Below are 41,414 nucleotides of genomic sequence, written 5' to 3' on the forward strand. Positions count from 1 at the left end.
GAAAGCGGTCAGCAATTGGTCGAGCGACAATATGCCTTCGAGGTAATTGTTGCTGCTCAAGCGGTAATTTTCCTCCTTGAGTTTTGCAATCGATTCGGCGTTGACCAAGGCTTCCGTCGCTCTCCGAATTTCCAAATCCAATTGCTGATTTTGCAACGTTTCCTGCAAGGCAGCCTGCTCGGAATTGATCTCTTTGAGGCGCAGATTGATGCGGAAGTCCTCGGCTTGCGACCATAATTTTGTTTCCGTCGGCAGGGGAACGGAGAGCTTGAATCCAACAAATCGCGAATCGATCCAATCGGCGCTGTTGAACATTTTTTCGTTGCTGTTTTGCTGCCAATTGAAGCCCGCCACGATGGAAAAGGTGGGCAGGAAAGCCAAACGGTTGGCGAGCAATTCGGAGCGTTGCACGGCCGTGGCATAAGCGGCTTGCTTGCGCAACAATTGGCTGTTTGCGGGGGTCGGATAGGCATTGGCTTCTACCGGTGCAAGGCGTTCGTACGTCAGGACCTCCTGCGGTGGCATCCCTAGCAATCCCTTGAGGCTCAAGATTTGCTGTGCCTTGCGTACTTCCAATTGCTGCACAAAATCGGACAAATTCGCACGGTTGACCTTGGCATTGTTGAGGTCCTGCAGCCGTCCAATGCCGGCATCGAAGCGGTTTTGCACCAGGGAAACGATGCTGTCGGCCGCCCGCAAATTGGCTTCGGCTGCCTCCTGTTGAGCCGTCACCGAGCCGAGGTTGCAATATGTGGTCGCAATATTCTCGTGCTGATTGCGGCGATTGAGCGCATTGGTGGTGGCGGTCAATTCGGCACTCGAACGTGCGCTTCCGACACGGGCCCAAGTGCTGGGATTCACGACATCCAATTGCGGCGCGATGGAAGCGACATTTACAAATTGCTGTCCAAAAGTCACTTGCCGGAAGGTCCCGGCAGGCCCACCAAAGATCTCCGCCGGCAGGAAGTTCACCGGCAACGCGAAGTTGTTGGTCGCGGTAACCGACGCAGTTCCGCGCAAATTCACCGTATTGGCGATGGCCGCAGCATTTTGGAGGCGAGCGAGTTCGGTTTGGGCATCGGCGCTTTTGGTGACCGCGCTATGGGCGTCGGCGTAAGTGAGCAGGTCATCCAAGGAATTGAATTCCAAGCCCTGCGCCGACGCGGGTTTGGGTGCGAGCAAGAGCGCAAGAAGCACAGGCAAAAGGCCGAGCATCCGGATGCACTTTCTTTGGGGGGATGGATTTTTCATCAGCATCGTAATCATCGATTTCGATGCAAGCTTACGCGTCTCCCGTGCGGGTGCCTATTGTTATGTATGTGAAGCGGACAAAATCGCAAGTGAAGCGGACAAGGTTGGAGCCCGCGACACAATGAGCCCGCGGCGTCCCGCCGCCAGGGCTATCCTGCAGCCAGCCTCCGGCTGAAAAATTCCGGAAATGTTGTACTCAGAAGCAAGTTGGGCCAAATTCACTGTATCACGATCATCGGTTTCGCCAGCCCGAGGCAGAAAATCAGAGGTCAATGAAAAGCTACCCAATGATACAACTTTCGCCAGCCGGAGGCTCCCGCTCGCGGGGCTGAATGCAGCGTCGGCGGTGAGGCCGGAGGCCTCCGCCTCTTTTTACAAAAATAATATCCATTTACTATTTATGTTCTCATTCAATCTAATTATATTTGCAATTCATCTAAAACCTTGAACCCAATGGCAAAAGTCCCCTATACGATTTCGGATATTCCCTACTTTGTTACCTTGACGGTCGTCGGCCACACGGATTTCTTCACGCGAATGGACTACCGTGAAGAAATCATTAAAAACCTTGAATTCTGCCAACGCAACAAAGGTCTGGAAATCTATGCGTACGTCCTCATGACCAACCACCTGCACATGATTGCAAAAGGAAAGGAAACCTCCCTCGGCGAGGCTTTACGCGATTTCAAAAGCTTTACCGCCAAGAAAATGATTGCCATGATGAACGAAAATCCCAAGGAAAGCCGCAGAGAATGGCTCCAAAGCAGATTTTCGTTCTTGTCGCGGATCCATGCCCGCGATGCCCGCATTCAATTCTGGGCGCGAGACAATTATCCCGAGGAAATCGAAACTGATTGGTTCTTCCGTCAGAAAGAAGCTTACATCCATGAGAATCCAGTTCGAGCTGGATTCGTGGCGCGACCGGAAGATTGGTATTTTTCAAGTGCAAGCCCAGACAGTCCGCTCACGGTTTGCAGGGTTTGAGGGAGCGCAGAGCCCGTGGCCACCGCCTCATCGAGCCCGCGGCGTCCCGCCGCCAGGGCTATCCTGCAGCCAGCCTCCGGCTGAAAAATTCAGCAAATGTTGTACTTAGATGCAAGTCCCGGCCGCATTCACTGTATCACAATCATCGGTTTCGCCAGCCGGAGGCAGAAAATAGAGGTCAATGAAAAGCTACCCAACAACACAACTTTCGCCAGCCGGAGGCTGGGTGCAGCGTCGGCGGTGAGGCCGGAGGCCTCCGCCTCATCGAGCCCGCGGCGTCCCGCCGCCAGGGCTATCCTGCAGCCAGCCTCCGGCTGAAAAATTCCGGAAATGTTGTCCTCAGAAGCAAGTTGAGGCTAATTTCACTGTATCACAATCATCGGTTTCGCCAGCCGGAGGCAGAAAAATAGAGGTCAATGAGAAGCTACCCAATAACACAACTTTCGCCAGCCGGAGGATGGGTGCAGCGTCGGCGGTGAGGCCGGAGGCCTCCGCCTCATTGAGCCCGCGGCCTCCGCCTCAAGCTAACCGGCCTCCGCCTCAAGCTAACCACTCCAAAAAACCGCCCACCTTCTCCTTGGAGATGGTGACCTCCTCCTCAAAAGGCACGGTCAACGTCAGCAGCAGCTTTCTCGCAAAATACTGGGTTGCTTCGCGGATCGCTTTGCGGCTCACCAAGTGCTGTCGGCTTGCGCGGTAAAAATCCGGGCCGGCGATTTCCTCGATGTCGCTCAATTTTTCATTCAACGCAAAACGTTGCCCGTCGAAGCGCAACAGCATTGTATTTTCATGGTGCAGGTAAAACAGCGCAATCTCCTCCAAGGGCACCGGAATGATCTTGTCTTTGTGGTGCACCAAGATGCGGTGTGGGCTCTGAACGGCGGGTTTGGGCGAAACAAGTTGTGCCAAAAGCGCCGAAAAATCAGGCGCAGCAGGACGCAGCTTTTCGAATTTCTCGATGGCTAGCCGCAGGCTGTCACGGCTATAGGGTTTGAGCAGATAGCCAATGCCATTCGCCTGAAAGGCCTGCAAAGCATATTGGTCATACGCCGTACAAAAGATCACCGGAGCAGTAGGTGCTACCTTCGAAAACACATCAAAACAAGTGCCGTCGCCCAGTTGGATATCGCTGAAAATCAGATCAAATCCGCCATTCGCAGCGAGCCATTCCGTTGCCTGCTTCACCGAACCCAAGGTCTGGATCACCTGCCAATCCGGACGCAGCGAATGAATGTCACTCGCAAGGTCCATGGCCATCATCGGCTCGTCTTCCAGGATCACAATTTTCATACCGGCAAGAGGTTGAAGGAAACGGAATATTCGGTGGCGGATTCTTGAATGTCAATTTCGCCATGGCCTAATATACGGCAACGGTGTTGCAGGTTGGAGAGGCCGCTGCCATTGCCTGCGGCATGCATTGACTTGGATTGGCGGTTGTTCCACACCGTAATCCTGTCTCCCACACGGGTAATGCGAATGCGCAAGGGCGCCTCCACGGTCATCGAATTGTGCTTTACGGCATTCTCGACCAACGTCAGCAGCGAAAAATACGGCAATTTGAACTCCGCCGCCGAAACCTCGGCCGCGCATTCGAAGTCAAGCGCCGAATGAAAACGCATTTTTTGCAGCTCAATATAGTCTCGAACCAAGCGCAATTCGTCGGAAAGTGTCACGTGATCGCGCGCCTCCTGCAAGGTCACCCGCAAAAAGTCACTCAGACGGATGATGTACGCCTCGGTCAGGGCTGGATCGCGCCGTGCAAGCGATTTAATGGTTCCCAATGCATTGAACAAAAAATGCGGATTCACCTGATCCTTGAGAATCTGATATTGCGTTTCAAGGCCGGTCATTCGCAGTTGCGCGTTTTCCTCGACCAAACGTGCCTTCGTTTCCGACAACATCCGCAGGTCAATCAAAACATAAATGATGGTATTGACCGCAAATGCATTCACATACCTGATCATCGCCAACCGCTCAGCCTGCGGCGGCAATTGCCCGTGCAAGACCTTCAAAATCACCATGGAAACGCTGATCATCAATCCGCCGATCAGGAAAATTTGCAGCCATTTCCACTTTCCCAGGCGCTGCATCCACGGCAAAAAGGCCAAATTCAGCGCCCAAGCCAACAAGGCAATCCCCGTTGTCGCCGGCAAAATCACCCCGGCATATTCCCATCCGATGCCCGATGCAATCAAAATCGGACTCGCCAAAGCCACGGCCAACAACGGCGCGGTGAGCAAGGCCATCTTCCAAAGGCTGCGATAAGGGATATGAATCGACTTGGACATCGGCGGCAAGGTAAGGAATTTTGCCGAAGCCCGTAAGTACTGAAGACTTGCTTTTTCCCCCTAAGTTCGATATCATTGGAATATGAATTCGCAAGAGACAATACAGGAGCAGAAAAAGGCACTTTTCCAGCGATTGGATTCAGTAGAAAGTCAGCATGTACTGACCTTGGTAAAGGCTTATCTGGATGAACTCGTTGCGCAAGAAGGTCTGACCGAAACCTGGACTGCCAAGGACCAAGCTGCGATCACCCGGGGATTGGCGGATCTCGATGCTGGAAAGGGCATTTCCTGGGAGGAATTTCGGAAAAAGTTTGCACAATATGGCGTTTGAAATTACGCTTGCTCCCGGAGTTGAAACGGAGGTGCAGGAAATTTTGGAATACCTCGAATCCGTTGCAGGACAAGCCTCAGCCAAAAGATTCATGCTTTCATTTGCAAACAAAATTGATCAAATTTCTCAATTCCCTCGTCAGTTTCCCGAATCGCAAAGGTTTGATGCTGCGCGCAAATGCATCGTTTATGGAACATTCATTCTCTATTATCGCATCAAGGGCAACGATAAAGTAGAAGTCGTTACCATAAGGCATGCAAAATCATCGCGGGTGTAATTGACATGGCGAAACTGTAAATCAGCATCCAGCGCTAGGAGAATAGGTTTGTCGCCAGTGGCGAGTGCTGAAAAGGGGGGGGAGGGGGAAGGCCCCACCACGAAGCCACCCGCGCACGCCCAGGATCCACAACAAGGGGGGAACTGATGCTGCCCCTCCCCTCAATTCAAATTCCGATACTCCGAAGGACTCATCCCCGTTTGGGATTTGAACAATTTGCTGAAGTGTTGCGGGTATTCGAAGCCCAATTTGTAGGCCACTTCCGCCACCGAAATATTGGACCGCAACAGGGTCACTTTCGCGCTTGAGATGATATGCCGGTGAATATGTTCCTTGGCACTGCTGCCTGTAGAGAGCCGCAGGAGGTCACTCAAATACGGACCCGACATATTGAGCGCCTCGCCACATTGTTTGAGGGTCGGAATCCCCTTTTCCATCAATTCGTCGGAGGCGAAATACGTTTCCAGGAATTTCTCGAAGCGCTGCACAAGATCGACATTCAAATTCGTGCGCGTGTAAAATTGCCTTTCGTAATAGCGGTTGCTGTACTTCAGAATTGTCTCCAAATTCTGCACAATCAAATCCTGCGAATGGCGGTCGAAGTTCTGATGAATTTCCGTCTCGATCTTCTCCACCAAATCATTCAAGGAAATTTGCTCCTTTTCAGAGAGGTGCAAGGCTTCCGTCACGTCGTAATCCAGAAAACCATAACTCGTGATCGTGCTCCCCAATGCCGAATTGCGTATCAAGTCGGGATGAAAAAGAATGGTCCAGCCGGAACTGCCTTCGTGCTCCATCGGATCCTCAAAGGAGACCACTTGATGCGGGGCAATAAACACCAACGCACCTTCTTCGAAATCATACGAATTACGGCCATAACGGAAGGTGCCATTGATTTTGCCCTTCATCGAAAAAAGGTACAAGTCACTCGTCAACTTGAGGTTAAGAATGTCCAGATCCAGCTTGGGCCATTCCCGGATGATGGTAATCAAGGGATGGGCAGGCTTCCCCAATCCTAAAAATTGATGGACTTCCGAAATGCTTTTGGTGTGAAAAAACTCAGCCATTTTTATTCCATTTTTCTGAATCTGCGATTTTTGTCCTGCGTGTTGCGCGCACAATTTTTACATCAAAATACCGTTCACGGCCGTGATCGGCTTGGGCAAATCCGATTCGCCAAGGGCATACAAAATTTCGATTTCAATGTTGCGGGTGATGGCCGTAATGGGAACGTCGCCAATCAAACCTTCGTAAGGATGTTCGCTGTATTCGCCGACCAATTCCATTTGAAAAAATACCCAGGAAATCAGGACGGAAAAGGGAATCGTCAGCCATACATTCAATTCCATGGTTTCCTTCAGCATGCCAAAAGGAAGCAAAAAGGCGAATATATTCACAAACAAACGCGCATAACTTGCAAATTGCCGTGGCATCGGAAACCCTTTGATACGTTCGTTTTTCCCCTGATGCTCAAACAGTTTTGTGATGTGGTTTTGCAGTTCAAACAGTCGAAAGTCTTCGATTTGGTTTTGCTCCAGCAACTGTTTCAAGGCCCGTGATTGGTTATTGAGCAAGGTCGATGCCATATTGGGCGAGGCCTCCACTTCCTTGATTTCGGCCTCCGAAAGGTATTTGGAGACATCCTTCGCGAATTCCAAATTGATCCCGAACTGTTGCCGGAAAACTTCCCGATACTGATTGTTCAGCTTCAAATTATGCTCCCAATCCATTCTTTTATGCCGCAGAAACCATTTGTGCGCATATAGCCATGCAATATGCCGTTTCAGGATTTGGCTTTTGGCGGCCTTTGCCTCATCATTTTCGGCAGGCAAATAGGAACTGAGCATGGCAACCAACGCACGGCTATCGTTCGTGATTGCCCCCCAATTCTTGCGCGCTTCATTTTGGCGCTCATTGGACGCATTGTTTTTGAAGCCGACATAAAACGAAACCGCAATACCCAATACAGATACCGGCAAAAATGGAATCGCCAACCATTCGAAATGCAAAAACTTAAATGCGCAGACCACCACCGTCGACCATACGATGAACAGGATCACCGGCACAATCGAAAACTGCACTATGGCCTTTACAGGAAGATTTTTCGTGAGCATGCTGTGATATTATGCAATCGTTTTGGGGTTTCCAAATTGTGATGAGCGGAATGATTGCCAGTTGGAATCTAGTACATCGTTCAAGAAATCGCTGGACTTCACTGGTGGTCGTGATGTGTGACCCCTCTGGGGTCGATTCACTGCGCGCTCCGTGTTGCTATAAAGGTTTGACCCCGCCGCGGCGGGTCCAGTTGCCGGCACTGAGTTGTTCTAGGACCCCAGAGGGGTCTCACCTTTATAGAATAAGATTCCCCAAGATTTTTTCCGTCCGCGGGCTCGGCCTGGGGCCGAGCCCGCGGACGATTGACATGCGTTTATACGCATAATTACCATACTTTACCCCCTACGGCGCATTGTAGACGGATTAACTGAACTGACCAACCTCTGGGCAGATACGAAAGCTCAATACCTAACCCCCGTCAACTGCTCCGACACATCCCAAAGCCTTTTCGCGATGGCCGAATCATTCGATTTTGGATTGGATTTGACGACAATGGGAAAACCACGCGCCTCAAAAAACTTCGCCGGACCAAAATAATTTCCTGGTTTGGCCTCCGGATCAACCGCTGCGCGCAATGTGGGAAGCGTACCCATTTCGACATGTTGCGCCAAAATATTCCCTAAAAACGCTGCCACGCCCGAATGCCGGTCCAATTCGGTTTTGGTCCAACCCGGGTGCGCGGCCGTCACAAGCGGATGATTTTTGTCGGATTGGAGCCTTTTGGCGAGTTCGTAGGCGAAATACAGGTTCGCAATTTTGCTGTCGGCATAGGCCTGACCGGTTTTGTACTTGCGCTTTTCCCAATTCAAATCCTCAAATTGAATGTCTCCCGTGCGGTGCGCAATGCTCGCCGTGGCCACAATCCGGGATTGCGGTGTCCTTTTGAGCAGCGGCATCAGGCGTCCGGTCAAGGCAAAATGGCCCAAATGATTGGTTCCCATTTGCAATTCAAACCCGTCCTTGGTCTTCGCATACGGACTCATCATGACCCCCGCATTGTTGATCAGGATGTCCAATTGCGCATAATCTGTGAGCAATTGATCCGCAAACGATTTCACCGAATCCAAGCTGCCCAGGTCAAGCTCGCGAATGTCGATGTTCGCCTTGGGATACCCCTCCCGAATGGCCTTGGCGACGCTTTCTGCCTTTTTTGTATTCCTGACCGCCATCACCACGCGCGCCCCCTTCTCGGCAAACACACGGCTCGCTTCCTTGCCCAACCCGCTGCTCGCACCGGTGATCACCACCACCTTGTTTTCCTGGCTCGGGATTTCCGCTGCCGTCCAATTTGAATTTTCCATATCTCCTGCTGATGAATAAATTGATGCTGCAAAGTTGGAGCCTCGCTAGGTAGGAAATCTAATGCTTTCGCAGAATGTCGAATACTTTTCGCTGAGGTTGCATTTCGTCATGTCGACCATTTTGTCATGTCGACCGGAGTGGAGGCGCTGCGAAGCAGTGCCGAAACGTAGAGGAGACATCTGCGAGCTCCGTAGCACCTTCTGCATCAGCGAAATGGATGACTAGTGCCCAGGAACCCCCCGGGGGGGGGGGCCCGGCGGGGGGGGGGGGGGGGGGGGGGGGGGGGGGGGGCGCGGTCCCAAAGAATCAAAACCAGGCCGCGCACGACCCAGGGGGTCCAACGTTTATAGAAAATTTCAGCCTCGACCCAGCGGGCCCTTTCAGTTTTCCCTGATAAGACCAATGGTACAGTGAGTTCGGACTTACAGTACTTGTGCGTCATCTGCTGCTTGCTACGAAACCGTAGATGTCTCGGCTTCATCCTCGGCGTCGCTACGCTCCTTGAGGATTCCGCTCGACATGACATGGCCCCCCTAAATCTGCCCGTTCAAATTCGCGATATAGGCCTTCATGATCTTCGAATAGAGAATATGCGTCATCTTGGCCGGATAGCGCGTGTTGGTCGCCCGGTCGAGGATGTAAAAGCGGCGCACATGCAATTCGCGGGGTTTGCCATCCGAACCGGTCGTCTTGTGGGTCTCCGCATCGAAATTAAAACAATACGGATAGGCTTGCAGATCAGCATACTCCGGCGTTTTCAGTTCCGCCGAATCCACGAGCGCATACTTGCCTTCGAAGGCCGTAAAGTTGGTACGCAGATAGGTATTGTAGCCGCCCTTGCCCTTCACCACGAGCAAAGTCCCGGGATGCTGACCAAATTCCGCCGGAATCGCCCCACTCTGCACGGTCGTCCGCCGCTCGGCCATCAGCCGGATGCACGACGAAAAACTGCCCGCCATCCACAGGAGCAACAGCAACAAAATCGGAAAGTACTTTCGATGAATACGGTTCATACCCTGCGATTTCGTGGTTTTTTCGGGGGAATTGCAAATGCGGGATTCGGGAAGCAGCACCCGGGGCACCGTCTTCAAATGCACCGCCACGCCGACCGCCGTAAACCAACACGCCACAAATCGGGATGAAAGGGGATTCGGCAACGGATCGGATGGAGGCTGAAACCATTCGAAGTGTGCCGCAAGGAAATGTCTCGCTCCCCAGCTATGAATTCACATCCCTACTGCAATGCCTTGAGGAATTCGAGCCACTGGATGTCATCCATCTTTAGGGCGTGGTTCAATGCCGCATAATCCGGAATTTTGTCCCATTCCGCAGATTGGATTACCTTCTCAAGCCAGATGCCTGCATACTTGATGAGGAAGGAATATCGGTTTGCCGCCGTGAGGACATGCGGATAGCTGCGGGTGGCAAGATATTCCGGCACTGTTTGGCCCCTGAATGTGCCAGAGATGTTCTCCAATGGAATCACACAAAAGTCGCGGGTGGGAAGCGTATTCGTGGGATCCTTCCAGATGACCCAAATGTTTTCCGGATGAAAACTGACGCGCTTCCCTTTTCGCTCGCAGGTTCCAACAACATAGAACAAATCAAGATAACACCGGAATGCCTCGGGAATTGCGCTCGTTGGGGCTAGCGTATCCAGGTAGGCATAAGGGTCGGCGGGGATTTCGTCGGCCGCTCCATCATCCTCGTAATAGTCGTCAAAATCGTCCATCCAGGCATACGTTAATTCCCCAATGATCGCTTTGTGGGACGCGAGGAAATCTGTCCCGGGTACCAAAGGCAAATAACGCCGGGAAAACCTTGCGGGATCATAAGCCTTCCTTTTTCCCTTCAAAACCTCTAGCAGCAGTGGCCAGACAATTTCTGTCCCGAATTCGCGATTGACACTTAATTCGGCCGTGTCCTGAAAGGAATAGCCTTGCTGGAAAAAGATATCCGCCAAGGGATCGCCTGCCGAGGTCAAACACGCGAGCTTCATACCAGGAATGGTACGCATGTTCCATTTCAGCTTGGGCAGGGCCGCATCCCATTGCGCTTCCAGATGCGCCATGAGCTCAGTCGCAAACGGATCCTCATACTTCAAGACGGGCCAGACTTCTTCCCCCGCTGTCCGGTAGGAAACAATACTGCGGCCGTACAACCCCTTGTCAAATACTTGTTGGTTGGAGGCATGTTGTAGGAAAGTGAAATTATTGGAGATGCCGAATTGTTGCGCAGGCAATTTCGCTGGATCAATCCGCAGAAATACCTCGCCGATCGTATCATCTTCCAGAGCGTTGAGGAACTGAATGCACATCGTTTTTTCGGGAGCGATTGCGAGTTTGTTGCCATTGATCTGCCAATCTTCTTGCAAAAAGACGGATTGAGAATGCGTTTGCCAGAGCAGCGTGGTTGGCAGATCAGGCGTTCCTTGCAAGGCCGATTGGATGGAATGGGATGTGGCAATTCGCTGTTTCCAATAAGCGGGCGCGGGGATCACCTGCTTCGCATCCGCGCCGTGGAGGGAGGCATCGTCATGCGCTGTCGCATTCCAATGGTATTCCTCGGAAAATAGTTGCGAAAAAAACAATTCATAAAATGTGTCCATCGGCAGGGGCGACGTCAATTGCTCATCCGTGTAAAGCTTTAACTGCTTGTGCTCCACTTGCTCCGCTAGCCAAACATTGAAGGAATGCGGCCGCAAATCCACCTTGAACAAATGTCGGGGCTCATCGTCAAAATACACATTGGTGAGTCTGGTTTTGACTTCATACCGCTGTGCATTCAGCATGATGGGCAGGGCTACTACCACCCATGTAAAGGAAAACATCAAATGGAGCAACTTTGATTTTGTCATCAGCGGAAATTTTTGAGTGACCTTTCATTGGATAACGGAGTTGCCGAAAAAAAGATACAAGTCTGAGCGGGTAGAGCGTTTGGCGTTCAGCCGAACAAGCTGCCATTGCTGGTGGTTTGGCCGATTTGGACGCTGGGAAAGGGGATTGCTGATGAGGATTTTAGGAAAAGGTTTACGCGGCTAGAGATAAAAGGTCACGCAGCTAGGCAAGCACGCCGCGCAAGTCATTTCGATGCGAAACGGCAAATCGTCAAGCGCTTGAAAACTGCCAAGTGCAAAAATTCTTGCCCCCCCAATTGCACTGCCCTTCGCTCAAATTCACCCTCCAATTCCGTAAATTTAGGGGGATGAAACATTTCGGATGGCTGATGCTGATCTTGTGTGCGGTACAATTGCCCGCGCAAAAGGCGCCATTGCCGCGCAAGACCGGGATTCTGATCGGAACATTCCGCTGTTTCGACCCGAACGGCTACCCTTCCCCGGGGTCGGGCACCGGTACCAATTCCACGACCACCTCCAAAATACCGACCCTTGCCGTCGAACGCACCTTGTTGCGCCACGCATCCATGCAATTCGGCATCGGCCTGGACTTTTTGACCCGTCCCAAGAACCCCATCCACCGAAAATGGGATACCCAATTCTTCACCGAATTCCGCTACTACATCCTGCTGCGGCGCGGCGGCCCGCTTTCGGGATTCTACTGCGGACTCTACCTCGACGTCACCCGTGAACGATGGATCTACCGCGCTGAAAACCAACTCGCCATCCGCCGCACCTTTGAAAACATCGGCCCCTCCATCGGCTACCAACACGCCATCGGCAAGCACCTGCGTTTCAACGAAGGTGTCACCGCCGTACACCACAGCGTCACAAGAGAAGACCACTTCACCCCCACCGGCGACTTCAGCAACAACTACCGCCTCGCCTACAAATGGGTTTCAGCCTATTGGTACGTGAAGATCGGGGTGGTTTTTTGATGGGGGGATGATCGACGGAGACAAAATCCCGTGAAAACAGTTCATTCACAACGGCCGCGGTCCCGGCTTGCGATAAACCTTCTCCAAATAGGCTTACAGGGACATTGGCGCAAACAATTCGAGCCGTACTGCGTCCCCGTCCATTACAGAAAATGCAATTCCATCTTCGGGATGGGCATAATGGGTGGCTTATTGAGCGGAATTGTGAACGGAAATTTTTGGGGGGAGCGGCATGAGGCAAAGGCGTCCCGCCGAATGCCGATCGAACATTTGCCTCCGGCCTGAAACCGAACCGGACGGGAGAGCAAATTGGTCAGAAGGCAATCAGAGGAGTTCAGTCTTTCCATTCAGCCAACTTAGACAAGTTAATTTCAGAAAAATCAAACTCGTCCAACGCCGAAATCCCAAAATCTTGATCTTCCAAAATGGATATTCTCCAAGCTTTTCCGATCTTTCAAAAATGAATCAGGGAATCTACGAAGAACTCGTCACGCAGCTTGTCACATCCAAACTTCAAGAGCTGGACAAAGACCAATTCGCCTTCAAGTTATCCAAACTTGACAAGGAAGAGGCCGCCATGGTTCTATCCAAGCATCTTTCACTTGCATTTCAAAATGCTATCAGCTGGATCAGTGGAGAGAATCGCCTAGAAAAACAAATCGAAATCGCCAACAAAATGATTCGCGTTCTCAAAGAGGAACTGCAAATCAAAGACTTTGAGGAGAACCTTGTTGAAATCGGTGGAAATCTACTGAAGGCCGTTTTTCAAAACTTCTACCTCCTTTGTGGATCTTGATGATTACCTTAAGGAGATTACTCCCTACACACGTCTGACGCACAGTGAGTTATTCACAGGTGGAAATTCTGGATTGTCACTCCAAAGTGAGCTAAAAAAGGAGATTCTATCCTCCAACCGAATTGACCTGCTCGTTTCATTTATCAAATTTAAAGGGGTCATAATTCTCGAAGAGGCGTTCAAGGAATTCGTCAAATTGGGAGGTGAACTTAGGGTTATCACAACAACTTACATGGGGAGCGTCGGATGCAAAAGAAATTCAATCCTGGCATCACTTGACAATACAAAAGTCAAGGTCTCCTACAACACTGAAATGAAAGGCTACATGCCAAGGCATATTTGTTTTTCAGAAATACCGGCTTCCACCGGCTACATCGGATCGTCAAATTTTTCAAGGACGGCCTTGACGGATGGTCTCGAATGGAATCGAAAGTTACAACAAAGAGGTTGGCCATATCATTGACAAATTTCAAAACCTTTGAATCCTATTGGCAAAACACAGAATTCGAGGATTTTAATGAGGCAAGAGATAGTGGAAAGCTATCGAAAGCACTAACTCAAGCACGTTCAAAGCCCGGCATTTCCGTTGATAGCACTTCATTTTTCGATCTGAAGCCCTATCCATTCCAGAATGAAATCCTTGAAATTTTGACAGTTGAGCGCGAGGTACATCAGCGCTTTAGAAATTTGGTCGTGGCCGCAACCGGCACGGGGAAAACGGTGATTTCAGCTTTCGATTTCAAGAACTTTTGCGTCAAAAACCCAAATGCAAAATTACTCTTCATTGCCCATCGCAAAGAAATACTTACGCAGGCGATGGGTACGTTTCGTGGAATTTTAAAAAACAACAATTTCGGAGAGCTCTGGGTTGATGGAAATGAAATTTCCAATCGCGAACATGTTTTTGCTTCCGTTCAAACATTAACAAATCGATTGTTGGATCTTTCAATCAGCGAAGATTTCTACGATTATATCGTAATAGACGAGGTTCATCATATTTCAGCAGCAAGCTATCGCCCAATTCTTAGTCACTTCAAAGCGAAAATACTTCTTGGCCTTACGGCAACACCGGAAAGAATGGATGGCGAAAACATCCTCGCAGACTTTTCCGGTCGAATTGCAGCTGAAATCCGGCTGCCCGAGGCGCTCAATCGGAAATTGCTTTGTCCATTTCAGTATTTCGGCGTTTCCGATAGTATCGACTTGAGAAATGCGAAATGGGAAAAGGGAAAATATGTGGCGAGCGAAATAAGTAAGCTCTACACCTCCAATGATCGGCGAGTTGGCGAGATCATTCAAAATTTGGATCGATACACAAAGGACTTGTATGATGTAAGGGCGCTTGGCTTTTGCATCACCATTGAGCACGCAAAATACATGTCCGAAAAATTCGTTTTGGCTGGAATTAAGGCAGCGTATCTCTCAAGTGCCAACAGCGATGAACGAGAGACGCTGCGGCAAAAGCTTCGAAATAAAGAAATCAACTACCTTTTTGTTGTAGACATTTTTAATGAAGGCGTAGACATACCAGAAATTGATACTGTACTCTTTCTACGCCCAACGGAAAGCCTTACGATATTTCTCCAACAACTAGGCAGGGGACTGCGTTTGGCAGACGGGAAGGACTCTTTGACCGTTTTGGACTTTGTGGCGAACTCTAGGCCAGAATACGACTTCGAAGGCAAATTCCGCGCTTTAATTGGGAAAACGGGCAATTCCGTTCGAAAAGAAATTGAGGATGATTTTCCTCATTTACCTCTCGGCTGCGCAATTATTCTGGAAAAACAAGCGAAGGAATTCATTCTGGAGAATATTCGCAAGGCTACATCACTTTCCCAAAATCAAATTCTCCAACGGATTCAAAACTTTGAACATCAATGCAATCTCCCGCTGACGTTCGGGAATTTTGTCAACTTCCATCACATTCCGCTGGAATTATTCTACCGAAGGGGAACATGGACTGAACTCATGCACAAAGCCTTGCGCATTGAACCTGCGTCCAGTTTGTATTTCAGCGAATTACATGCCGCCATCGCTAACAAATGGCTCTCAACGAACGCATACTCCTATTTCGAATTTATTCGCAAACTATGCCAGAAGAGCTTCATTGTAGAGCTTGACGATCTTGGGCCCGAGGAACAAAAGATGCTACTGATGCTTCATTTTGACTTTTGGCAAAAGGATTCGAATTTCCCGACCTTGGAGGAAAGCATTTGGGAAATTGGAAAAAATCCACTCATTGTTCACGAAATCGAAGCATTGATGGAAATCTTGTTGGATCGAATTGATTTTAAGGAAACATTATGTCCCTTGCCATTTGTGCAACCACTTCGACTACATGCAAGGTACACTCGTGATCAAATTTTGGCTGCATTTGGAATTAGCAAATTTGGGAAGAAGTCTTCAAATCGCGAAGGTGTGGCATACAGTGAGGACCTGAACACAGAATTGCTTTTTGTGGATTTGATCAAATCTGCTGAGGACTTTTCACCAACGACCATGTACGATGACTATGCCATCAACGAGATTTTGTTTCATTGGCAATCACAAAACCAAACGAGACCGGATTCCGGTAAAGGACTTACCTACCTGAGGCATGCCGCGATTAACAAAACGATTCTCCTATTCATTCGTGAAAAGGCAAAAAACGAATTCGACAATACGAATGGGTATGTCTTTATTGGAAAAGTGAACTATCAAAGTCACTACGGCTCAAAACCGATGAGTATCACATGGAAACTTGAAGAGCCGTTGCCCAACTATCTTTGGAAGGCGGGCGCAAAGTTGGCAGTTGGCTGAGGCAATGGCCCCCCTCACCCCAAAAACCGCCCCTCCAGATGACCTTTTAAAAACCCTTCGTCCGGCAAAAACCGCTTGGGAAGCCGCAAAGCGGCACCTTCATAAGGCAAAAAAGTGCACGGCAACCGCCGGATCTTTGCTCTTTTTCAAGGCGGAACACAGCAAAACCTGGTATTCCGAACCGATTGCGATCAAACCCGCCTCAAAGGCGCGATCGTGCAAAGCATTCAAGGCAAGCCCGTTGCGGGGATTCATCCGGTTTTCGGGATCGTCTGCCCAGCGCCGAATGTGGCTTGCAACCAGCAACTCAGGTTTTTGAAGTCCGGTGATGCAGCAGGTGTTGTTGTAGCTGGCCAACACCATTTTCCGAACAGGTTTTGATTCACGCCGTCAACCATCCGCTCTCGCTCCATCCCTTCGCGCGGAAGTTCGTCCTCAGGAATCGCATTCAATTTCTCCACCGTCGTATGCGCGAATTGAGCGAGCAAGCGTTCACTTTCAAAAATGCGCGCTTCCCAGTTTTCGTAGAATTCGTCCCAAATTTCGCGGTCAAGTTTGGCGGAATTGGTTGCCCCCTTGATGCCACGGGCTTGGTGGCTTGGATCAAGACTTGCAAAATTGTTGAGTTTCCAGCCCAATCCGCCGGGTGTCCGATCCAACAGTTTGGCCAAGGCAATGATTTCAGGATTCCTCTCATGCAATTGCCCGTAGGGCAACTTGCAATACAAGTTGATCGCCAAAATCAATTCCTCACGTGTCCAGAGCCGCTGTCCTTGTTTCATGCAAGATCCGATGCAGGTGTGATTTTCCCACAACGAATGAGCCAAGGTAGGAATTTTGAAGGATTCGAGAATCAGCTCCGTTCAGCAATTCGTCGACTAGGCCTTGAAATATTCCCTCAACGCCTTTCCAATAGCCTCAGCCAACAAAGGCGGAACAGCATTTCCGATCTGCTTGAAAGCCGCTGTCCTGCCGCCTTCGAAAAAATAATCGTCTGGAAAAGATTGAATGCGTGCGGCCTCCCGGACAGATATGGAACGATTCTGCTCAGGATCGGGATGAATGAAATGGTGACCATCCTTGGAAATGTGGGCCACCAAGGTATGCGATTTTCCATTGGGGTTGACGACTTTGAAACGGTCCGAAAAGTCTTCTTGGTTTTGGTGTGACCGAAGATCTTCAGGCAATTCAGAATATTTGAGCCGATTACCTTCGTTTTGCAACTGTAAAGCGGCGATCCGGTAAATCTCCAAATCCCGTGGATGGTGCGGTCGCGTAATGTGTTGGCTCACAAACGAGATTCCGTTCCGGATTCCTGATTGCTTCAGATATTTGGTGGGTCGGCCAGCATAGGGAAGTATAGAGATTGCATCGCCTGCTTTCAGAAACGGCAAGTCTGAAAAAAGATCGCTACCCACCTGAAACGAATTTTCGGTCGGATTCGGCCATGCAAATTCAAACGTTGTAGCCATTCGCTTGCCAACAAGGATCACCCGTTTGCGTTCTTGCAATACGCCAAAATCAGCTGCATTTAATACTTTGAAGTCCAAGGAATAGCCGCAATATTTGAACAAAGCCTGCATTTCCTCGAAATAAGACCGGTTCCCAGCCGACAAAAGTCCCGAGACATTTTCAAAGACAAAAAATTCTGGCTGATAGCGGCGCAGAACTTCACCGTAGTACTGATACAAATAGTTTCGACGGTCATTTTGCATTCCCTGTGGGTCTCGCGCCCTACCGACCACCGAATAAGCCTGACAAGGCGGACCGCCAACAATCACATGTACCTTTCGCCAAGCGACCAATTCATCGATTCTTTTGAAAATGTCCCCCATTGTGTCCCACGAAATTTGAGCATGGATCACCTGAGAAAGTGCATCCTGATTCACCTCGGAATAAAGTTGCGCTTGGCTGATTTCGTTCCGAAGGTAGCGTTCGTACAGCTGCATTCCCTTTTTGGTCGACCGCAATTCGTGAAAGGCAACGCGCGTACGCAAGGTCGCGCATGCGTTCGCGTCCATGTCCACATGTGCGAGTGGTCGGAAACCCGCACGTACGAACCCTTCCGAAAATCCGCCAGCTCCGGCAAACAAGTCAATGAAATTCAGTTGCATCATTCTGCACAGGCATAAAGATTCCAGCGTATGCCCGTTCGGGCATCCGTCAAACAAGAAAATTGGACCAAATCAATTGCCATTGTGACCCCAAAACCTCTGACGGAAGCCATCCGGATAGGGTCAATGACAACGATCCAAACCTACGCCATGCATCAACAAATTGCTATATCCAGAAATGATAGAAAAACATATCCAATTCTGATATATGTGCCCTTTCTACGCGTTCAAGATGGTTTTTGCCCCCCCCCTACCAATTCTCCAAAATCCTCCGTAAATTCACTCAACACAAGTTAAAACGCGTTCTTTATGGCAAGAGTACATCCACTGCATCCGATTTCGGGAACCATTGGCGACATCACCTACGTGCGCCGAGGCAAAAAAACCTACGCCCGTGGGAAAATTTGGGCACACAACAAGGCGGCAGAGCCCAGGCAAAGGGAAAATCGACAGTCATTCGGAGGGGCAAGCAAAGTCGCTTGCGAAGTGTACACCCCCCTCACGGCCGGCTGCAAGAAGCTTTTTCGGTCCTACAGTCACAACCTTATCGCGACCAAGCTCCGCGCCCATGCCGAACGCACCGAACGGGCGGTGACCCATTATTCCTTCCGCGCAGCCCACGCTGCTTTGGCCAACCTCGACCTGAGTCCTGCCGAAAGTCCGTCGGCTTGCCTGAACATCACCCGCATCGGCTGCCACCACAACCCCGAAGCCATCCGGCTGACCGGCCTCCCCGAAGCGGCAAGGTTTGTCGCGAATTCCGACGAAGGTCTATTGGGCAATGCCCACCTCCAAATGCGTTTGTGGATCAGGCAGGTGCCCTTCCACGAATTTACCTTCGACAAATCCGACAAGGTTTGGCGCAGAACCTTTCCCGAAGCCCAAGGTCACGGGCAGGTCACCAGAAGCGGTTGGATTCCCACCGACATTCTGCCCGAGGAAGGTCTGACATTGACCCTGAATAAGCATCCGGAAACCCTCGCAGGCCAACATGTTCCGCCCATGCTCACATTTGTCGTGATCGAATGGCGGGAAGTGCGTGCGGTCGGCGACAAAGTTTTTAAAAAACCGGCACTCGCCATCGTCAAACTTGCAGCCATGCACTACAGCACCGAAATGGCCGCAGAAATTGCCCAATTCGAAGCGCGTATCTCCCAAAAGCCAAAGCAGCCGCGTGCCTATGACCTCCTGCAGGCAGCGCAATCAGATCCCAAGGCCTTCCTGACCCAATCCCTCGCGGGACTGATGGCACCTCCACCCGCCTGATTTCCCCTCCGAATCCAATAAAAACAGCACGTTTGATCCCATTCGGCAACCGTCGACGGCCATTCCCATGCCCCAATCAGCCTAGGGTCCCTTCCAAGTCCCGATTACCACGTCGATTCGCCTGCAAACAAACCCGATTCCTCCCGAAAGCAAGCAAGATTCATCCCCCAACAGCGGCATGTTAATACCCAGTACATTCCCACATCGGAACACTCCAACAACGCTCCAACTGCGCTCTTCCAACGCTCTAATGCGCTCCTTGCGTGTTCGATATCTGATGAAACCGACAATGCTGACCGAAGGATGTACCAGTGGCGGCTTTGCCAACTCATCACACCGCGCGCCGGGGAGTTGGCAAAACCTATTTCTGAATTGTACCCTCACTCCCGGTACGTACGCTTCTTCCGGCTCCAATAGCTGCGCATGTCACGGGGATAGCCTTTTTCCTTGCGGTGGTAGCGGTAAACGAGGATGGATTTGGTCATTTGATAATGGTATTCGTTGAGGGAATCGGCCATTGCTTGCTCGAGATCTTGCTTTAATTGAGGATTGCGGGGTGCATATTCGTATTGCACAAAAGCGGCTCTGGTCACGTATTGGTTGCTGTCCTTCAAGGCGACACGCATCAGAGGAAACAAGTCTATCCCGCTTCCGCCGTCCACTTTCCTCCCTTGAAAAGGCCAAAAATACCCTAGTAAACGCACGGCCTCCTCTCGAACAATCCATTTTGGGTCATTCAGGATGGCTGTCCGAACGACGGCAAACAGGCTAGGATCTCCCAATCGTACCAAGTAGCCCGCAAGCAATACAGAATCATGACGGTAAACATTTTCAGCAGCAAATGAGTCACGCAAAGCATGCAGGGTAAATCGCCCGGGATCGATTTTCGTCAAGCAAAAATCTTTGTCGAGGTCGTTCCCGCGTGAGGTCGCCTTCCATTGCAAGATGCTTTCAATGGCCTTTTTGTTCTTGCGTTCGGCGAGCAAATGCATGGCACTTTTTCGAGCGGCAGGCGCCACACGTTGCTCTCCTTTCGCAATGATTAGGCGCAGCACCCGATTTCGAAGAGGTACGTCAAATTGTCGAAGCATTTCTTTGAGCTCAAATCGCTCCATAGCCGCATAACGCAAGGATTTGTAAGGTGCGACAACACCCCCTTCCATCGGGAAACGATGGTTTCTAGGTTGGATGGGGGGCAGTTGGTAGTGGCAGCTGGTCAAAAGAAGCAACGACAAAAGGAATGCAAGGGAAGCAAGCGAACGGGATCGGAAGATTGAAGGTTCAGCTTTTCGTCGGGATACTTTTTGCATGACGTGGACGAAACGGACTGGAAGTGCGGCACCCACGATCGCTATTTTCTCTGACAAGTCCATCACTCCATGTAGGTCCGTTTCCGACGGCTCCAATAGCTGCCCATTTCCCTGGGGAAGTCCTTTTCTTTGCGGTGGTAGCGGTAGACGAGGACTTTGAGGCATGCGTATCGGCGAAATTCATCCTTGGTTTCTGCGAGGTAATCTTCCAAATGCTGCTTCAGGAGGGGGTGTTTCGGTGCGTATTCGCACTGGATCAAGGCGCGCTGAAAGACGTGAACGCTGGAATCGTGCAACGCAGTTTCCAGAATTGGAAATAGGTCAATCGTGTCGCCACTTGGCAGTACATTCCCTTGAAATGGCCAGAAATACCAAAGTTTGTCGATGGCTTCGATGGTTGAGATGAAGTCCGCTTTTTGTAGTTTGTTCTGCACATATGCAAATTGAGAGGGGTTCCCAAGACGCGCCATCTTCCAAGCAATCGTCAACGAATCCGATCCTGAAAAATATCCGGTACGCAAACCATCCAAGAGTGCTTCGGGTGGAAATTTTCGGGGATTGATTCGACAAAGGGCATCGGAATGGAGAAGATTCATCCCACGGCGTTCGTCCCGCCAATGGACAATCACGGGAATCGCCTTTTGAACCTGTCTTGCTGCGAGTACCTCCATCGCCGCAACCCGCACGCTGTTGGGGAACCTGAGCTTGCCTTCGGCCACGACACGGATCAGTACCTTGTTTCTTTTTGGCACTTCCCACAGGTCCAGCATTTCCTTTTGGTAAAATAGCTCTGCCTTGGCGTAGTTGAGCCGACGGTGGGGCAAAACCAGATTTTGCGCCTTCGAAAAAGAATGCCCGACAGGCTGAACCGGAGGAAGTTGGTAGTGGCAGCCGGATAGGAGCAATGTAGCCGCAGCAATCAGAAATGAACAACATAGCTGAACGCCCATTCCTTTCCCGCTACTTATATTCACCAGCATTCCCCTTTTTTAAGATTGCTTGGACAAGTTGCACATAACCTTCGTAACCCGCAGCATAGGCGCGATCTTCGGCAGGCTTTTGCTCCATCAAGAACACCAACTCGTCCTTCAATGCCTCTGCAGCCCCATATACTTCAAACTCAGCATCACCCTCGCTTTCAACTTTCATCCGAGAGAACTTCTCAATCACTTTGGGAATCGCAAGTCTCCCAAACTCTATGATTTCGTTGGCATGAAATTCCTCGTGCTTTTCCACCTGCGGTTTTGACCAATAAGCCCCACCTGACCTCCAACCGTCTGGCTTGGGCATAAGAACTTTGGCGATTGTTTGGTAATTTTCCTGCGTGATGTAGGGACTATTTTCATCCTCGATATTCAGGTACTTCCCGAAAGCATACGGCCCAGGCCAAATCTCGATTTTGGGCCAACAAACATAATCTGCATTCACCCTGAATCTGTCACCCTCTTGTTTGATTGCCATGGAAGGCACTTCAATGTTGGGGGTAGTGAGACCAAAACCCTTTTGGGGAGTCCCTTCCACAGAAACGATCTCACTCGAATAATTTACATGCAATTCAAAATTCCCACCCTCATTGGACGAATCGGCCGATTCACCGTCAGCAAAGCCAAACGCAGGCGGCATCAGCCCCTTCATCTTCTCGTTGGATTCCAAGCTGTTGGGCTTTTTCGACTGCTGATGTGTGTTTTCGTGCATGGTACTTGGTTAAAAGTCAATTGGTAGGGCCAAGTTAAGGATTTTGCGGCAGGATACAAGGATTTCCGAATGGGTTTTTGATTCACTGCGTTGGTCAGTGCTGGCTTTGTCAACTCATCACACCTCGCGCCGGGGAGTTGGCAAAACCTACTTTTGCGGTTGGCATTGGTCAGTGGCGGCTTTGCCAACTCAACACACCGCGCTCTGGGGAGTTGGCAAAACCTACTTTTGCGGTTGGCTTTGACCTTGGCGGCTTTGCCAACTCGACACACCGCGCGCCGGGGAGTTGGCAAAACCTATTCGCATGGTGCCATTGACCGCTTTACAAAACCTTCGCTCTATCCCTGCAGGCGATTGACTTGTTGATGTTTCAACAGGCTACGCATTTGGGTGATGGCTTGGGCATTGAGGAATTCCAGGCGCTGCGTGGAGGGGAGCCCCTGCTGAATGAACAATGCGTTGAGACTCTCAAGGTTGGCGAGTACCACAAGCTGCTCAAGGGTCGCGTGGTCGCGCATATTTCCATCCAAGCCAGCATTGGATTTCCGCCATTGGCTTGCCGTTTGACCGAAGAGCGCCACATTGAGAAGATCTGCCTCCGAGGCATAGATTCCTTGGATTTGGCCTGCAGTAACGGCCTTGGGAACCAGGTTTTCAAGAATTGAATCCGTGTGAATGCGGTAGTTCACCTTCGCCAACATACGGCTCACATTCCATTCCTTCTTTTGGCGCTTGGCTTCGTCCTGCTGCAAACGTTGGAATTCCATGATCAGATAAAACTTGAATTCGGCGCTGATCCAGGATGCAAATTCGAATGCAATGTCTTTGTGCGCATACGTGCCGCTCCCGTACCTACCCGCCTTGGAAAAGATTCCGATTGCATCCGTTGCATCCACCCATTTCTTGGGCGTCATTACGAAACTATTGGAACCCGCCTCGTTTTTAAACCCCTCGAAATCGAGGGGTTTAAAAGCAGGATTGTTGAAAGATTCCCAAAGCCCCATGACACCAATCTACACTGGATGAACCCATTACATGCTATTTTGAAACTTTTAATTCCATCGAATTCGATGGAATTAAAAATCAGTCTTGGCAGCGTGTGCGGAACGGATTCGAGGGTTGTCAGAATTATAAACCATTCCAATATGGCGATGTGCGTAGAGATGGGAAGCAAAGATACGTAATACGGATTGCCACGTCGAACGCGCTGAATCGGATGGGTTTTCGTGGATATTCGGGATCAGATTTACAAAATGCGGCAGCGCGCCCCACAGGATTTGTGGTGGTTGTCAGAATGGTAACCCAGTCCGATATCGCGATGTGCGTAGAGACGGGGCATGCGACGTGCGTAGAGACGGGGCATGCCCCGTCTCTACGGAACGCGCTGAATCGGATGGGTTGTGCGAATTCTGGATGAAATTCCCCAGTCGTTGAAGCCGAGATACAGCAATTGGGATTGTCAACAAGCGGCTTTGCCAACTCAACACACCGCGCGCTGGGGAGTTGGCAAAACCTATTTTTGCGATTGGCTTTGACCTTGGCGGCTTTGCCAACTCAACACACCGCGCGCTGGGGAGTTGGCAAAACCTATTTTTGCGGTTGGCTTTGACCTTGGCGGCTTTGCCAACTCGACACACCGCGCGTCGGGGAGTTGGCAAAACCTACTTTTGCGGTTGGCTTTGACCTTGGCGGCTTTGCCAACTCGACACACCGCGCGCTGGGGAGTTGGCAAAACCTACCCATTTTCAATTAGCTTCGCTGAACCCTTCGGGTTTACTGACGTGATATGCTTCGCAATTCTCCATTTTCAATTCTCCATTCTCCATTCCCAACACTATCTTTGCACTCTGATGTCCAAGCGCATCCCGCCCCATAAAATCGACGAAATCTACGCTGCGGCTGACGCGGTGGAGGTGATCGGCGACTATTTGCAGCTCAAAAAGCGCGGCACGAACTACTTTGCCCTGTCGCCATTCGTCAGCGAAAAGACACCTTCCTTTGCCATTTCGCCCTCCAAAAACATCTGGAAGGACTTTTCGACGGGCAAGGGCGGCAATGCGGTTTCCTTTTTGATGGAGGCCGAAGGGATGACCTACGTCGAGGCGCTCAAATACCTCGCCGAGAAGTACCACATTCCCCTCGAACTCGAAGAAACGCCCGAAGACCTCGTTCGCGAAGACCATCGGGAGTCCTTGTATGTCGTCAACGAATTTGCCGCGCGGTACTTTCACAAGACGATGCGCGAGACCCAAAAGGGACGCGACATTGCGCTGAGCTACTTCAAGGAACGCGGGCTGTTGGACCATACCATCGATGCGTTTCAGCTCGGATATTGCGGCGACGAATGGGATGCTTTCAGCAAGGAGGCGATTCGGCAGCAATACAAGGAGGAATTCCTGATCGAAACCGGCCTTGTGTTCAAGAGCGACAAGGACGGCAAACTCCTCGACCGCTTCCGGTCCCGCATCATGTTTCCGATCCACAATCACCTCGGCAAGGTCGTAGGTTTTGGCGGGCGGATCATGACGCAGGAGAAGATGGCCAAGTACATCAACTCCCCGGAATCGGACATTTACCACAAGAGCAATGTGCTCTACGGCCTCCATCAGGCCAAAAAAGCCATTCGCGACGAGGACCGTTGTATCCTGGTCGAAGGCTATATGGACGTGATTTCCCTCGCGCAGGCGGGGATCGAAAACGTCGTGGCGAGTTCGGGGACGGCGTTGACGGTGGATCAGATCAGGTTGATCAAGCGCTTCACGCCCAATGTATTGCTCATTTATGATGCGGACAGGGCGGGAATTGCGGCGGCTTTGCGGGGAATCGACCTGCTTTTGGAGGCGGAGATGAATGTGCGCGTACTGCTGCTACCGCCGGGCGAGGACCCTGACAGCTACGTCAAGGCCAACGGCAAAAGCGGATTCGAAGTGTACATCAACGACCGCGCGCAGGACTTCCTCGACTTTAAGCTCGATCAATTGCGGTTGGCGCATAATTTCGAGGATCCGCAGGAGAAGACGCAGGCGATTCACGAAGTCGCGCAGACGCTCGGCAGGTTGGTCGATCCCGTGAAATTGGCCGTTTACCTCGAATTGGCAGCCGGGAAACTCGGCATGTCGGCGGATGTCATTCAGCGGTCGATCAGCAAGGCGGCGGCGGACCGTGCCAAGCTCGAAAGCCGGCAAGAAGGCTTCCGACAGCGGCAGGCGCAACCCACGCTTTTGCAGCCCCCCGCGCAAGACGGCGAATATTACGAGATCCCGATCGAGGCGATGATGGACAATCAGGGACCAGGCGTTGCAACGTCGTTGGAACCTGATATTGTGGCACAAGAGCGGGAATTGTTGCGCTTGTTCATGAATTATCCGGAGCGGGAATTGGACGCGGGCGAAGGCGAAAAGGTGACGCTCGGCGAATACCTGCAAATGCAATTGGCCTCCGTCGAATTCAGCCACAAGGTATTGCAGCAATTCAAGAGTCTGTTGTTGAAGGACTTCGAAACGACGGGCGCACTCAATCTGGACAAGTTGCTCAACCACGAGGAAAAGCCCATCAGCCGGATGGCGAGCAGTTTGTTGACCATCCCCTTCGAAGTCAGCGAAAACTGGGCAAAGTTTGACATCAAAGCTCCGAACATCGACGATGACCTCGAAGCGGCGGTGCACAGTGCCTTGCAGCATTTTCAGCTGCACAACCTCAAAAAACTCATCGGCGAACTCCGCGAAAAACTTCGCACCTCGACCGACCCCGTAGAACAAGATATGTTGGCCAAAAAATTTATGAAAGTCATGGAAATGCGCAAAAACATCATCGAAGAGCTCGGAATCGTTATTCTTGAATGAGAAATTAGAAATTAGCAGTTAGCAGTTAGCAGTTTTGAATTCGCAAATAGCTAAGTGCCATCGCCCAAGATTCAGCTCAATTTTCCATTTCTCATTTCTCATTTCTCATTTCCATTTTCAATTCTCCATTCTCCATTTTCCATTCTAAATTCCCATGGAAACTCAATTCGAAGAAATCGTCGCTGCGCTCAAGGACAAGGCTGTCTTGAAGCAACATATTTTCCGCAGCACGATTGCGGTGTTTCAGATGCTGAGAGCCATGACTGACGAGATCGGCAAGCGGCTTGCGACCAAGTTTGCGGAGATCGACAAAACCGTCGTGATTGAATGCACCGATGAAAGTGAATTCGAATTCCAGATCAAATTTGGCGGCGATGTATTGATGTTTTCGATGCAGACGAATGTACAGACGTTTGGCCCCGAGCATATTTTGACCAAAAGTCCCTACATTTTGGAGGACGCCCACCGCGGATATTACGGCACGCTCACCGTCTACAATTTCATGGCGGATTCGGTCAAGTACAACCGCCTCAACGACGCGGGTTACCTCCTCGCGCGCATGATGGTGAACTGCGACGGACACTTCTACATCGAAGGTCTGCGCCAAATGAATTTCCTCTACCCCAACATCGCCGAAAACGTGATCAACGAGGCCGTTTTGCGCAGCTTCATCGAATCCTCCATCCTCACCGCCATCGACCAGGACTTGTACGCCCCGGCGTTTCAGGATGTCATGATCATTCCGCTGGCGCTCAAGCTCCAAGACCAAATGGCCGGCGCCGCCAAAGTCGGCTTTCAAGTTAAAAGTGATAAGTGAAAAGTGAAAAGTTGCCCCCACGTTTGTCAGCCCCATCCAGTACTTTGGCTTGGGCTGACAAACGGCATACGGATTTTCCTTGGATCTATCTTGACTTTGCGGCCCTTTACGGTTGAATTTGTTGCCACTTGACTCTGCGACCTCTGCGAACCATTGCGTCCTTTGCGTTTCAATTCGCTGCATTGACTTTGGGAACGATCGCGTTTCAATCACCTGCAAAATGGCTGAATGCACAGCATCAAAGATCAACCTGAACTTCACTACCTTTGCACCATGAATTCCCCCCACCCCAAGGCCGCGCAGGCGCTCCGGCAACTCAACATCGAATTGCTCAATCCGATGCAAGAAGCGGCCATCGCGGCCATCGACAGCCACCAAGACCTGATCCTGCTGTCGCCCACCGGCTCTGGAAAAACCCTCGCGTACCTGCTCCCGCTGCTCCCGCGCCTGCAGGCAGGCCTTACGCATGTGCAGGCACTTGTGCTCGTGCCCTCCCGCGAACTCGCGCTGCAAATCGAGGACGTCTTCAAAAAAATGCAGACCGGATTCAAGGTCAATTGCTGCTACGGCGGCCACAATATCCAAACGGAAATCAACAACCTCTCCGAACCACCGGCACTGCTCATCGGCACGCCCGGCCGTGTCATCGACCATATTGACCGTGGCAGCCTCGACCTCGATCAGGTGCATACGATTGTCCTCGATGAATTCGACAAATCCCTCGAATTTGGCTTCCAACCGCAAATGGAATATGCCATTGCGAAGATGCCTGCGCTGAAGCAACGCATCCTCACATCCGCCACCGATTTGGCTGAAATTCCAGGTTTTGTCGGCCTCCAAGATCCGCAGCGCCTCGATTTCCTCTCCGACCGCGCCACCGTGGACAAACTCGAAATCCGGAAGGTGATTTCCCCCGAAGCCGACAAATTGGAAACGCTGTTGCAGCTGATCTGCAAACTCGGTTCGCAGGCGATGCTTGTATTTCTCAATCACCGCGATGCCGTCGAACGCGTGAGTACATTTTTGGATGAGCATGGGGTATTGCACGATTATTTCCACGGCGGATTGGACCAAAATATGCGGGAACGCACGCTCACGAAGTTCCGCAATGGCAGTTGCCGGATTTTGGTGACGACCGACTTGGCGGCCCGCGGATTGGACATTCCGGAGATTGCGGCGGTGGTGCATTATCATTTGCCCTTGACCGAAGACGCCTTTACCCACCGCAACGGCCGCACCGCAAGGATGCATGCCGAGGGCGCAGCCTACGTGATCATCGGCCCCGGCGAAAAATGGCCTTCCTACATCGATGCCGACATCCCAACCGAGGAATTGCCCACCGAAATTCGGTTGCCGGAGCAGCCTGTTTGGGCGACGCTGTACATCAGCAAGGGCAAAAAAGCCAAAATCAACAAGATCGACGTCGTCGGATTTTTATCGAAAAAAGGGGGGCTTTCGCAGGAGGACCTCGGCCTGATTTTGGTCAAGGATGAATGCGCCTACATCGCCGTAAAACGCGACAAAATCAAAGCGGTCATCCAACAAACCAAAGGCGAAAAATTGAAGGGGATCAAAGTGATTCTTGAGGTGGCGAAATAGGTTGCGGATATTGGGTCCTTTGAGTAATTTGGTTTATCAGGCTATTGAAACCGAATTTTGTGCCTGTACCCAACCGAGGATACCGACCTCCCCTCGCTGGGGGAACAATACAAGCCGAAAAGACATTCACCGATCAATGCCCCATTAACGGCAAATCGACCACCAGAATTGGCATCAAACCCCGTGCAAATCCAATTCGTCGGTCCAGATCATGGGGACGCGTTTGCCCATCTTTTTCTGGATGACCTTAAAATGCGGAATGTCTTCGGGGCAAATCAACGAAATGGCCTGACCTTCAGCATCTGCGCGACCGGTGCGGCCGATGCGGTGAACATAATCCTTGGGGGACCTGGGCAATTCGTAGTTGATGACCACCGGCAAAAATTGGATGTCGATGCCCCGCGCGGCCAAGTCCGTGGCGACCAAGACGCGGACCATGCCCGCTTTGAACCTTCGAAGGGCCTCGGTGCGTGCACCTTGGCTTTTCTGACCATGGAAGGCCATGGCCTCGATCCCGTTTTTGCGCAATTTCTCCGCGACATTGTCTGCGGTGCGGCCCGCACTGACAAAGACAAGCACTTGCTGCCATTCGCCACGGTGAATCAAATACCGCAACAAAGGGCCTTTTCGTTCGGGGGCGACGTGATAAGCGACTTGCGTGATCGATTCCGGTGCAAGTCCCTCCTCCCCTTTGACTTCGACGCTGACGGGTTCGTGCAGCATCTTGCCCATCACGACTTCGACTTCTTCATCCAACGTCGCCGAAAACAAGAGATTTTGCCGGCGTTTCGGGAGCAGCGCAAAGATCTTGTCCAATTCTTCTTTGAAGCCCAGGCTCAGGACTTTGTCTGCTTCGTCGAGGACCAAAATTTCGACCTCGCCGAGTTGCAGGGCATTGTTGCTGACCAAATCGAGCAGACGTCCGGGGGTGGCGACGAGGATTTCGACGCCGCGCATTTGGATCATCTGCGGGTTGATGGAAACGCCGCCATAAACTGCGAGGGTTTTGGGGCGGTGGGCCATTTTGGAGGCGAGTTGCTTGAAAACTTCTTCGATTTGGGCTGCCAATTCGCGGGTAGGTGCAAGCACGAGGGCCCAGATGAAGCGGTTGCGCAGCGGCGGCCGGTGCTGCAACATTTCGAGGATCGGCAGGACGAAGCTCGCGGTTTTGCCCGAGCCCGTGGGCGCAAGCGCGAGCAGGTCTTTCCCCTTCAAAATCACCGGAATGGCCTCTTTTTGAATGGGATATGCTTCTGTATATTGCTGATCGGCAAGTGCTTGCAGCAGGGGCGCGGAGAGACCGAGGGAGGAAAATGGCATTGAACAACGAGATTTTGCACGACCGAAGGGCCCAACAGAATCCCTTCGCATGAAACCGCATTCGCAGCGATCCACAGCACAAAGGTACGCAATCAAGGATGCCGCCCCAAACTGGAGAAGCTGCCAAAACAAACCTTCAACCTACTGCAAGTAAAGCTTCTTCTCCAGGATCATATTCTCCCGGCCTTCGGAAATCACGCGCAGAAAATAGATGCCTGGCGAAAGCAAGGACAAATCCGCCTGATCGGGTCCGCGTTGCTCCAAAACGGCCACGCCTTTCATGTCGCGCATCGTCACGGAATAAACCCCACCATAACCGCCGCTCAATTCGAGGTAACGGCCATAAAGGCTTGCGACGACTTGACCGAGTGTATTGATTTGCTTGACTTCGGTGAATGTGACGCCACCATTCGGCTCGACCATCCCGATGCGGTAATAGCTTTCGACGAAGGGGGAGTCATCGATGAAGGCAAAATGCGATCCGTTTCCGACTTCAACGGTACCGACTTCTTCGAAATGCACCCCATCCGGCGAATGTTCCACGATGTACTTTTGAATGGCCTGTGCATTGGCGTCTTCCCATTCGACCTGAACCTGATCCTCGCCGACAAGCGTCAACATGTAGTCGATCGGCTCTGCAAAGGGCGTAGCAGGCACAAGCGTGATGCTGTCAATGCCCATGCGCACCCCGTTGGGAGAGAGAATGCTGGGATCGTCGTCACGGGGCAAAAACTTGATGTTGTGGGATGTAGCGGTCGCGGTGAAGGTGACGGTGCGCAGAAACCAAGGGTGGGCATTGCTCCCAACCGCCGAATTGTCAGTGCAGGGCGTGCTGATGGCAATCAAGGTGTTTTCCCTGTAAACCGACCACGATCCTGTTGGGTCTGTAAAATTGGATTGCTTGATGACATTTTGGTAGAACCGGATGTTGTAGGCTTGTCCGATAACTAGCCCCGTAACTGTTTGCATCAACCCTTCGTGCCAAATATCGGAACCGTTTTGACCGTGGAGCCCACTGACCAACGTGGTACCATGATACGGATTGCCATTGATATTTCCCCCAACCGGACCTGTGGTGCCGGTGACGTCGGAGGTTGCTGCAGGTGCCATGGTCGATAGGGAAACCGGATCAAGGTAGGGAACCTGTAGCCAACTTGTGGGAGTGGCGGAAATACCAATGGTACCATTGAGGGAGCCATTGACAAATGCCTGAGCCGAACCCACATGGTGCCAAGCCAACAATAAACAGAATACTATCCAACGATAACGTTTCATGGGGTGCGCAATTGATTCAACATCGAATATACTTTAAGATCAAGACATTCCCAAAACGGAACAACGATGGAATTCGCAACAGTTTGATGCGGGGTCGCAGCTAAAAATCCTTAGAATCACAAAAAAACACCTGCTTGAGGGCAAATCTCTGCCAAACCGCTAGGCTTTATGCGGACGACATGTTATATTCGGCTATCACTTAATCGTCTAGAGTATCCATGGAAAATTCGCATAAAAGCCAAGAAAGGCAGACTTCGCAGTTGAAGGCACAGCCCGAGCAGGAAGGGAAAGGCAAATCGCTGTCGCCGCCACCTTTTCAGCTCAAGGCTGATGGCAATCCGGCCCAAATGAAGCAGAATGGCGCTGGAGATGTCACACAGCAAATGTCCCTCGGGGAAGTGGTTTCAGGAGTTGGAAGCTGGATCAGCAACCTGCTCAATCCGCAGTCGGCAGAAAGCGAATCGGCAGAAAGCGAAAACATGTGCATGCTTCCCGAAGCTGAAGGTGGCGTTTCCGAATTGCAGCAAGCGCAAGTTTCTGAACTGACCACTGCCGAACCGGAGGCGGAGCCTGAACAAACCCGTGAAGAGCAGATTTCCGAACTCCTGCAAGCGCATTACGACGGCTTTGCTTCGATCAGCGTCAACGTGCCCAATCCGGTACCGACAGACGAGCAGCCGACATTGGCTTGCGAGGTTCGTCCACCTTATATGATCAATTCGGGTGACCGCATCACCAATGCACAAACGGCACGTGCTGCCAACCGCCGTGTCAATACTTTGATCAACACCTATCCGTGGGGATTCCGTCACGGCAAGGCTACTGCATCCCAGATTCAGACATTTTTGCAGGCTGCGATCGATCAAGGCTTGACGACCAACAATACAAGTGTGGGTTTGCGCGACTTCCTGAGCCTTTATGGTATCGGCGTGGATTGCTCGGGAATGACCTCCCAAGGATACAACATGTTGCTGACCGAGCTCGGGTTAACCGATGAGGCCCAATTTGTTGTCAACGACACGGGATCAGGAAGTTTCCGCGACGCACATGAGCGGTTCACGGCCGTTACAGCACCGAGTGACTTGAGGCCCGGCGACGCACTTTATCTGGACAATCCGAGGGGGATCGACCACGTGCGTTTGGTACAAAATGTGACCGTTAACGGCGCGAACATTGACTTTGTGACCATCGAAAGCGCGGGTGGTGCCACCAATGGTCCACGCCAACATCATTGGCGCTTCACGGATGCGACCGACTTTGGCAGCCTCCAAGTTTCGAGTGATGGCGGCGCGACCTATACCGACAGCACTGAAAACCAAGAATTTGCCCGACTGGATGGCCTTTATCCTGCAGAAGCGGAATCGGCGGAGACGGAAACCACGGAATAGTTCAGAGTTCCAATGGTCATGCTGAGCGAAGCATCTTCGGTTCTAGTAGTAATGGCCATTTATTCTCGCTGTTCCGAGATGTGGAGAGTTGAGAGTGGAGAGTTGAGAGTTGCCAATCCGCATTTCTGGACTTTCTGGGAGAACAGAAGAATCATTGGATAGCACGGCTTTCAGGATTCCATCATGATTTCGGCAAGTTTGGGGACGATCCTCCAGGCTTGCCGAAATTTTTGTTTCCGGTCGCGGTGGTCTTCCTGGCGAATCTTTGCCGATGATCCCCACCCTAATATTCGTTGATAAAAATATTTTTCATACCCACTACCACAATTCCAAAACCCGCCTTAATCTTGCGTAGCTCGTCCCGATAACCTGCGGGGTGCATTGGCCTGCCACACGGAGCAAAACAACCTTTTGGCCAATCTTTCATCTTCTTAAAACATTATTCAGTATGAAACCTGTAGACAGTGAATTGTTTGCCATTACATTCAGCACCGGCCTCGACAACAATCAGTACCTTTTCAGCGAATCCGGCAGCAGCGGCTACTATTACATCGAAGCAAAAGCCCGCGAATTCAGCGCAAGCGGCAAGGCACGTACACCTCTGAACCTCAGCATTGTGATTGACAAAAGCGGTTCGATGAGCGGGGCAAAACTTGACCATGCCAAGCTCGCAGCCAAGTATGTCGTCGATCAACTCAGCGCCGACGACTACGTCTCCATCGTGGAATATGACGACCGCATCAACGTCGTCTCGACTTCCAACCGCGTGGCCGACAAGCAATTGCTGCGCAAGCGCATCGACGGCATCGAAGCCGGCAACACCACCAACCTCGGCGGAGGCATGCTCGAAGGCTGCAAGCAAGTCAAAAGCACCTATCAGCCGGGCTACGTAAACCGCGTGCTGCTGCTTTCCGACGGACTCGCCAATGAAGGCATCACAAGCGTCGAGGAATTGCAACGCCTCGCCAAGGCACAAAACCTCGAACACGGCATCAGCATTTCGACATTTGGCTTGGGCCTCGATTACAACGAGAACCTCATGACCAATCTCGCTGAATACGGCAGCGGCAATTATTACTTCATCGAGAACCCCGAGCAGATTTCGGCGATTTTCCAGAAGGAATTGAACGGATTGCTCAATGTTGTGGCCCAAAATGTCGTTTTGACCGTGGATTTGCCTGCGAATGTCAGCTTGGAAAAGGTCTTCGGCTACAAATTTGAGGAGTCGGGCAACCGTGTGCTGATCCATTTTCGCGATGTCTTCTCAACGGAAACCAAGGCAGTTTTGCTGAAGTTTAGGATCAAGGGAAATTCGCCGGAACTGGTCTTTAAGGCAACGCTGAGTTTCAACGATGCCACGTTGACCGACAAACCGGGCCGGACTTTGGAAGCCAGTGACATTCTGACGCTTGCAACTTCGGTGGAAGCATTTGGCCAATCTTTTTCGGCGCGAATCAAGGCACAAGTGGTTTTGTTTGAGTCGAATGAGAAACTTGAAGAAGCCATGCAGGAAGTCGACAACGGCAATTACGAAGTTGCGCGTGCAAAGGTGCGCGAAAATGCCGCCTACCTGGAAAGCCACAAAGAACTCGTCGCAGAAAGCGCCGAATTGAGAGTGCAAATGGCTTCGAATGCGGGCTACAGCAGCAAAATCGAAGACGTCGAGCAAATGCAAGAATCCGAAAAGCGGCAAATGCAAAAAGGTTCAAAAATGGCGAATTACGACTCCCGCAAGAAGAAGTAATTTATCCAGAAACGCATCCGAGCGTCCGCAGGCAATGGGAATTGAGAAATTTCCATGCGTCTGCGGACGTCTGCATTTTTAGGCATACCGTGCATGATCAGCTGCTTCTTATCCTCTTTTGAATCAGCAGGAAAAAATAATTTCACTATTCTTTCTTCGGCCACACACCAAAAACCCATTCGAAGGCATCTTCCTCACAAACACTGGAAAATCCATCCCGTGCTATTTCCCTCCTCGCTGCAAAATGCTGCCTGGAATCTCCTTGGTCAAAAAATGATGAATTGAAATGAAAAAACTTGGCTTCTCTACCTTTCTTTTGCTCCTCACGGCTTGCACCTGCCTGTTTTCATTCGCCTGTCGAAACGACCGCAATGATTACGGGGATCAACACAATATTCCCGTCCGAATGGCTGCGTTTGCAGAAACAGAGGAATTTGAGCCGGCGCTCTCTTTACGCACCGGACTTGACAATCCGTATTATCTTGTCCCCAACCATGGCAATCAGGGCTACTATTATGTCGAGGCCAAAGCGGTCGCCTCCTCCGCAATGCGCACGACCAAACGTCTGCCGCTGAATCTCTCCCTTGTCATTGACCAGAGCGGTTCGATGGCAGGTGAAAAGTTGGTGTATGCCAAGCAAGCCGCCAAGCACGTGATTGACCAATTGTCACCGGAAGATTATGTCTCGATCGTGACCTACGGCACGACGGTCGAGGTACTTGCGACCTCCAACAAGGTCGGTGACAAGATGGTGCTCAGAAATCGTATCGATGCCATTCAGTCCATGGGTAGCACCAACTTGTCGGGCGGTATGATGGAGGGTTACGCGCAAGTCAAATCCACCTTTCACAGCGGATATGTGAACCGTGTTTTGATGCTCTCCGACGGGCAGGCCAATGTTGGCATTACTGACATCGCCACCTTGCAGAATATTGCGCGCAACCAAGTCAACCAAAACAACATCACGATCTCTACTTTTGGTATTGGCCTGGATTTCAACGAAAACCTGATGACAAGCATCTCAGAATTCGGCAGCGGCAACTACTATTTCATTCATCATCCCAGCGAAATAACCGGTATTTTCCAGAAGGAATTGTCTGGTTTGACCAACGTGGTGGCACAAAATACGGAGCTGCAAATCACATTGCCGGCAGGGGTTGCGCTGCAGCGCGTCTTTGGCTATCCCTACATTCAAAATGGTCAACAGATTACGGTCCAATTGCGCGATGTCTTTGCCGGGGAAACGAAAGGCGTTCTATTGAAATTTCAAGTGAATGCAAATCAATTCGCCCATCAATTCCATGCACAAGTGCGCTATACAGACGTTCTCACGCCCGACTTGCGCGCCCGCACCCACACGGCTTCGGATGTGCTCACGCAGACCGCTTCGATTGAGCAGATGGGAAAATCGTTTAATCCGACCGTGAAATCACAGGTGGTGTTGTTTGAAAGTAACGACAACCTTGAGCAAGCAATGCGCGCGGTGGATTCCGGGCAATACGAGCAAGCCCGCGCACTCGTGAAGGCCAACGACAGCTACCTCAACGACAACATTGGATACGTAAAACAAAGTTCGGAATTGCAAACGCAAATGTCCAACAATGCCAGCTATCAGACGCAAATCACCAACGTCGAGGCGCTTTCAAGTCAAGACATTCAATTGCTTCAGAAATCCAACAAAGCCACCAACTACGAGGTTCGGAGGAAGCGCTAAGTACTTTCGAGAATCCAAAAGCAAGGGACTGTCCATCATGGTCAGTCCTTCGCTTTTTGGGAAAATCATCCACAATTCGCGAATTTTGTTTGCATTAATGATTATTTAATTTGCATTTAACTCCACTTTCATTAGCTTTGCATCCTCTTATCACCTATAAATTACACTACAATGACGACTCAAGAAGTAGCGGATCGTTTTTATGAGCTCTCGCAGCAGGGCAAGTTTGACCAAATTCTCGGCGAATTGTTCAGCCAAGACGCCAAAAGTGTCGAGCCGGCTGGTGCTGACATGCCTTCTGTCGAAGGCCTGGACAACATCATCCAAAAAGGCAAAAGCTGGAACGAAGCCGTGGAAGAAATGCATGGCGGCTCAACAGGCGCACCCATTGTCGCTGGAAACTTCTTTTCCTGCACCATGGCCATGGATGTGACGATGAAGGGTCAAGGTCGTATGAACATGGAGGAGGTTTGCCTCTACCAAGTGAAGGACGGCAAAATCGTGCTGGAGCAATTCTTTTATTGATCTGAAGCGCGACTTATTGGACAATATTCTCGTCTGCAATTCCCTATCTTCTTGGATCATTGAATCCAGAATATAGGGAATTGTAGGCGAGGTTTTGTATTCTGCAAACCCCTTCAGCCAGGTTTCCCTATGCAACGGTTCCCGTGGATAGACCCCGAAAGAAGCTTATCCCTCACATAATCACATCCCAATCAGTTTGAATTCCGTGCGACGGTTGAGCTGATGCTGTTCTTCTGTGCAATTAAGATTGGCATCGTTGCAATCGTTGGTAAGGCTTCCTTCGCCGTAGAACTTGTAGGTAATCCGTTCACGCGCGATCCCGCGTGCGACGATATAGGACTGCGCATCAATGGCGCGGTTACGTGAGAGCTCGTTATTGTATTCCGTGGTGCCACGTGAATCCGTATGGCTCCCCATTTCCACCATGATCGTCGGGTATTTCTTCATGAATGTGACAAGGTCATCCAATTCTTTGGAAGCGTCCATTCTGATATCATGTTTATCGAAATTGTAGTAGATGATATAGAAGACTTTACCGATGTCTTCGCGCTTTGGAATAATGTCGACCAACAAGTCCAATGTGTCATTGTCCTTGGCACCCAGCGCATTCACGGGATAAACCTTTGCAGGCATGTTCTCCGATTTCACCTCGACAATGTACTCCTTGCCCACCTCGAGATCAAACCCGAATTTCATTCCCGGCTGGATCACGAGCTCAGTTTCCTTTTCACGAATGGTAACCTTTGTACCTGGCGGCAAAGGGGTGTTGTTGGTAAAGATGGAACCATCGAGATAAGCCGTTGGATTGCAGTCTTTGGATGCTGGGGTCATTTCAATGGTAACCGCTAAGGGCTCAAGCAAGTGTCGCACGGTGGGTTTTATCACGATCGAGTTTTTGCTGTACCCGGCGACATCTGTTTCGAGCAAAAATTCCTCTTCCCCATCCAAATAAAGTTGTTCTTCACCTTTTTCATCGGATTTGTCATAACCCCTGGATTCGCCGCCTAGGAAAACACGGGTGACAGCACCTTCAATGGGCTGCTGCGTGACCTTGTCGATCACGTGTGCGATCACCGCATTGTGAACGGTGAAGGCATAAATGTCATCGTCACCCTTACCGCCGGACCGGTTGCTGGAAAATAGCCATTCACGCCGTTCTCCATAAAAGAGAGACCAAAATCGTCCAAGGTGGTATTCACAGGCGAACCAAGATTCTCGGGAATGGACCAAGTTTGGCTCGATTTTGAACTCATGAACACATCCAAGCCACCCAATCCTTGATGACCGTCAGATGCAAAGAACAATGTTCCGTCCTTGGCAACCCATGGAAACATTTCATTTCCCTCGGAATTGATATTGGGCCCCATATTGATGGGGGGACCCCAAGTTTCTCCCTGTTTTTCAACCATGTAGAGATCGGTGCCACCAAGGGTTCCGGGCATGTCTGAAACCATGATCATCTTGTTGCCATTCGCAAACAAAGCCGGATGCCCCGTCGAATATTCGTCGTTGTTGAAGTTCATCGGGGTGATTTTCCCCCATTGATTTCCATTTTTGACGGAGGAATAGGTCTGCAAGAGGAGCGTCCCCGCCTTGTCATGCTGCACTTTCCCTTTGTAGTAGTTATTCCGGGTAAAATACACAGTATCACCACTCGGAGAAAAGGTGGCAGTGGCCTCGTGGTATTTTGAGTTGATTGACCCCTTCAATTTTTTGGATTGGCTCAATTGCAAAGAGTTGGGATCGACGTCAGATTCGTACAAATCCAAAAAGCTATTGTTGAGCCAAGCAAACAGAAAGCTTTGCTGTTGTCGATTGCTGCTGAAAAGAACTTTATTGTCGGAACTGACCACCGGACAAAAATCGGCACCTGCCGTATTGTTTCCTGCATCGCTTACATTGAAGCGGCCTTCGTTGGCATAGAATTTCTGGAAGTCCACACAGCTCTTGTACCTTGCCTGAGCGAGCCGATTGCCCGTATTGGACTTCAAATAGATTTCAAATTGCTTGGCTGCTTCCTCAAATTGTTCATTTTGCATGAGCATGGAGGCATAATAGAATCTCGTCACTTGTGGTGCACTTGCGACAGCCTCTGCATACCATTTGGCCGCATTTTTGGGGTCATTGACAAGTCGGTAGCTGTCACCGAGCTTGGCAAATACAGCACTATGGCGAGGGTTTGCCTTCGAAAATTTAAGATAATGCGTAATCGCCTTGCTGTAGGCAAGATGGTCAAACGCATGATCGCCCTTCCTCAGCTGACTTTTCTTGCTCTGTGCCGAAGCAAAGGTCGAAAAGCCAACTAGAACAATCAGGATGCAAATGCGGGAAATCGAATGGAAATACATGTAAATCGGGGTCTGATTAGAAGTAACGCGGAGTTTTGATTCTGGACTTGTTCCAACCAAGGTCAAGACCGAGCATGATTTCATGCGATCCAGAGTTGTAAGTACGCAGGGGAGTCAAGGTCAAGTCGTAGGCATAACCCAACCGGAATTGGTTCTTGAAAACGTACTCACTCATGAACACAAGTGCGTCTCCTGTGCGGTAGGATGCGCCTACCCAAAGCACTTTTTTGAACAGCATGGCCGCATTGAAGTCAAATTCGATGGGGGCATTTTGTGTGTATTTCATCATCACCGAAGGCTTCAGGTCCAAATCCTCTCCCAAAGGAATGACGACGCCGGCTGTTGCAAAAAGGTGCATTTTCTGGCGAGAAGCCACGCTCCCGTTCACGGAATTGGGATTCTTGTACTTGTTGGGAATAAAATTGGGGATGGCGGCACCAAGATAGAATCGCTCTCCATAGTAATAGGCTCCCGTTCCGGCCATCGGAAGGATGGCGGTGGTCGAAGTAGCGGGAGCTCCAGCGTCGGGATTGATCGTGACGGCATCTTGCCAACGGTTGTTGTGCAACAAAGCGCCTCCCTGCAACCCTAACGATAAGATGCCCGGTCCAAGTTCCAACCGGTAGGCATACATCGCATTTGCGGCCGTTTGATTGGTGAATCCCAGGCGGTCATTGTACACATTCAGGCCAAATCCGCTCTTTTCATTGCGGCTTGGTCCATGGATGCTGAAGGTTGCCGTTTTGGGAGACCCGTCAATGCCGACCCACTGATACCGCCCCAATGCCGTTACACTCACCAACTCTCTGCTACCTGCATAGGCAGGATTCACAAGCAGACCGTTGAACATGTACATGCTGTATTGGGGATCTTGCTGTGCCCATGCAGGGGAAATGCCGACGATGCAAAGGGCAATGAAAAATAAGAGTTTCTTCTTCATGACGAATTACCTGAAGATTACGACAAAGCCATTCAATGGGACGATGTCGCCCTCATGTAGATCAAGGATATAGTAATAGGTGCCCGCAGGAAGTTCTTCCCCGCGATTGTTGGCACCTGTCCACTGATTTTGGTAGCGATCGCGGTTGTAAACCAGATTGCCCCAACGGTTGAAGATCTGCAACGAAGCGTTTGGATACAACTCGATTCCTGGAATTTCAAAAACCTCATTGTCACCGTCGCCATTCGGGGTAAACAGGTTCGGAATTACCAAGCCGCGCGGTGGTGAAACCGTAATGAAGACATAAGCTGTATCACAATTTTGCGGTGTATTTCCGTCGCAAATTACGTAGCACAACGTATCGATTCCGGAGAAGCCGTCATTTGGAGTGTATGTAACGGTGCCACCGACGTTGAAAACCGCCGTCCCATTGGCAGCGAGGTTACAAGGAGACACAGTCACCGCACCATAAACGGTGTCATTTCCGAGGACATTGACCGTCACGGGTACGCCATAAGGAGTCGTGGTACTGTCGTCCACTGCAACGGGAGGATCCACGGGACAGCCAACTGTAATCACCACCATGGCAGAGTCACATTCACTTGGAGTGCCCGAATCGCAAGCCCAATACCACAAGGTGTCCGTTCCGACAAACAAACTGTCTGGAATGTAGATGATGCTGTCATTTCCGAGGATGTAAGACAACCCAGACGATGGACCGCCCCAAATGGACGTTGTGGTAAGTGCATCACCATCAGGGTCAACATCGTTGCCAAGCACATTGATGATGACAAAGCTATTGACACATGTCGTCGCATAATCGTCGTTGGCCATCGGCGGATGATTTACAGGCGTTACCGTAATCACCACGATCGTCGTATCACATGCGCCCGAGGGATCACAAATCACGTAACACAAGGTGTCTGCCCCTACGTACCCCGAATTCGGCGTATAGGTGAAGCAGGGCCCACTTCCCGTTAACGTACCATTCGAAGGTCCACAAGTGATGGTGATAGACAAGGAATCGCCATTTGGATCACTGTCATTGATCATCGGACAAATGATCACCGGAATATCCTGTGGCGTTGTCGCAATATCGATCACAGCAACTGGTGGCTGATTCGATGGAGTGACGTTGATCACGACGATCGTCGTGTCGCATGCCCCGGATGGATCACAAATGACATAGCACAAGGTATCCATTCCCACATAACCCGTATTTGGCGTGTAGGTAAAGCATGGCCCTGCGCCCGTCAAGGTACCGTTGGTCGGACCGCAAGTAATCGTGATGCTGAGGCTATCGCCATCAATGTCAAAGTCGTTGCCCATCGGACAAATCACGATGGAGCTGTCATTGGGGACCGTTACAGTATCTGGATTTGCAACCGGCGGATCATTGACAGGTGTCACGATGATCGTCACGATCGTCGTATCGCAGCCGCCGAATGGATCACAAACAATGTAGCAAATGGTGTCATTGCCGTTGAAGTTCGGATTGGGCGTGTACACGATGCAATTGGCGACCACCGAGGCCGTACCA

General features: G+C 50.8%; 31 protein-coding genes and 2 pseudogenes (1 of these 33 running past the window's edge). 13 read left to right on the plus strand and 20 right to left on the minus strand.

All coding sequences use genetic code 11. The features are described from left to right. Positions 1-1,251: the 5' portion of a TolC family protein gene (locus IPN95_06400; GenBank protein MBK9449033.1), read on the minus strand. The gene continues 102 nt to the left of window position 1, outside the view; 1,251 of the gene's 1,353 nt are visible here — the first part of the coding sequence; it begins with the start codon at positions 1,249-1,251; its stop codon lies off the left edge, out of view. Between the two features lie 453 nt (positions 1,252-1,704). Between IPN95_06400 and IPN95_06405 the strand changes: the two genes are divergently transcribed. Continuing rightward, positions 1,705-2,235: a transposase gene (locus IPN95_06405; GenBank protein MBK9449034.1), complete on the plus strand. Its 531-nt coding sequence runs from the start codon at positions 1,705-1,707 to the stop codon at positions 2,233-2,235. A gap of 540 nt (positions 2,236-2,775) precedes the next feature. Here the strand turns inward: IPN95_06405 and IPN95_06410 are convergent. Together IPN95_06410 and IPN95_06415 are read right to left on the minus strand one after the other, a co-directional pair. Continuing rightward, positions 2,776-3,525 carry a response regulator transcription factor gene (locus IPN95_06410; protein MBK9449035.1) on the minus strand — a complete coding sequence of 250 codons (750 nt, stop codon included), beginning with the start codon at positions 3,523-3,525 and terminating at the stop codon, positions 2,776-2,778. Further along, on the minus strand, positions 3,522-4,523 hold the full coding sequence (locus tag IPN95_06415; protein ID MBK9449036.1) for a histidine kinase: 1,002 nt from the start codon (positions 4,521-4,523) through the stop codon (positions 3,522-3,524). Before IPN95_06415 ends, IPN95_06410 begins: the two co-directional genes overlap by 4 nt. Positions 4,524-4,605: 82 nt before the next feature. Between IPN95_06415 and IPN95_06420 the strand changes: the two genes are divergently transcribed. Then, the gene (locus IPN95_06420; GenBank protein ID MBK9449037.1) at positions 4,606-4,854 is read left to right on the plus strand and encodes a hypothetical protein; all 249 of its coding nucleotides are present in this window, start codon (positions 4,606-4,608) and stop codon (positions 4,852-4,854) included. A 43-nt stretch (positions 4,855-4,897) separates the two neighbouring features. Next, on the plus strand, positions 4,898-5,131 hold the full coding sequence (locus IPN95_06425; GenBank protein ID MBK9449038.1) for a type II toxin-antitoxin system RelE/ParE family toxin: 234 nt from the start codon (positions 4,898-4,900) through the stop codon (positions 5,129-5,131). A 161-nt stretch (positions 5,132-5,292) separates the two neighbouring features. Here the strand turns inward: IPN95_06425 and IPN95_06430 are convergent, their stop codons facing one another. The 5 genes from IPN95_06430 to IPN95_06450 all read right to left on the minus strand — a co-directional run bounded on the left by IPN95_06430 (position 5,293) and on the right by IPN95_06450 (position 11,405). Beyond that, positions 5,293-6,198, minus strand: coding sequence for an AraC family transcriptional regulator (locus IPN95_06430; GenBank protein ID MBK9449039.1), 906 nt, complete (start codon positions 6,196-6,198; stop codon positions 5,293-5,295). 57 nt (positions 6,199-6,255) lie between these two features. Then, positions 6,256-7,245: a hypothetical protein gene (locus tag IPN95_06435; protein MBK9449040.1), complete on the minus strand. Its 990-nt coding sequence runs from the start codon at positions 7,243-7,245 to the stop codon at positions 6,256-6,258. A 402-nt stretch (positions 7,246-7,647) separates the two neighbouring features. Then, complete coding sequence (locus IPN95_06440; protein MBK9449041.1) at positions 7,648-8,547, minus strand: SDR family NAD(P)-dependent oxidoreductase; 900 nt, start codon at positions 8,545-8,547, stop codon at positions 7,648-7,650. 534 nt (positions 8,548-9,081) lie between these two features. Then, positions 9,082-9,561 (minus strand): hypothetical protein, encoded by a 480-nt coding sequence (locus IPN95_06445; protein MBK9449042.1) that lies wholly within the window; start codon positions 9,559-9,561, stop codon positions 9,082-9,084. A 221-nt stretch (positions 9,562-9,782) separates the two neighbouring features. Beyond that, positions 9,783-11,405, minus strand: a complete 1,623-nt coding sequence (locus IPN95_06450; protein ID MBK9449043.1) for a hypothetical protein — start codon at positions 11,403-11,405, stop codon at positions 9,783-9,785. A 347-nt stretch (positions 11,406-11,752) separates the two neighbouring features. Here IPN95_06450 and IPN95_06455 point away from each other — a divergent pair, with 347 nt between their 5' ends. Further along, a complete protein-coding gene (locus IPN95_06455; protein MBK9449044.1) occupies positions 11,753-12,382 on the plus strand; it encodes a hypothetical protein in 630 nt (209 codons plus the stop codon). A gap of 460 nt (positions 12,383-12,842) precedes the next feature. Continuing rightward, positions 12,843-15,977, plus strand: a pseudogene (locus IPN95_06460) (DUF3427 domain-containing protein). 14 nt (positions 15,978-15,991) lie between these two features. On the opposite strand, the pseudogene IPN95_06465 reads toward IPN95_06460, so the two are convergent. Together IPN95_06465 and IPN95_06470 are read right to left on the minus strand one after the other, a co-directional pair. Further along, positions 15,992-16,759 (minus strand): annotated as a pseudogene (locus IPN95_06465) (HNH endonuclease). Positions 16,760-16,855: 96 nt separating this feature from the next. After that, complete coding sequence (locus IPN95_06470) at positions 16,856-18,094, minus strand: DNA cytosine methyltransferase (GenBank protein MBK9449045.1); 1,239 nt, start codon at positions 18,092-18,094, stop codon at positions 16,856-16,858. 306 nt (positions 18,095-18,400) lie between these two features. Here IPN95_06470 and IPN95_06475 point away from each other — a divergent pair, with 306 nt between their 5' ends. Then, positions 18,401-19,357, plus strand: coding sequence for a hypothetical protein (locus tag IPN95_06475; GenBank protein MBK9449046.1), 957 nt, complete (start codon positions 18,401-18,403; stop codon positions 19,355-19,357). 380 nt (positions 19,358-19,737) lie between these two features. Here IPN95_06475 and IPN95_06480 read toward each other — a convergent pair whose 3' ends face one another. The 4 genes from IPN95_06480 to IPN95_06495 form a co-directional block, all read right to left on the minus strand. Next, the gene (locus tag IPN95_06480; protein ID MBK9449047.1) at positions 19,738-20,412 is read right to left on the minus strand and encodes a hypothetical protein; all 675 of its coding nucleotides are present in this window, start codon (positions 20,410-20,412) and stop codon (positions 19,738-19,740) included. A gap of 317 nt (positions 20,413-20,729) precedes the next feature. After that, a complete protein-coding gene (locus IPN95_06485; GenBank protein ID MBK9449048.1) occupies positions 20,730-21,647 on the minus strand; it encodes a hypothetical protein in 918 nt (305 codons plus the stop codon). After that, positions 21,628-22,362 carry a hypothetical protein gene (locus IPN95_06490; GenBank protein ID MBK9449049.1) on the minus strand — a complete coding sequence of 245 codons (735 nt, stop codon included), beginning with the start codon at positions 22,360-22,362 and terminating at the stop codon, positions 21,628-21,630. Before IPN95_06490 ends, IPN95_06485 begins: the two co-directional genes overlap by 20 nt. Before the next feature lie 338 nt (positions 22,363-22,700). Further along, a complete protein-coding gene (locus tag IPN95_06495) occupies positions 22,701-23,366 on the minus strand; it encodes a KilA-N domain-containing protein (protein ID MBK9449050.1) in 666 nt (221 codons plus the stop codon). A gap of 846 nt (positions 23,367-24,212) precedes the next feature. On the opposite strand from IPN95_06495, the gene IPN95_06500 reads away from it, so the two are divergent. The 3 genes from IPN95_06500 (at position 24,213) to IPN95_06510 (ending at position 28,620) form a co-directional block, all read left to right on the plus strand. Then, complete coding sequence (locus tag IPN95_06500) at positions 24,213-26,204, plus strand: DNA primase (protein ID MBK9449051.1); 1,992 nt, start codon at positions 24,213-24,215, stop codon at positions 26,202-26,204. Positions 26,205-26,358: 154 nt separating this feature from the next. Further along, positions 26,359-27,021 carry a hypothetical protein gene (locus IPN95_06505; protein ID MBK9449052.1) on the plus strand — a complete coding sequence of 221 codons (663 nt, stop codon included), beginning with the start codon at positions 26,359-26,361 and terminating at the stop codon, positions 27,019-27,021. Between the two features lie 273 nt (positions 27,022-27,294). Continuing rightward, a complete protein-coding gene (locus IPN95_06510) occupies positions 27,295-28,620 on the plus strand; it encodes a DEAD/DEAH box helicase (GenBank protein ID MBK9449053.1) in 1,326 nt (441 codons plus the stop codon). A 174-nt stretch (positions 28,621-28,794) separates the two neighbouring features. Here the strand turns inward: IPN95_06510 and IPN95_06515 are convergent, their stop codons facing one another. Then, complete coding sequence (locus tag IPN95_06515; protein MBK9449054.1) at positions 28,795-29,940, minus strand: DEAD/DEAH box helicase; 1,146 nt, start codon at positions 29,938-29,940, stop codon at positions 28,795-28,797. 141 nt (positions 29,941-30,081) lie between these two features. Next, positions 30,082-31,215, minus strand: a complete 1,134-nt coding sequence (locus IPN95_06520) for a hypothetical protein (protein MBK9449055.1) — start codon at positions 31,213-31,215, stop codon at positions 30,082-30,084. A 218-nt stretch (positions 31,216-31,433) separates the two neighbouring features. Here IPN95_06520 and IPN95_06525 point away from each other — a divergent pair, with 218 nt between their 5' ends. From IPN95_06525 to IPN95_06540, 4 genes are all read left to right on the plus strand, one after another. After that, entirely contained in the window at positions 31,434-32,603 is a 1,170-nt protein-coding gene (locus tag IPN95_06525; GenBank protein MBK9449056.1) for a hypothetical protein, read from the plus strand. 448 nt (positions 32,604-33,051) lie between these two features. Continuing rightward, positions 33,052-34,347: a VWA domain-containing protein gene (locus IPN95_06530; GenBank protein MBK9449057.1), complete on the plus strand. Its 1,296-nt coding sequence runs from the start codon at positions 33,052-33,054 to the stop codon at positions 34,345-34,347. A gap of 286 nt (positions 34,348-34,633) precedes the next feature. After that, complete coding sequence (locus IPN95_06535) at positions 34,634-36,061, plus strand: VWA domain-containing protein (GenBank protein MBK9449058.1); 1,428 nt, start codon at positions 34,634-34,636, stop codon at positions 36,059-36,061. Positions 36,062-36,232: 171 nt separating this feature from the next. Next, complete coding sequence (locus IPN95_06540; GenBank protein ID MBK9449059.1) at positions 36,233-36,586, plus strand: nuclear transport factor 2 family protein; 354 nt, start codon at positions 36,233-36,235, stop codon at positions 36,584-36,586. Positions 36,587-36,766: 180 nt separating this feature from the next. Here IPN95_06540 and IPN95_06545 read toward each other — a convergent pair whose 3' ends face one another. The 4 genes from IPN95_06545 to IPN95_06560 all read right to left on the minus strand — a co-directional run. Continuing rightward, positions 36,767-37,648, minus strand: coding sequence for an OmpA family protein (locus tag IPN95_06545; GenBank protein ID MBK9449060.1), 882 nt, complete (start codon positions 37,646-37,648; stop codon positions 36,767-36,769). A gap of 8 nt (positions 37,649-37,656) precedes the next feature. Next, on the minus strand, positions 37,657-39,018 hold the full coding sequence (locus IPN95_06550; GenBank protein MBK9449061.1) for a PD40 domain-containing protein: 1,362 nt from the start codon (positions 39,016-39,018) through the stop codon (positions 37,657-37,659). Beyond that, a complete protein-coding gene (locus IPN95_06555; protein MBK9449062.1) occupies positions 38,951-39,874 on the minus strand; it encodes a type IX secretion system membrane protein PorP/SprF in 924 nt (307 codons plus the stop codon). The genes IPN95_06550 and IPN95_06555 overlap by 68 nt, the downstream gene beginning before the upstream one ends. Before the next feature lie 6 nt (positions 39,875-39,880). Further along, positions 39,881-41,414, minus strand: a 1,534-nt coding sequence (locus IPN95_06560) for a tandem-95 repeat protein (protein MBK9449063.1), incomplete at its 5' end; no start/stop codon positions are given.

Source organism: Bacteroidota bacterium (assembly GCA_016718825.1).
Taxonomy (GTDB): Bacteria; Bacteroidota; Bacteroidia; order J057; family JADKCL01; genus JADKCL01.

Bases quoted from the DNA above. Each gene is read 5' to 3' on its own strand.
- IPN95_06405 (MBK9449034.1), top strand. From the start codon at position 1,705: ATGGCAAAAGTCCCCTATACGATTTCGGATATTCCCTACTTTGTTACC.
- IPN95_06410 (MBK9449035.1), bottom strand. From the start codon at position 3,525: ATGAAAATTGTGATCCTGGAAGACGAGCCGATGATGGCCATGGACCTT.
- IPN95_06415 (MBK9449036.1), bottom strand. From the start codon at position 4,523: ATGTCCAAGTCGATTCATATCCCTTATCGCAGCCTTTGGAAGATGGCC.
- IPN95_06420 (MBK9449037.1), top strand. From the start codon at position 4,606: ATGAATTCGCAAGAGACAATACAGGAGCAGAAAAAGGCACTTTTCCAG.
- IPN95_06430 (MBK9449039.1), bottom strand. From the start codon at position 6,198: ATGGCTGAGTTTTTTCACACCAAAAGCATTTCGGAAGTCCATCAATTT.
- IPN95_06435 (MBK9449040.1), bottom strand. From the start codon at position 7,245: ATGCTCACGAAAAATCTTCCTGTAAAGGCCATAGTGCAGTTTTCGATT.
- IPN95_06440 (MBK9449041.1), bottom strand. From the start codon at position 8,547: ATGGAAAATTCAAATTGGACGGCAGCGGAAATCCCGAGCCAGGAAAAC.
- IPN95_06445 (MBK9449042.1), bottom strand. From the start codon at position 9,561: ATGAACCGTATTCATCGAAAGTACTTTCCGATTTTGTTGCTGTTGCTC.
- IPN95_06450 (MBK9449043.1), bottom strand. From the start codon at position 11,405: ATGACAAAATCAAAGTTGCTCCATTTGATGTTTTCCTTTACATGGGTG.
- IPN95_06455 (MBK9449044.1), top strand. From the start codon at position 11,753: ATGAAACATTTCGGATGGCTGATGCTGATCTTGTGTGCGGTACAATTG.
- IPN95_06470 (MBK9449045.1), bottom strand. From the start codon at position 18,094: ATGATGCAACTGAATTTCATTGACTTGTTTGCCGGAGCTGGCGGATTT.
- IPN95_06475 (MBK9449046.1), top strand. From the start codon at position 18,401: ATGGCAAGAGTACATCCACTGCATCCGATTTCGGGAACCATTGGCGAC.
- IPN95_06485 (MBK9449048.1), bottom strand. From the start codon at position 21,647: ATGCTGGTGAATATAAGTAGCGGGAAAGGAATGGGCGTTCAGCTATGT.
- IPN95_06490 (MBK9449049.1), bottom strand. From the start codon at position 22,362: ATGCACGAAAACACACATCAGCAGTCGAAAAAGCCCAACAGCTTGGAA.
- IPN95_06495 (MBK9449050.1), bottom strand. From the start codon at position 23,366: ATGGGGCTTTGGGAATCTTTCAACAATCCTGCTTTTAAACCCCTCGAT.
- IPN95_06500 (MBK9449051.1), top strand. From the start codon at position 24,213: ATGTCCAAGCGCATCCCGCCCCATAAAATCGACGAAATCTACGCTGCG.
- IPN95_06505 (MBK9449052.1), top strand. From the start codon at position 26,359: ATGGAAACTCAATTCGAAGAAATCGTCGCTGCGCTCAAGGACAAGGCT.
- IPN95_06510 (MBK9449053.1), top strand. From the start codon at position 27,295: ATGAATTCCCCCCACCCCAAGGCCGCGCAGGCGCTCCGGCAACTCAAC.
- IPN95_06515 (MBK9449054.1), bottom strand. From the start codon at position 29,940: ATGCCATTTTCCTCCCTCGGTCTCTCCGCGCCCCTGCTGCAAGCACTT.
- IPN95_06520 (MBK9449055.1), bottom strand. From the start codon at position 31,215: ATGAAACGTTATCGTTGGATAGTATTCTGTTTATTGTTGGCTTGGCAC.
- IPN95_06525 (MBK9449056.1), top strand. From the start codon at position 31,434: ATGGAAAATTCGCATAAAAGCCAAGAAAGGCAGACTTCGCAGTTGAAG.
- IPN95_06530 (MBK9449057.1), top strand. From the start codon at position 33,052: ATGAAACCTGTAGACAGTGAATTGTTTGCCATTACATTCAGCACCGGC.
- IPN95_06535 (MBK9449058.1), top strand. From the start codon at position 34,634: ATGAAAAAACTTGGCTTCTCTACCTTTCTTTTGCTCCTCACGGCTTGC.
- IPN95_06540 (MBK9449059.1), top strand. From the start codon at position 36,233: ATGACGACTCAAGAAGTAGCGGATCGTTTTTATGAGCTCTCGCAGCAG.
- IPN95_06550 (MBK9449061.1), bottom strand. From the start codon at position 39,018: ATGAAATCATGCTCGGTCTTGACCTTGGTTGGAACAAGTCCAGAATCA.
- IPN95_06555 (MBK9449062.1), bottom strand. From the start codon at position 39,874: ATGAAGAAGAAACTCTTATTTTTCATTGCCCTTTGCATCGTCGGCATT.